This is a genomic window from Nocardia sp. XZ_19_369, assembly GCF_015355715.1.
Taxonomy (GTDB): Bacteria; Actinomycetota; Actinomycetes; order Mycobacteriales; family Mycobacteriaceae; genus Nocardia.
The window spans coordinates 1-57,671 of sequence record NZ_JACVED010000006.1; the positions used below are offsets into that span (position 1 = coordinate 1).

The following is a 57,671-nucleotide window of genomic DNA, read 5'->3' on the forward strand; positions in this document are numbered from 1 at the left end:
ACAACCTCGCGGCCCGGCGTCACTTCAGCTGGCATGACAGCAACTCTCGCACAGCGGAACGCACTGTAGCCGCGACTCCGCGTCTCGAACCGGCTGGCGCCGGAGCGTGGAAGATCAATGGGCCGTACGACTTCCAGCCTCTGGGTATGCGCGCTCATGCTGATTCCAGTGCCTATTAAGCCGACGACCAGCTCGCCAGCTTCAGCCACTCGTCCGATGTCGCGGCGGCCCGCACAGCTAATCGATCGCAACCTGCGCGCGTCCCAGCCCCGCAGGTCGAAAAGGCTTTGGTGAACAGCGACGCGGCCGACAATGCTGAGCACATGTACATCCCCGGACACTTCGCTGCCGACGACCAGGCCGTACACGACCTGCTCACCCAGCACGGCGCCGCCGATCTGATCACCGTGACACAGGACGGCATGGTCGCCACCATGCTGCCGTTCGTCTACGACCCCGGTACGAGGACGCTTCGTGGTCACCTCGCGCGCAACAATGATCAGTGGCGGCGGCCTGTGCTCGACGAGGCGCTGGTCATTGTGCGCGGTCCGGACGCGTACATCTCTCCGGCGTGGTATCCGAGCAAAGCCGAGCACGGGCGTGCGGTGCCCACCTGGAATTACATCACCGCGCACATCTACGGGCGGCTCACCGTGCACGACGATCCGGCCTGGGTCGAACGGCTTGTCCGTAAGCTGACCGAACGTCACGAGGCCGGGCGGCCACAGCCATGGTCCGTTGACGACGCGCCGCCACAGTTCATTGCGGGTCAGCTGCGCGCCATCGTCGGAATCGAACTGACGATCAGCCGCATCGAGGCCAAGTTCAAGCTCAGCCAGAATCGGCAAGCCACCGACATCGACGGCGTGATCTCGGGATTGACCGCCGACGGTCGTGAAGACGCCGCCGATGCCCTGCAGCGAGCGCGAACAATCTGAGTTCTCATCCTCGATGCCGCACATCCCGACACGCGGTGCGACTGCCCCAAGCCGAGTTACAGGTAGGGCCGATCTGCGATTGAGGTTGGCCGTCAACTAGATCGGTCGACCGTTCCGCCGATGCACGGTAACGCCGCTACGGGTCGAGCCGGACCAGCGCGGCGGCGCGGCCGACCGAACGCACGATATTGCCGATTCCGGTGCACACCTTTAGATGGCGGGGGCGACCAGCGCGCGCGATCCACGCCGAGAGATAATTCGTTTCGTGACGGAAATACCGCAGTTCCTCGATGGCGCACGAGTGCTGGCAACTGCGGATATCGGGGGTGCGATACGGTCCGGACAGACCCGGCACGTAGTGGATGGTCTCGTTGTCGATGACTTCGCAGGACTGGCGATCGCGCAGTATGACGCCAGTTCTGCTGTGTACTTGTTCTATTGCGACGTGGACTGGAACGTCATCACCGACACCTACCATGCCAGTGTTGCCGCAGCCCACGTGCAAGCCTCCGAGGAGTTCGGTCCGGTCGAGTTCATCGAATTCCATTCGTCGCCGACTGAAATCACCGGCCTGTCATGACCTTTTGTCCGAAGTGATTCGGCTTCCCGCCGGGTCCACTTGAGCAGGGCGACTGTTCTACCGGCTGCAGTAGATGATCGCGAGCGACATCCGCTCATGGCTCCCCTTTCGCCTCAAGGGGCAGTGTGTAATTCGCTAGGCTGGTAGGTGGCAGGTCCGGGCTGTGGCTTATCCGAAGAACCGGTGTTCGGGGTCGAGCCGGTCGCGCAGGAGTCAGCAGACGCCCCCGATTGCCCTCCCGGACTTGCCTTCTCCCGTCGCCGCTGGTCGGCGACCATCCGGGTGTAGACGGTATTGGACAGGCGCCGTTTCAGCGCGCGCAGCGCTCCCTTGTGCGTCTTGCCCTCGGCCTTACGCACCTTGACATAGGCGCGTCCATCACCGTAACCGCCCTGTTGGGCCACCGCCATGATGTGCAGCACCCGGTTGATTTTGCGGTTCCCGGCACGAGAGAGCCGATGCCGCTTCTGATCTCGCGAGGACGCATCCAAAGGTGCGGTGCCGTTCCAGGACGCGAACCGGTCCCGGGTGGCGAAACGGCGGATATCGCCGACGTCGGCGAGCAGCCTGGCCGCTCCGGCCGGGCCGATGCCGGGCAGCTCCATCAGCGTGGACCCGGTCGCGGCGACCAACTGCCGCAACTCCTTGTTCGCTGTCTTGATCCGGGCATCGACCACCTCGAGGTCGTCGATCAGTTCGGCCGACCACTCGCAGCCGCATCCGCACCGCGAGACCGGCGGGCACGACATCTGCGGCCATGGCCCGAGCCTGACGAGCCGACAGCCAGCGCTTCACGCCACCGGGCACCAGCTCGAGCAGCAACCGGTGGAGCCGGTTGATCAGTTCGGTGGGCGGGCACGGCCGAGTTCGTCGCGGCGATCGACCAGATCCCCAATGCTTCCAGCTGCGGATCGGCCTGCAGTCGACGCAGATTCGGTGCCCGCAACGCAGCGACCGAGTGTGCGACCGGGTGTGCGTCCACCGGATCGGCCTTTCGGCCGTTGCCGGTAGCGAACACCCGCACCCGCGCCGACAGCTTCGCCGGCACATCGATCACGGTTTCCCCGTCGTGCACAAGCGAGGTGCGAGATGCCGGCCGATGCCGTTACAGCCCTCGATCGCCCACACACGATCATCGAAACCCGCAACGGCGGCGAACATTTCGGCATGGCCGACGGCGTCGGTACCGTAGCGGCCGATCGCGAGGATTCTTTCGTGGCTGTCGATGACTTCGATGGTGGCCGAGCGTTCGTGCGGGTCCATGCCGATGATCACTCCCACAGATATCCTTCCGTCGAAACGAATAGGTGTTCGTGCGGGAAGGCACCGCTACTTCGAGCCAAGGCACGCCCCTTCCAGCCACACCCCGCACGGCACCCGCTGGGACGCAAGCCATCAGAGAGCCACACCAATGACGCAGGTGGGCAGCCGCTTAGAGAGCGTCCCACCGGGCACCTGGACCCGATCCTGGCCGGGAACGAGCCCTGACGCCAATGCTAAGTAGCCGCATACTGCGCGTTGGTCAATCGCCCAGAACTATTGGCGTACAAGGCTTGCCAGCGCACGCAAATGCCGAGATGCAGATGTCGGGTAGGCCGCCCGCGATCCTGGATCGTCGCGGTGTACTGTCAGGAAAGGCGCGCATACATGTACATGTCGCGGGGTTCGCCAGCGATCTTCTCCCATCTGCGAAGCAAACCCTCACGCTGGTATCCGGCCGACTGCGCGGCACGCCATGATCCCTCGTTCCACGGTTCGACATATAGCTCGAGCCGCGATACTTCCTCCAGAGTCACCGCCCACGAGCTGAGCAGGCGCAGAGCCCGCCCTGCATAACCACAGCGTCGATAGCCCGGTCCGATCCAGTAGCCGACCGATGCTCTGCCATGACGGATGTCTCGCCGCCAGAGCCCGATCTGCCCTACCGCCGAATCGGTGTCGAGATCCGCGACGGCGAAGGACCACCCTTCCCCAGTCGCTGCCCGTTGGTGCTGGCGCCGGATGAATGCCTGCCCGTCGGCCTCGTCTCCATGAGCAACCACCGTCGTAATCAACGGAATCAACGGATCCTGCCCTGCGTCGATGATGAAGCTCACGTCCGCTGTCACGAAGGGGCGCAGCCGAATCCCCTTGCCCTCCATCACCGGCACCACCAGCGCTGTCATGAGCCCCACCCCACACCTGAGAGCCGCAGTCACGCAACCCGATTGATTCCACGGCGACACAGCCACAACGAACCGTCACTAACCAGCCGACAGGTCCACGGTTCGCGTCTAGAGGCGAACGTCCGCAAGTGCCTGCGACCCCGCGTTCCAGCCGGGTACGTCGGCAGAACGCGCCAGGTGTCGAATCCGGCGTGCACTGCGGTCGATCGTCGATGATTGCTGCTCATGAGCGCGCCCAGCCCGCAGTGGATACCACCCGAAGTATGTGGTCTATGCCCGCACCCGATCTCCGAACACACGGTGTGGAACCCGGACGAGGAGTGCGGCGGCTGGATGCACTGCCGTGCGGTCGACTGCCAATGCTGGCACGATTGGCCGCGACTGACCCGTCTCCATCCACAGGGCTGACTACATACAACAGTAGTGAGCGCTCATTCCGCGACCCGCTCGACTCCAGAGCGCTTAGGCGCGCGTTCGTGCACGTCATGCAGGGTTGGCGCGCCTATCCCACGGGCAACGTTCCGGGTGCGCCCCGACTGCACGCCGGCCATTGCATCAAGTGCTGACTTCCAGCGAAGCCAGGACATAGTTCGAGCCCGGCTCGTTGCCTCGGGGCCGGGCTCGGACGCAGGGGTCCTACTTGCTCAACATGGATTCAATCTCGTTGACTCGGCGATCCAGACGAGCGGAGTGGACGGTGTCTGCTGCTCGCCGAGCGGCAGCGATGGTCGCTTCGGCCGCGTCGATGTCGCGGTTGCGGAGATACGACTCCGCTAACCAGGTTTGGTACAGCGCTACTTCCCGAGTGCGCTCCTTGGGGTAGCCCTCGATCGCCGACAAAAGTAGAGGACTCGCACGATCCGGTTCGCCTAACTCAACAAAGCAGCGGCCAGCCATCACATTGATCTCCGAGCGATCCAGCCAGTAGACCCATTCGGGTTCTTCGATGCTGGAGGACCGACGCTCGTACAGGTCATCGACCGCGTCCAAGGCGCGCATAGCTCCGTCCCGATCACGGGACCTAGCCAACGCCCACGCAACACGCTCTGTCAGAAGTGCCTGGACGACAGGCGTAGCACCTTTCGCACCCTCGACTGCGGTCTTTGCCAAAAGCGTTGCGTCTGAGGGGTTACCGATGTTCGAAAGCTGGTAGGCGAGGCTAGAGAACAGCTGGCCTACCAATACTTGATTGCCTGCCTCCGTCGCGACCTTCGCTCCGTCAAGGTAGGCGCATTGTGCCTGGAAGTACCGGCCAGCGTCGCTGGCGACCCACCCCACGAGTTGCGCCAATTCTCCGGCACTCGTCCGGAGTCGCCGACCGATCTCGCTGGTGTAGCTACACTCGCTGATGACGCGGCGTACGTCCTCGAACTCTCGAACGACCACAGGGAGCAGGTCCGTGCCGCTGACACTGTCGTCCAAGTGGCGTAACTCGATCACTCGCTCCTCTAGCTTGGTCGCAAGAGAATTCCCGATGCGCCGTCCATCAGCGCAATGAGTAGTCGCTACAGATTCGGTCACTAGCCACTCGTGCGCGATCCGGAGTGGGTCATCAAAAGGTGCCATCAATGCCGCCACAGGGACGTTCAGCGCTCGCGAGTACGCCATTATGTGTTCGGGGTGGATCTCGCGCTTCCCAGTCTCAATCTTTCCGAGCAGTGGCTTGCTGTAGTGCGTGCGAACTGAAAGCGCCGACAGGCTCAACCCGGCTGCCTCACGGGCAGCGCGGAGCTGGGCACCGTTGGGTATGGACTCCACAGTTCCAGCCTAACGACCGTTGGGGCTTGTAGACGCATGTAGACGCGAACTCGTACCCCGTCAGACGTACCAGGTGGTTGCCTGAACTTGTGCCCGGTAGGTGGCCCGAGTCGGACCGAGTCACCCTCACCCTTCCAAACCGCTAGGGGCCGGGCCACCTAATCCACTCCACGCGAGCAGGGGGCCTAGGCCGATGAAGAACATTTCGTTTGGGGATACACCAGTCTCTCGATGCGTCTACTACCGCCTGGTGTGTGGACTGGCCGCCAACATCGACCCGCCGGGCTCCGAGCGCATCACGTTCCTTGCCGGGAGTACCGGCGCGCTGACCATGCCCGGACCGTTGGGAAGTGTTCTACGGCACCACTTGCAGCGCCACGGTGTCGCGGTCGGGCCGATCGTGGCGCACGTCTGCTCGAACCGGTGGAGCTTCCTGGTTCGGCCTGACGTGCCCGATGACGACACACGGGTGTTCAACGACCTGTTCCGGCTGAACGTGATGATCGTTCGAGAGGGAGCAATCCCGCTGCCGTCAACGGAACCCGGAGGTGGTGGCAGATGGTGGATAGAACCACCCTGCAACACATTCCGTCCCTCGGGCAGGGTCGTAGTGGAGTCGATACTCGCGTGTACGGGTATCCATCGCGATTCGCGTTCGTTGGCGGTGCATCGTGGCTGATTGCGGATGTGGATGCGGGTGTGGCCCGTGGATCAAGGTGTCCCAGTGCAAACACGGCGGTGCGATGTTCGACAAGAACACCGGTGAAGTGCTCAAAATATATTGCCCTTCGATCTACTGTTCCGACCGCGTCCTCGTGCCGCTGGTCGACGGGAAGATCGGCCCGCACGACGGGGTGATACCGGGCCTGTGCCCGTGGATCGGTACGCGGGTCATAGATGACCGCGCCGACTTCACACCCCGAGACGTCACGACGGTCGAGGCACAGCCATGAACAAATTCGAGGCGAACAAGTTCGAGAGACAGCGTCAGCGGGTGCTTCTCCAGGCGGGCCGGTTCGGGTATGCGCTTGGGCGAGAGCACTATGAGCCCTACGGCTGGGAGTTGTTCACGCCTAGGCGTAAGCGTGTGCTGGCGTCGGGGTCGCTGGATGACCTGGAGAACTGGCTGGCTGAGCAGTGGGCGACAGAGTGCTCCGACAGCGGCAGCGATCGGCGGAACCGATGAACGCCGACACATCCCCGCATCCGGAGGAGCCCGACGTGCACCTAGTCGTGGTGCTGCACGGCCAATGGCTGGACTTCGCCGCGAGTCTGACCTCGGCGCTGTTCTTCGTCCAGGAGCAACAGCAGCGGCGCTACATCGACAGCGTGAGCGTGATCCCCGGTGCCACAACCGGATTGGATCGGCTCCCGAATGAACGACTCTACGAGGGGCCATGATGACGCTCAAACCTATAGCGGTCGGCTACCTCCGTCGGGACATCGCTGGAGTAGCGCAGGGCTGGAACGAAACCCAAATTCGTGGTGTGGCAAGGCGACTCGGCTACAACCTCGCCAAGACCGTAGTCTTCAGTGCGAAGACCGCCAACCCGATACCGGAACTGATAGCAACGGCTCGACGGGCGAAGTCCGACGCAGTAATCGTTCCCAGTGTTACCCACTTCGAGCGCAACGCCATCCCTGATGAACTCACACAGGTAGTCGACGTGATCACCGTGTCACCCGAGGAGACTTACGCGCGTTGGTCTCTGAACCCGACACGGTGGAGCGACCACACCCAAGGCCCCGCCGGATGATGCAACCTGCTTGTACCTTGACCCGTGGACGCGCGACACCGGCCCGTTCCGGCCATGACGAGAGGGGTAGACGTGAATGACAACGAACAGATGACGATGGACCTCGGTGTACCTGTCGAACGGACCGAGTGGAGTAAGTGGGCCAACCCTCACCGCCGTGCGGCGCAGGCTCAGAAATTCATGGAACGTACCGGAATCCAGAGCATCCCAGATGAATTCTCATGGTTCAGCGATGTCGAGGAATCGGCGAATAACGCATTGTCCGAGACCTTCCCTGAGATGGAGTTGCCGACTCCGGAACACTACTCCGAGCTGGTCGACGCCTTTATATGCTTTCTCGGGGAATACCTAACCAAGTTTGCCGACGCCGAGTGGTATGACTCGCCCGTGAAGCGAGAAGATTCGATATACGAGAACATCAACCCAGCACTTCGATACAGAGGCTCCAAAGACACTACAGCGACGGAGCTGCTTCAAGACATACTCGATCACGGACGCGAACTCGATGGCCGAATTTTCACGAGTGCGATGGTAATCAGTCACGAGCTACATCTCAATTCGCTGTAGGCGCAGCACTGGGGGGCAGCGTGTCCGCTGAGAGTAACCAACACGGGGAATATTTCCACCGTGGAATGGCGGAGATTCGTGGCGAGACTCGCGAGAACGGATGGACGCGGGAGCACCCAGAACCAGCCACCAACCAACGACTGGACCAGGCGCTCATCTACGTAAGCGTGACAGAGCGCCAATTTACGGAGTACAAGTCCGGCCGAATCGATGCACGATGCGTCGAACAGCTGGGCAAGCACTTAGAACTGTTGGACCGTGGCCTGTATCGTGCTGCCGAATGGGTCTCGGTAACGCCACTGGAGAGAACGCCAAGGGAATTCCAAATCCTAGTGCAAGCCGCACGAGACAAGGGTCTGAATTTTAAGTACGTCACCCCTGATCGTGAGGTAATCAAAGCTGCCATCGAAAAGGGAAAGCAACAAATCCCAGGACAGCAGCTCGAATTGCCAGGCGTCGCAGACAAGGCGCGAGAAGCGAAGACGCAAGAGCTACAAAAGAGTCGGGACAAGATTGCCGACATTGCCAAGGTGCGCGATCGTAAAGAACGCGCCCGCGAACGGCTCGCGAACATTCGTCAAATCGTTAGGACGCGGGAAGAAGCCGACCGCGCCAGAGCTGCTACCGAGGCAGCGGCCAGACGAGTAGCTCTGGAGTTCCCTACGCCTGATCAGCTCAAGCGAATCGAAGCACCTGCGGCTAACCGAGCCGAAGCACGCGGATCACCTGAAGCAGCGAAAGCGGCTCTAGTCGAAAAAGTGGAACGTGACGCCGCCCGTCTCGCGGCGCGGGAGTTCCCATTCCCAGTGCCCGATAAGCCCAGAGAGCAACAAGGCGCCGAGATTGGGGAGCGGACCACCCCAGAGCCGGCCGACGCTGCCAGGGGGGAACGTGCGACAGCCGAGCGTGAAGCCGCCGATAAGGCTCGCGAGACAGCTGCACAGCAGCGAGAAGCCGAAGCACGAGAGGCCGCGCGAACGAAGGCCGAGTTGGACCAGGCACGGGACGCGGCGTATCGCGAGATGCTGAATCAAGCTCAGGTGCCAGAGCATGTCCGACTAGGACTGTCGCACGCACAGGCACCGGAGGCGGCTGTACAGACTCCGCCCGGACAAGCACCCAGCGTCGAACGAGGCGGTACCGGACAAGGGCGAGACCCACGCGCACCCGAAATTGGGCCACGCACGCAATAATGCCGACCCGACGGTGAACCGATCGCTACGAGACCAGGGAAAGGCGGGGTGGGCATCGACGGCGAGCTGATCCGCGCGGCACGCAGCGCACGAGGCTGGTCACAGTCTCGGCTTCTCGCCGCTCTGCGCGAACGCGCCGAAATCGACAGCGTCTCCCTCATGAGCACTGCCAGCCTGCGAATCGCCTTATCTCGGTGGGAGAACAACCATCACCACCCGGACGCCGTACACACGGAACTACTGTGCCGGGTCTTGGAGTTGACGCCGTCGCCGGCACCAACCAACTCAGCGGTCCTGATATCGCCCGATCTTCCTGATGATTCCCTCTACTCCGTGCTGGCCCATCACACCAACAGCCTGCGGTTACTGGACCGGCGATTAGGTGCGCCAGTAGTGCGGATGCAGACAGCCAGTCATGTCGCGTCGTTAGAGCAGCTGTGGCATAGCCGAACTGGTGTCGATCAGCTCAGCGTGGCCCGCGCCCAAGCCGACGCCGCCTCGCTGGTTGCGTGGCAAGACTTGGATCTCGGCGACCACAAGCAATCGGCCGACCACTACCGCCTGGCTCGGATTGCCGCCTCCCGCGCCGGGAGCCCGACCCTGCTGGCGCACGCCGTTGGTGAGCACTCGGTCATGCTGGCTGAAACTGGCCATCCCGGCCTCGCCTACGTTCAAATCCGGAGGGCCGAAGGCTTTCCACGACTACCGCCGCTCCTGCGGTCGTGGCTGGCGGCAACACGGGCACAGGTTGCCGCAGCCCTGGTTGGTGAACAGGATGCGGTCAGATCTGGCCTGCGCTTAGCCGAAGACGCCCTTTCTCAGGTGCATTCCGGTGACGAGGTTGATCTTCCGTACGTTTTCCTCGACCCAGTTCATCTGGCGCGCTGGCAAGGCCACATCTTGATCAAAATCGGCGATCCGGCTGGTCGGCAGTTGGCGCTCGATGCTCTCGATCGGCTACCCGAAGATTTCGTGCGCGCACGATGCGCCCAGCATCTAGACCTCGTCGAGGATGCCCTGCATCGAAACGAGTACGAGCCCGCCGAAACCCTGCTCGCAACAGTCGCCGAGCAGATCCAAGCAGTGGGATCAGCGCGGCTGGGCACTCGCCACGCTCAACTACGGCGACTGCTGGATGGTGCGGAGCGCGAGAAGTAGGCCGAGACCGGTCCCGGCGCCAAGCAGCTGACCGCGGGCGAGAAGCCCTGGAGTATCAGTTACCGGCACCCACTCCAGAAGGCCCGCCTCTTCCAGATCGCTCGGTTCGGCGACTCGGCGCGGATTGTGCGTCAGGAAGACGTGATGCTTGGTCTGGATGAGGCCTGGCATCGGCTCCAACGTTGCGACAAGCTCGAGTGGCTCGGTTGGTTTAAAACCTGTCTCTTCGAGCAACTCTCGGCGACCGCATGCTTCCGGCGCCTCACCGGGTTCGATGATGCCTCCCGGCGTCTCCAACCCGACTTGTCCGACAATCCAGCGGTGGCGGCGGATCATCAGCACGCGGTTTTGGTCATCAAGAGCAGTCACCAGCGCTACCTCGCCGAGGTGAATGGAGTGATGCGATCGGCGGACGCCATCCGGGGTGGTGATGTCGTTCACCGTCACGGTCAGCCAGGGACGAGCTTCGTAGACCGTTTGCTGGTCATGAACGACGGTGGGCGCTGGATCAGCCATGCCGCTGACGCTACCAATCCACGCGAGGGATCCGCCCCGACCAAACTGCTGCTACGGGTTGCTACGTTCCCTGCTCCCAGTGCAGCCAACAACGCTGGTATCGGTACCCGGCACCGTTCCAACGCCGTCTTCCTTGCGCAACGCCCTCAGCGCCGGGCACCTCCGGTTTGAACCGTCTGACCAGGAGATGAATACCGATGGCCGCACAATCCCTCGCTGTGTACCAGTTCCTCGCCTTGTGCGATGAATCCACCCATCAGGTACCGCCGGTGCCGTTCACCGTTGATCAAGCCCACGCCGTGATGCGCAGCCACGTGGCCTGCCGGGCCAAGCGCTGCCCCCGGAAGCAAGCTGCTCTCAATACACTGGTCGCAGCCGGCCGCCTGGTGCTCTCCACGAGCAAGCCGCGGTGACCACGGATGACCCCAAGCCGAACCCCTGATCACGGCGCAGAACCCGACCAGCCGACCCCAGCACCAGACGATGCATCGGGCGTCGATTCGACCGACCTGATTCCCGAGTGGGCGCCGGGCGCGCCGCTGCCGTGCAGTGAGACATTGCTGGCGGCATTCGCGGGTGTGCGGTCAATCCTCAGCAGCATCGTCATCGACGCCGCCGTCGACCTGGTGACCTCTCAGCGCCAGTACCGGCGAGCCCTGCAACGACTCACCGACTGGCCGATCGAAGATCACCGCCTCAAAGCCATGGGCTCGCAACTTATCTCGGCGCGCGACGACCGAGCGGCTTTGACCGCAGCCATCGACGATGCGGTCGGTTACCGGCAACGTCAGCGAGCGGCGCAACCATCCTCGTCACAAACAGTTCGACTCAAAGGCGTGCCGGCGGGGACTCCGACCATGGTCGTGCAGACCGAAAGTATCGGCCGGATTGTCGCTCGGATGGCGGATCTGTGGGGACTGATAGTCAACGCTGCGGAAACCGATGAAGTTTTGCCCGAATGGTACACGGCGGCAGACTGCCGACGGCTTTAATCGTTAAAATGCACTCGAAACAACCAACACTGGGAGGAATGGGAGACCGTCATCTATCGCGCTTCGGTGGACGGTCTTGAGAGTCTAGAAACACCGCCCTGCGTGGGTCGCCGGATGCCGCCGACGCCGCTCCTTACAGTAGAAATGTCGGCACCGGGCCGGTTTTCAGAACGAAGGTGTCGATAGCGCACGCGACAACAGGTGACCTCATCAGAATAACCTCAATTGCCTTCCTGTGTGCCTACTTAGTTTGATTACCGGTGTTGGGCCAACTTCTCTGCAGAGCTTCGCCCATTCGTTAATCTTCTGTTTGAGTATTATGGAGTTTGTGTCAGCGATATTTCTTGGCAGCCCCTTGGTCATGTACCCCAACCACAGGCAATAGCGGTCAAACTGGGGGATCTCTTTGACCGTGGCGCGATTCTGAACTAGCTTCAGTAGGGCCCTTGCTTGATCGCATACGTATCCCAACTTCTGCGCCGTCCCGAATTTAACGGCGTATACGGTGCCGTCCTTTTTCAGATCCCACGCCTCTACCGGCGTCCCCGATTTGATCGCCGCGATACTAAAATCTTTGTCGGCCATCTCGTAACCGGCCTGCCTAACCCTTTCGGACGCATTGAATTTGGTCTCGGTTTCCGATATGATTTTGAAATTATCTTCGGTTTCCTCGACTTGGATACCTCTTACGTATTCATCCAGAAATGACAGATAGTCCTGGTTGAAGTACCTCCATTTCCCCTCGGTCAATACCACCCTATGAGAGTCGGCGATGTAGTCTAATGATTCCTTTAGGGTCAGATCCGGATCCCAGTCGGTATCGTTGTATCTGGTTACCTTGATCTTTAGGATGTCGCTGCCAGTCAATCCCTCCGTTTCGATATACAGCCGCAGGTCATCGATGGTAAGGTCATGACCTTGACGATCCAAGAAATCGGCAGAGGATCTACGACGCGGATGTTTGAGTGAAAATCTCCCAGGACTTCCGAACATGAAGTTGAAGTCGACTCCGCATAGATCCATGCTGTTGGCAGTGAAGTCCGTCAGGCCATCTTTCGCTGTTATCTCCTCGATGAGAAGGCGATCGAAAAGCTCAATATCCGCCTTATCCTTAACCTCCATGTCTCGTGGCAGCGTGAACAGCTCGGGATTGTCCAACTCGGCCTCGATCGCGGACAATAAGCCCGCGATCCCGCTGACGCCGACGGGCGGTGAGAGAATTGCCGAGGCGCCGAACCTTCCTGTCGGCCCGAATATGTCCCGTTTGGTGTCGATGATCGCTGATTGAATCATGTCTATCGATTCGCCGCTGTCGACGTCCAGGCGAGTATTTACTCTGTAGGTTCTGTTCTCCTTCTTTCGACTTCCTTGATACCGCTTTGCCGCAGTGTGTCGGACATCTTTCTCATTCGCAATCCGCTTGGCCAAATTAGTGCCGAAATCGTAGTCACAAAGCGAGCGAACATGGAAATGGCTCGCTCCATGCGTGATGGCATAGCAAGCATAATCCGTAAAGAATATATATACTGCGGAATGATTCTTTCGGGTGGGGAGTTGTCGACCCTCGAAGAACTCTTCATACATTCGTAGCCAAATCGCAACGTCCTCGTTGCCTTCAAGAAACAGGAATTCGGAACGCCATTCGCTCTCTGCGTGCGTGCGAATAGTTATGTATCCCTTGTCCTCCAGCGTTGCACGTAGCGTCGCCAACACATTTCGTGGAATCTTGAAAATGTTGAGATCCATCCGGCGCTCCAGAACTTATCGAGGTGCGACAGCTGTCGCTTCGAGATAACGTTATAGCTAATCCGGTTGCCGTACACTAGATTTGGCCGAAGATGGCAATGGCAAGGGTTGCACGCGCAATTTACAACTCGACCCGCGGAGACGATCGCTTTGCCGGGGGTTGCCCGCCCTGACGCCCGGTTCGCGTGGGCACGAGCGGCACGTTCACTTTCGCTCCGATTGGACAGATGCCCGAATCGGAGCGTCGACTTGCACATACATCTCTCGCGGAGGACTCGGATACGGGTAGCGCACCGATCTCGGCTGTGCATCAGGCCCTGAACACGGTGTCGCCGTTAGCTACTGACATCTGTCATGTCAGCAAATCCTACGTCGTCGCCGTGCTCTCCGACTAGGCGTTGCGTCAGAAGGTCGAAGACATGTACCCCGCTGGTTCGTCTACAGACTTTCCACAGCTAGGGCACGGCTTGCCACACGTTCCGGAACACCAGCATGTGTGCACGTCTCGCTGTGTGCCATGAACGCCACCTTCGTGGCCGTGGGATTTGCTCACGGCGTTCTGAGGTCACGTATCACACGTCGAGAGATTTTGGCGAAGAAGATAAGGAATGAAGCGAAGCGAGCGACGCCTTCCGACTGGCACACAACAAAGCTCCACGCAATTTGTTAACGAGGTTCCAATTGCGAGCACTTGTCCGGGCAGGCCCCAGACACTTTGCCCTAACGCGCCCTACGACAGGGCGACGGTCTCTAGGCTGCGAGTGTCATGACTGACTCCGAAGAGGCCGTGCCACTACATGACGAGGCGACCGACGGCCAGCCGCGTCAGAGCGCCCAGGTGTCCCGGTGGGTGGCGCGGGTGGATAGCGACATCCCGCGCACCGAGCATGGGCTCCTCGACTCCGCGACCTTAAGCCGCGACTGGTACGTGGGAGACCAGCCCCGGCGGGCCGAGGATCTGATCGGCATTCGCAGCTCCTATGCGCTGCTCGCGCCGGGTGGAGCCGGCAAGACCACGCTGGTCGAGGACCTCAAGCGACACGAACCTGGCAGTATCTCGATCGATCTACGGTCAGACGGCCAACGAGTCCTAACCGAACTGCTCGACCTTCGATCTTCGAGCGAGCGTTCGCCGTTCGACCGTCCCAACATCACGATCTTCATCGATGCTCTCGACGAGGCGCTCCAAGTCGATCCCAACATCGGATACGTGTTGGTCAAGCTTGCGGGCCGCACTGGATCTGATCGAATCGCGTGGCGGATCACTTGCAGGCCCGGCTCCTGGACAGTCGACTTGGTCGAAGGGTTGCATGCAGCCCTGCCTGGCTTCGAGGAGCTTGAGCTACTTCCTCTCACCGCGGCAGGGATCCGGGAAATGGCTGGCACGGACGCCGACGACTTCTTGGAGGCGGTCGAACACGCTCGTCTCACGCGTGTGCTCGCCAACCCATTGCATGCCCAAAACCTCCTGGATCACTGGCGTATGTCAGCCCGACTCCCCGCGACCCGATCAGACGCCATGCACCATGCCGTCGCCGGCATGCTGGCCGAGACCAGCCACACCCGTCTGCCGGAGAACCTCGATGACCACAGCCGACTTCTTATCGCCGAGCGACTGGCTGCGACGTCAATGTTCTGCGGAGTGGGCAACTTCGCACTACGCACAGTCACGCGGCGGCCCGCAACTGGGTCGACGCGGTCCACGGCCAGCGAGGGCGCCAACGTGTCCGTACTCGCAGTCAGCTCTGTGCCCACCCAGGCCGAGCCCGACCTATCTGGCTTGACAGTCAACGATTTTCGAGAGGTGCTTGGAACCGCGTTGTTCACAGCGGTCGGGCAGGGCAACGTGGCCTTCGTTCATCAGTCCTACGCGGAGTTCCTTTCGGCGGCGTACCTCGTGCGCCGCAGTGTCGCTGGGCGACGGCTCATGTCCATCCTCGGCGCCGACGTCAACGGTCTCGTTCCCGGACCGATGATTGAAGTGCTCGGTTGGCTTCTGGCCTCAGGTTCATCAGTTCCCGACACGTTGATCGCTGACAATGCGTCGCAATTGCTGACCACGGCCGGACTGGAATTGGTCGACGATGAGCTTCGGAAGCGCATCGTCAAGGCTCTGCTGGACGGAGCCGCATCCGACACGATCAACGAAGGGTGGCGCGCTGATACCTCCGTTCTGTCCCATCCTGGACTGGCCGCCCAGCTCCGCGACGCCGCAGCGAGCACACGTAACCACTGGGTCGCCTTTTGGATCTGCCGCATCGCGCGACAGTGTGCCGTGTCTGAGGCCGCCGACGAGCTGCTTGAGATTGCCCTCAATTCGGTGTGGCCCGACTTCGTACGGACTGAAGCAGTTAAAGCCTTTGTCGAAGTCTCAGCACGAGACCGAATGGCTGAGTTGGCGCCGCTACTTGACCTGAGCTCCGTGGAAGATCCTCACGATGAGATCCTCGCGGCGGCCCTACGAGCGGTCCTGCCTAATGCCGTGGACTTCGCGCGCATCCAAGTCGCCTTGAGGCCTAGACGCACATCGAACTACATTGGCGGCTACTACCGGCTGCTCGGTGAACTGCCCACGCTCATTTCTAGTAGTGACGTCCTCTCCGCGTTAACTAGTGCGCTATGCCATCGACCCGAGCACCGCGATGACGCGTTCGGCCGGTTGATCAGCGGCCTGCTGCAGCGCGCGTGGGAGACCAGGGATCTGGAGACCGCAGCAGTAATCGGTGCAGCGCTAGGCAGTGAACGGCTGGCGCTGCACCATACGTTGCGCGGCGAACACCTTCCTTGGCAGACAGACGACAACCCGGACATGCGCCGCTCCATGGCTTCCGCAGCATTGGCGGCCAACGAGCATGCCTTCGTCGAGGTCCTCAATCTGCGCATGCTGACAGCTGAAGACCTGGGATGGCTCATCGACTGGCTACCCACCGCCGCGACTGAGGCACTTGAGCCTGCCCGTGTCGTTCTGCGAAACCTGGCCTGGAACGTCGCCGACGCCGCGTCGGCCGACCGAATTCTCAGCATCAGCGACGACCACCCAGCTTATGAGGCACTCGCAGCCTTCCAAGGACATCAGGAGATCGGCTCGCGGCCCGACTGGGTCGCTCCCACCGAAACCGACGAGGGACCTTCCGCTACTGAACTCGAAGCACTACTTCGCGATGCCATCGCAGGCGCACGCCAAGACGTTCACGACTGGTGGAAGATCGCGATCGCGCTCGCCGGTGACTGGACCGTCGAACCCGAGGTTCTCATCCGCCGAGACCTGACGAGCAAGCCGATGTGGTCCACGATGACCGACGCGGAGCAGGAGGAATTCCTGCGGCTCGGGCTGGACTACCTCAACTCCAGACAACCTGACATCAGTCGATGGTTGGGCCGGGACCAATTGCCCCTCAGCGACGCGATGCCCGACTGGGCCGCCGTGTTTCTGTTCGCGACGCTCTTGGCGCACTTCCCAGTCTTGCTGGCCGACGTCGAACCGGCTACTTGGGCTTCGTGGGCTCCGGCGATCACCGGGATGCCGCCTCATGCGGGCCAGGAGAGCTGGCAGCGGCGGATCCGCGACGCAGCGCCTCCCGCCGGACGCGACGCGATTGACGAAGCGCTGCGTGAGCAGATCCAGCAGGCCACGCTCACCTTTTTCTCGAACCACCCACTTGTCGACTTCACCGACAGCCGCCTGATAGCAACGGTCGAGCAGGTGGCACGTAGTGCCGACCAGAGCGCGGCCAACCGCGCCGAGGCCATCAGCGCGCTCGTCGAGCACGCGCCCGATGTCGCGCTCGACGTCGCTCGCGGGGCAATGACCGAAGAAGTCGTTCCTTCCGCAGCCTTCGTCGCGCTTGCGACGTTGGCGCCCGACGAAGTGGTGGCAGAGTGGATCACGCAGGGGCAACTCGGCCCCTTGGAACACCTACGCGATCTCGATCCCACGCGTTTGTCCGACGCCTCACTCGCTGCGCTGACCGGCCTGCTGCTCGACAAGCTGCCTTTTGCTGAGGATCCTGCAGAGAGCGAAGGCTTCTCAGAGGTCACCCCGGAGTCAGCGGCTCGGAGGCTACGTACGCATCTCCTTCAGTCTATGGCTGGTCGCGGCATGGCCACTCGTCTTGCCGCTCTTGAGCATGGTCGCCCGGCACCAGACGTCGAGCAGATCCGGCACATGTTGCACGAGGCGCGCATTCGTGAGGCGCTCGCGAACTGGCAGTTGTTGCAACCAAGCACACTCATGGCCTTTCTGGCTACCGCGGACGCTCGGCTGGTGCGCGACAGCGCGGGGCTGCTCACAGTCCTGCTCGAACAGCTCGATCTGATCCAACACGACGTCTGCAAACGTGCTGCCTTTCGCCACCTGTGGGACGGCGAACCTGGCATCAAGGGTGCCAAACCTAAAGGCGAGGACACTATCTCCGATTGGTTGGCGCACGAGCTTGGCCTGCGGCTCCGACCTCACATCGTCGTAGATCGAGAGATTCAGGTCACTCGCCCCAACGCCGTGGGCATAGGAACTCGCGTGGACATCACAGCCACGTCCGGAGGCGTTTACCTTGGCCGGGTGGTCTTTGAAGCCAAGCTGGTAAACAACACAGGTTTGCTGACCGCGATCGACAACCAGCTCGTCGGACAGTACATGGAGCCAGCCGGGTTCAGCCACGGCATCTACATCGTCTACTGGACGGCACCCAGCCTGCGCCCTGCGTCGTGGCGAAGGAAGCATTCGGATGCGGATCTACTTGCCGAGGAACTACGAGAGAAGGCACGGGGCCATCTCCCGAACAAGCACATCGAGGTTGTCGTCTTCGACATCGGCCCAAAGGTCTGAACCCCAGCCTTCGACTGCGGCGGAGTTAGGTCCCGTTGTGAGGGCACTGTCGCACCAGCTCCGGACAATACGTAAGTCTCCCTACTTCCAACCCAACCCAACCACGCACGCCCACTGCACTTCACGCAAACCCACACGATCCCACTGTTCCTCGCCCACCCTTACTCTTCCACTCATATCCACAAGCAGACCTTTTGCACCAAGGATAACGATTCGATGACGACCAGGGAGTTTGGTGGATTTGCCACTAATGAGATGGGTCCGACGCCTGGACTAATCCGAGCCCGAGGCGCTTGCTAAAGGTATGACCGCGACGATCCATAAAGTCGTGGCAGGCAATGGGTATCAATATTATCTCCGCAATGTCGCCGCGAACGATGTCACTTCCCGGGGCCGCTCCAGCCTCGCCGACTACTACTCCGCACAAGGCGAGGCACCAGGGCGCTGGCACGGCTCCGGGTTGGCCGGCCTGGGCATCCCAGCTGGTGAGGAAGTCACCGAGGACCAGATGAAGTCTCTGTTCGGGTCGGGTCGACATCCGAACGCCGAGCCGATCGAAGACCGCGTCTACGACGAGCAGATGGAACTCGGAGCGAAGCACAAGGACGCCGCCCGAGCCGCCGACAAGGCGAGCCTTTTGGGTCATCCGTTCCGGCTTTATGCCGATGTTTCCGAGTTCCGGAAACGGTGCGCGAAGGCGTTCGAGCAACACAATATCGCGCACGATTCACCTCCCGGCGATGCTATTTCCGATGCGGATCGGGCGCAGATTCGCACCGATGTCGCGTTCGAAATGTTCACCGAAACCTACGACCGGCCACCGATTGATGCGCGGGAACTGTCGGGGTGGGTGGCCAAGAACTCGCGCCCGCACACCACCGCGGTCGCCGGTTTCGACATCACCTTCTCACCAGTCAAGTCGGTCTCGGTGCTGTGGGCGGTCGCGCCACGAGCGGTGTCCGAGCAGATCGAGGCAGCACACCATGCCGCCCTCACCGACGCACTGCGCTGGCTCGAGCAGCATGCGATCTACACCAGGTTGGGCCGCCACGGGGTCCGGCAAGTCGACGTCGAAGGGATCGTCGCGGCCGTATTTTCTCACCGCGACAGCCGCGCAGGTGACCCGGACCTGCACACCCACGTGCTGATCGCCAACCGCGTGCGCACCCTGGACGGCAAGTGGCGCACCCTCGACGGAACCCCGATCTACCGCGCGATGGTGACGGTCTCGGAGATCTACAACACCCGCCTCGAACATCACCTCGAACGATTGATCGGAGTCGAGTTCACCGAACGCCCCGGCCAAGACCCCGCCAAACGCCCGATTCGGGAAATCGTCGGCATCCCAACACCATTGATCACCGCCTGGTCGCGCCGCGACACCGCGATCACCACCCGCCTCGGCGATCTCACCGCGCAGTTCCAAACCCAGCACGGACGCGAACCAACACCAAGAGAAATGTTCGACCTGGCAGAGCGCGCCACCCTCGAAACCCGCCCCGCCAAACACCTCCCACACTCCCTTGCCGAGCAGCGCAGCACCTGGCGCGCTGAAGCCGAGCGACTACTCGGAGGTCGAGAATCGTTGTCACGCATGATCCATACGACGTTGAATCCGCGCCGTGCGCCCCGCCCGCAGATCACCGAGCACTGGATCACCCGCACCGCCGAACACGTCATCGACGTCGTATCCGAACACCGCGCCACCTGGACGACCACCAACCTGCGCGCCGAAATCGAACGCCAACTCCGCGGACAAGTGGCCGGCGCGGACTGGGAACACGTCGCCGAGGCCGTGCTCGCCGAGACCATCTCCCCCACCCACGCCGTCGCCCAACAGGACCCGGACCTGACCGATGAACCCCAACTCGCCATCGTTCCGATCGTGTTGCAGCGCCGCGACGGCACCAGCGTCTACACCTCAGCGGACCGCCAGCTCTACACCTCGGCGCGCATCCTGTCTGTCGAGCAGCAGCTGATCGATCTCTCGATCCAGCCCGGCGCCCGCCAACTCCCCACCGAATCCATCGCCGCCGCAGTCGCCGACTACAACGCCACGCACCCGGATCGGCCACTCAACGCCGGACAAGTCAGCGTGATCGAAGGCTTCGCCGCATCGAATCTGCGCGTCCGCACCACCAACGCACCCGCTGGTTCCGGCAAGACAACCGCGATGGCAGTGCTCGCAAACGCGTGGACGGCCAGCGGCGGCCACGTCCTCGGGCTCGCCCCGACCGCAGCCGCGTCGGCGGTACTCGGCGAGTCGATCAACCAACGAGTCGAGACCGTCGACAAAGTCCTCGACGTCCTCAACCGGCACACACCCGCACCGAACAACCCGTATCTCGACCGCGAGTATCCACCGTCGTTGCCGCAATGGGTCCTCGATATCAACCCAGATACATTGGTGATCGTCGACGAGCACGTCAAACTCGGGAACCGCAAACGCCTACGCCTGCTGCGATTTCTGGCCGATCGCGGCGCGGCGATCCGTTGTATCGGTGACCCGCACCAGCTCGCATCGATCGAAGCCGGCGGCGCCGACATCGACATGAACGCCGCGGCTCCCGATGCCACACTGACCCTGACCCACGTCGTCCGGTTCGACTCCAGCGCTGAAGCGACCGCGAGTCTGCAACTGCGCGAAGGAGATCCGACCGCACTGGGCTGGTATCTGGACAACGGCCGCATCCACGCCGGACACGAAGGTGCGGTTCACGATGACGCGTTCGTCGCGTGGACCGCGGATCATCTCGCGGGCCGCGACACCATCATGTTGGCCGCCACTCATGACGTGGTGACCGAACTCAACGCGCGCGCACGCGCCGAGCGCCTCGCTCGCACCGGGACGCCGGTGGGCGCGCAATCGGTGCTCTGCGACGGCCTGGCGGCGTCGGTCGGTGACACGATCCGGACCCGCCGCAACAATCCGAGACTGCGTTTAGGCGAACGCGACTGGGTCCGAAACGGCTACACCTGGACCGTCACCGCCGTCCACAACGACGGAAGTCTCACCGCCATCCACCACAAACCCGGACGAAAACCAGGCCACAGCGTGTGGCTGCCGGCCGACTACGTGAGCGAACACGTGCGCCTCGGGTACGCGACAACGATCGATTCCGCGCAAGGAATCACCGCCGAAACCTGCCACGTCGCACTCACCGGAAGTGAATCACTGCAACAGCTTTACGTCGCAATCACCCGCGGAATCTACGCCAACCACGTCTACGTCCCGACCGCCTTGGACGGTTCAGAAGGCTCGTTCTGGTCCGAACCCGCAGTCAACCCACGCACCGCCGTCGAGGTTCTGCTGCGCGTTTTCGGTCGCGATGGTGCGCAGAAGTCGGCGCACTCGATGCTGCGTGACGCGCTCGACCCACACCAGCGCATCGGCCGCGCGCTCGATATCTACCTCGACTCGATCGGCGTCGCCGCCGAAAACGCCCTCGGTCCCGAAGGACTGGAACGTCTCGACGCCGACGCCGAATCGCTGCTCGCGAACCTCACCGACTGCCCCGCCTACCCGGTTCTGCGCCAACACTTGGCGGTGATCGCGCTCTCAGGACGCGACCCGATCACCGAGTTGCGCGCCGCGATCAATGCACGCGAACTCGACACCGCCGACGATGTTGCCGCCGTCCTGGACTGGCGCCTGGATCCAACCGGCGCCCACTCCACCGGACACGGACCACTACCCTGGGCCACCGGAGTCCCTGACGGCCTGGACGCCGAACACGACACCACACAGCTCACCGCCCGCGCCCGCATCATCACAGACCTCGCCGACCAGATCCGCGCCGACGCCGCGACGTGGACACCAGCGACGGCTCCACCGTGGGCACGCCCACTCCCCGCCACGGATCGACAACTCGTCCAAGAACTCGCAGTGTGGCGAGCTTCGCTACATATCGACGACCGCGACCTGCGCCCCACCGGACCACCACGGCACACAGCGCTCGAACGAGAACACCAGCAACTGCTCGAAACACGCCTCACCGACATCCTCGGCGACTCACATCTCCCCGCCAACCGATGGGCACCAGTCGTGAAACGAATCGCACCACGAGTCGTCACCGACCCGTGGTGGCCGAGCATCGCCGCCAATATCGAGACGGCTCACCACGCCGGAATCGACATCGAATCCCGCCTCACCGACGCCGCCCGAACACGGCCGCTGCCCGATGAGATGCCGGCCGCCGCGCTCTGGTCCCGACTGGAACTCGACCACTCACCCGACGACGAGCACACCAACAACCCCTCCGCGGAGAACCCAACGGGCCTCGATACCACGCTATTTCCGCCAACAGAAGCGCGTCCCGACCTGGTCGACAACAAGGAAATCCCTTGCCGCCCGTCTGTCGAAATGCAGAGCACCGACACTGACCGCGACGACGCAGTCCACCACCAGGTAGCAGTGGAGGCAGCCGAGCTACAGCAACAATACGTTTGGAGCACCGAGGAAGACCTCGGATTCCATGACGACGATGACCGGACCGCATGGCACCCAGACATCGACTTGGGCCTGTGACGGTCGGCCACCGGGGGCTCCCCCTGCGACTCCAATCAGACAGTCCGATGCCTGTGCAGTACTTCCTTCACGGCGTCGCTGACTGGCGGCTCTTCGGCCAGACTGGTCCAGGTGTACGCATCGTGTTCGGTCAGCTCGACCGGTTCAGGATCAACCACATCAACGGTGAAGTTGAACTGCCGACTCGTCTTGCCACTGCCGGATCGGTAGTCGAACTCGCCCAAGTACTTTCGGATACTCGCGACGTCGAGTCCGGTCTCTTCCTTCACCTCACGGATCAGCGCCTCATCGAGGGTTTCGCCCGGATCGACCTTGCCGCTGGGCAGTTCCCAGATGCCGCCCATGAAATCGTCAGCCGGTCGTTGCAGCAGAAGCACTCGACCGTCGTGTACGACGACCGCGCCGACGACAAGTTGTTGCACCTGGTCACGTTCGGCTTCGCTGGTCAGCGTCTCCAACAGCGTGCTGTCGTACATCAATCTCTGTCCCTTCAACTCGAACCTGACTAGCGGACACGCAGGACTCCCCATGCCTAGATACAGCGGGGTTGGTGGCCCGATGCAGTCCCGGCGACGTTGCTGTGCCCCTGCATGCGCTCTCTGTACAGCCGTTCATAGATCGCGCATGCGCCCGAAAGTGCCTGACCTGCTACTGCTTGCCGGTCCTTTCGCCGACCTGGCATATCGTCGAGGCCGGTCCGCCACCACTCCCGCCTCGCGCGCGCTATGTCGTCGATTGTTATCGCGATACCGTGTCCAGCTGCATGATTGATACGGTCGGCGAGGTGCGAGCGCACCAGATCGCATATGTCGTAGATGCCGATTTCCTGCATGGTCTCAGAGCCCGCCTCACCTTCGCTGGTGACGACCGCATCGGGCGTGCACCAGTCCTCGACAGTGGCCAATAGCCACGCCGCTCGCAGGATCGTCGCAGCGGGATGAGACTCGGACACAACCCCTTTCATGGCGTCGAGCAACTCGTCACTGGACGGCCACGGAAACCGCTCGGTCAGCGGGAGGTCCGGCACTACGTCGGTCTGTTCTGTCATAGTCCTGCGATCTCCGCTCTCAGTCCTGGTCCGCGTTGGTCAGCCGCCCTTTGATGAATGCCACCGTTTCGACGAGGACGCGCTCGTGCCCATCCGCCGGGAGCGTGTCGTGCTCGATGTCCAACCGGTTGAGCACCTTCTCCACATGCCGGTCAGCAAGTGCACGGAACTCGATGTCGGTATCCCGCGGCTTGCAGATACCCAATGGAAGGCAAGGGTCGAGGACGGTTCGCAGGGTCAAGTCGTAGTTGAAACTGTGGCCAGTGACCAGATCTTCAAGCTGTTCGACGCGGTGCGGGTCGGCTGGCTGGCCGCGGTATTCCAGTGCGGCTTCGTAATAGGCGAGCGCATCGGGCACACTGCGGTCGATCAAGACGACGTCAGCTTTGGACCATGCTTCGATCTCATTGCTTATGCCACGGGTGATGATCCATAGCGTCGATGCCCAGGTGTGGTCAGACAGGATCGGCAGCCCATTCTGTTGCGCCTGCAGGCCGAGGTCGGCGACCTTGGCGACGTCGATCCTGTTGCGGCGCAGCTCGTTTGCCAGACGCTTGATCCACGTGGTCTTGCCAGTCGAATGCGTACCGGTCAGAGCGATCGTGACCGGACGTACGACCTCGGGGCGCGATTCGCTCACCACAGGCCGCCTTCCGGCTCGGCCTTCGGAACGAACTCCTTCGGCGCCGCTGCGCTCACAAGCCCCGTCCAATCCAACCCACTGTCCTCGACGAGCCTGCACAGCAGTCGCCACGCAGCCCACGCGTCATATCCCGCGCGGTGGTAGCCCTGCTCGGCAACCGCAGACATGTTCAGCCCCGCGTGTTCGACGAGTTTGTCCAAGCTGTAGCTGGGCAGATCACGCCACACAGCCTTCGCCAGGCGCAAGGTGTCCAAAACCATCGGCGGACTCCAGTCGGGCAAGTGCGAGGCGAGTACTCGTTGTTCGACTCCAGCGTTGTGCGCGACGAGGGTTCGCCCGGCCAACGCAGCATCGATGTCGGGCGCGATCTCGACCCATCCCGGACAAGACTCGACGTCGGAGTTCTTGATGCCGTGCACTTTTCGAGTGACGATCTGGGTGATCGGTTGCTGTGGCTTGATCAGCCACGCCCGCATATCGCCGATGTCGACCGTCTCGCCGGAGACGGCCAGGATGGCGATCTCGATGATCTCAGGTGGCGTCTGACCATTTCCTTCGACATCGACAACAGCGATTTTCTTGCCGCGCAGCGTGTTCGGGATCGCGTTCACAACGTCTCCTTTATCGTGGGCCAGCCCAGGTCTGCGCGGCCATGCCGGTTGCGGTGGTGCGGTTTGGTCACGTCGTGCACCTGGTATCCCAGGCTGTGTTGCATCAGGTAGCGCGGCTGCTCGGTCAGGCCGGCGACGACGACCGCCCGGTCGTTGATCTCGACCAAGTTGCCGCCGAGCGCTGCGGCGAGCTCGGCAACCCGCTCGGTTTCGGGGCGCTGCCAAGCGGTGGCGCAGCGGTTGATCTGTGCGGCCGGACAGATGTCGCACAGTTCGCGAATACCGTAATGGCCGTTGTAGTCGGCAACACCGTGGGCGTAGGTGACCGCGCAGCTGGTCTTGCGGAACAGCGGCGAGCCGGTCCCGTGTTCGGTTGCCGCCGTGAGGATTCGCTTTTCGAGATCTTCGGGGAAGACCTTCCGCCGTGCATCCTCCAGGTATGGCTCGGGGAGCCCTTGCGCCTGGTAGTAGTCGCGGATCTGGTTCTTGTAGAACAGGCCGGTGAAGACCGTTGCGTGCGCGTGGTAGGTCAGTTCGAACGCTCGCCGGAGGTGTTCGTCGGAGTCGTTGAGCACTGGCACGATCGGCCGCCAGTACAAGATGACGCGGTAGCGCTTGGCGTGCTCGAAGGCCGTGCGTAACGAGGCGGCAGCTATGTTCGAGTTCACCGGCTCGATCCGATCGTCATCGATACCGGAGTGTGTGACAAGCATGGTGAGCCGAATATTGTTGAAGCTGTTGAGGACTGCGCAATCCTTTGGGTCGATGCGCCACCGGATGATCACGAGGACATGGTTGGTCAGACCTCGCTCATCGAGCAGCCGCAGCATCTCGAACGTGTGCGGCTTGACCGTGTGCAGCATCGGATCTGTCGCCCGGTTGAACAGCTGGATCGGCGTGACGTGCGGCTGGAAGTAGGGGTGCTCGAACAGCATCGTGGCCGCCTCCGCGTCCGTTATCAACGCACGGGCCACCTTCATCTCGAAATTGTCGAACACGTGCCGGATGCAGTAGCCACAGTCGAGCGGACAACCGACGATGTGGTTCACGCTCAGACCGGATTTGCGGTACTCGATCACATCCCGGAGCTCGGGCCGAAGGAGTTCTTGCTGTGCCGCTGTGAGGATCGGCAGCCTTCGACCGCCACGCGGTGGCGTCACTATCCGCTTCTGATCGGCCATCCTGGGTACCTTTCAATCAGTGATACATCGGTATGCGGTTCGCGGGCAGCGGAATCCGCCCGCCCAGTGACTTCCAGCCGTCGCTGTGCGGCAAGAGATCGGTTCATCACGCTTTGTGGCAGCGCGACGCCGCGGCGCGGCGTGCTGGCACCTCGGCCAACGCGCCTCGACAGTCAGGAGATGGATCGCACCTCGTTGGTTTGGTCGCCGATTGGCTACCTTGCGCTCATCGACGCCCCTGCGCGGAAGGCCCTGCGTAAGAAGATGATCCGCGTAACTCCGAGGCACTCCATTCACCGGTGGAGTAGTCGAGGGCCGGTCGGCCGAGGCGGTCCAGGCGCGAATAGGCAAGCGGAGCAACAACATCCCAGTACGCAGCCTCTACTGCGGCCCAAAGATCGTGATGTCCGGGAAAGCGCTCCTCAACGAACGGCAAGTCAGGGCGCTCGTCGGCTTCGCCGAAGTAGACGACTCCCTGCCCACCGTTAGGGATGTCGACTATTGAGCCGTCCAACCGCAGCCGGTAAGCCACGGCCGAGCTGCGGAAATCGGTGAACGATTCCATCGAGATTCGCTGGCCGACGACCTGCCAGCTAGCCTCACCATCCTCAGTTGACGTGATGTGCAACATTTTTCGCCGCCTCGTTAGGAGTTCCGGCCGTGGATCGAGAGCATGTTCCGCCCTCTGTTGGTGATTTGGTATCCGCCGCATCCGGGTACGCCGCCGTGAAATATCAGCCCAACCGACTGGAGACGTAGCACCGCGGCTCGGGCATGCAACGCAGAGATCCCGGTCGAGCGCACCATTGAATCGATGGACAAGATTCCGCCGGGCTCGAGCACTGATAGCACTGCGGCCTGTGTTCTGCTGATCATCGAGACCCCCTAGTCACGGCGGTGGATGGGTGCGCCCTGGCCCCTGAAACAACTCCTACTGTCGAAGAAGAGTTGGTTCTCTGGGCGCCTATTCAGACAACCACTGGGCAGCCGAGAGATATATACATTCCTGTCCACAACGCGTCCACAAAGCGGTTAGATTCGACGTTATGGACAGTCGCGACGCGATCGTCGGTGCGCAGCTTCGAGCAGCCCGCGAAGCTGCTGGACTGTCGCTAGCCGCAGTCGCACGCCAGATCCACTACAGCAAGTCCGTCCTCGCCTACTACGAGACCGGAGAACGCACAGCGACGTCCGATGTCATAGCGTGGTACGAAAGGTGCTTCGGTAGCATCCGAAACCCTCTCGCTACTTTGCTCAATCTCGGAAGGGCTGATGTGGAACGGCGCTCATTTCTACGAGTCGGCTACTCCACAGCACTGAGCGCATCCGTGTTGCTGCCCGACTGGCTCGCCCCGACGGCATCCTCGCTGCCATCCACCGGGACCGGCATCCGCTACGTCGGAGAAGCGGACGTGGCGGCCGTACGCGACGTAATGGTCTTGTTCTCCCAGATCGACCAACGACTCGGCGGCGGCCATGGACGGACCGCAGTCGTGCAGTATCTGACGACCGAGGTGACCGACTACCTCAACGGATCCTATGTCAGCGAGGCAGTACGGCGTGACATGTTCTCAGCGGCAAGCGAATTGGCTTACCTTGCCGGATGGATGGCGTTCGACAATGGCGAGCATTCTGTAGCCCAGCGCTACTTCACGACATCCACCAAGCTCGCAGCCGAAGCAAACGACGCACCCCTGACTGGACATGTCCTTCGAGCAATGGCGCATCAGGCCATCGACCTCGGACACTACGACCAAGGGCTTCGGCTGGCAGAAGCCTCCGTGGCCGGCGATCGGTATATCGCTGCCTGTCCACGCGAACGGGCGCTACTGAAAGTTGTTCACGCGAAGGCATTAAGCGCGGCCGGTCGGGTCTCAGATTCAGCGAGGGCCCTTCTGAAAGCTGAGCAGGATCTTGGGGCTGCGTCCGCATCCGACTGCGAGCCTGCCCGTGTGTTCTTCTTCTCCGAAGCGAGCCTTGCGCATGAGACCGCATGTGCGCTGCGCGATGCGGGCAACCTGGCTGGAGCAGCCGACCAGTTCCAACTCAGCGTCCGCAAGCGCAAGGCAACGACATTCACCCGGACCCACGCAGTGACACTCGGCTATCTCGGAACCGTGCAGGCCCGAAGCGGGGAACTCGAACAGGCTTGTGCCACATGGACATCCGCACTGACGGCGATGGATGGCGTGCAGTCAGCGCGGACAAGGAATGTTGCCCGCGATATCCGAGCTACCGTGGCACCATATCGCGGTAAGCAGATCGCGGGTGTGGATGATATTCACGTGCGGGCGGAGAGCTATCTCGTCGCAAGTGAGAACTAGGACAGGGGGTCGTATGACTGACGAGGTGTTCGAAGTTGTTCCGATCGCACACGTGGTAGGTGGTCGCCGCGAGCCCACAGACGACCATTGGGGCGGTACCGAGACGATCATCCGCATCGATGACAGTCGGTTCACCGAGGAGTCTGTGCAGGGCTTAGACGCATTCAGCCACCTCGAGATCGTGTTCCGGTTCCATCTGACCGATCCAACAGACTTGCACTTCGGTGCCCGCAGCGCACGTGACAACCCTGACTGGCCGAAGGTCGGCATCTTTGGGCATCGGAACATGCGGCGCGTCAACTGGATTGGGGTATCCCGTACGCGATTGATAAAGGTTGACGGTCTGGATCTGCACGTAGCTGAGCTCGACGCCGTGGACGGCACACCCGTGCTGGACATCAAACCGTGGTTCGCGGAGTTCGGCCCGCGCGGCGACATCCGACAAGCGCCGTGGTCCGTGGAGATGCTGAGGGACTATTTCTAGAACATCCGCAATCCAGGAAGCGGTGCGGGCTCAGTGTCCGGCCGGGCGTGACGAGCTCGGTGAGGTCCCCGTGGCAGTCGCGTCAATGCCCGCCGCCCGACTAGCGACCGCGCGCCAGTGCAGTCCGCAGCACCGACAGCGCGCCACGCAGAACCAGTCCGGCCGCCACCAACGGAGCGAGCACGATCCACGGCGTCCCGCGGTTGTAGTCGACATAGAACCGCAGGGCGCTGCGGTGGTGGTTGCGGACCTTCCGGAACGGCGCGTGCCGCGTGCTCCCGCCCTCGCGATGCCGAATCTCGACCGCAGGGTCGAGCACGACGCGGTACCCGGCGCGGTGCATGTCCAGCGCGATCTTGGTTTCCTCGAAGTACATGAAGTACCGCTCGTCGTATCCGCCGACGGCGTCAAAAGCGGTGCGGCGGAACAGCATGCAGCACCCGGAGATCCAGTCCACATCGCTCACCGACGTCACGGCATTGCCGAAGTAGGCACGCGTGGCCGGGTTTTCAGGCCACACCGACCCGAGGACCGCGTGGGCGATGCCGATGCCTATCGACGGGAACCGACGACCGGTCGGATAGGGCGAGCCATCGAGCCGAGACACCCTGGGACCGATCAATCCGATCTTGTCGTCCGCGCGCGCCGTCTCCACCAACGCAGCAATCGCCCCAGGATCCAGCCGCGTGTCCGGATTTGCGATCAACAGCCACTCGGTATCCAACTCAGCGGCACCCTGGTTGATCGCGCGGGTCAGGCCAACGTTCTCCCGGTTGCGGACCACTCGTGCCCCGAACTTCTCAAGTATCTCGACACTGTCGTCGGTCGACGCATTATCCACGCCGACGACCTCGAGCACCAGCGGCTCGACCGCAGCAGGCAGCGACTCCAGAAACGGCGGCAGGTCCTCTGCGCTTGCGTAGGTGACCAGGACAAGGCCGACCGACTTCTCATCGCGGCGAGACATGCCGGGCAACTTATCACCCCAAGCCCATCGACACGTCAGAGATGTCGGCGGCAAGTCGAGCGGTCGGAAGGTTTCTACGACCGAACACCGGTTGCTCGTGTGCGCGTGGCGGATTCGATGACTTTCGAGCGGAAGCGAGCGTCCGAATCTGCCCGCGAGGCAAGGTCGTGGATTCTACTAATGCCCGGCATAGTTTTCAAGACCTCGGGTTCACACAATTTGTGTGAACTGGTCGCCTTCGGGATCGGTTAGCCTTGGGGCGCTTCCTTGTTCAGGGATGCGGTGGTCCAGTCCATCATCAGGATGGCCTGACGCCGCATCCTGAATAGGGAGGTATTCGGTGCCGAAAATGCATCGGAAGAAGACGAAGACCCCAACCGTTGAAGTTGGGGCCTTCATCTCTTGTCCTGGTCAGCTGTTGACGGTTCTGATCGTCTGGCTATTGATGCACTGACCTGGGGGGGCTAGCGTTCGCGCCAACGTTCGCTGGCCCCATCTTCCGAGGTCAGCATTGCACCGCCACGGAATTAACACTTAGTCCTAACTCAGTCATCCTATCGACAGGTGTCGACAGGTGTCGACAGGTGTCAGCTCACCGTTCGGCTGTGGCGCGAATGCTGAAGATCAGGTTTCATGGTGAGGGGAGAATCAGGCGGACGGTGAGGAGCTGTCCTTCATGCCCCTGCACGAAAACCGCCTCCCCCAGTCATCGAACGCTCAGGCGAATCGCAATGTCCCCGACAGCCGATGCGGAGCACACCAGCCCGTTCTCGGCCGGGACTCGGTATGACGCGTCGCGATCGCTCCAGCCGTGACAGTTCCGACCAAGACAGGCGTCGAAAGGTCGACGTGGTCTGTCCAGAGGACCCGCCTGCCCTGAATCCGGCGGCGGCTAGGGCACTCCTACGACTCATCCTGCGCTCTGCGGACGAACGTCACGACGCCGCAGGAGATGTCCAACCGGGGGCGTCGCCCGCATCGTCTGAGACTGATAGAGCGAGCCATCCACCTCCCACTGACGCTCCCAACCCCGCTGGTCGCCAGCGATCGGCGGATTCCCGGCGGTCTTCTCGTCCACCAAATCGTGCGATCGAGAACGTTGAGAAGCCACCGCAGTCAGGTGGTCGACGATCCCGTCGACGACGGACTACACCGGCCGACCGTGCGGACTCCTAGCGTCCGTACCTTGCATCCCGTCGCGATGCCACACCTTTGCGTCGCGGCCGCCAGCTGTGATCGCGAATGATGTCCGGGGGCATCATGGAGTACGCGCGCCAACAGACTGCCAAGGAGGAAGCGATGCCGAGCGAGACCAACGAATGGGCAGTGCTCGACGGGCTCCTCGGCATCGAAGTCACCGACCCGGAATCCGACGGGAGTCAGCGGCTCGCGTTCTACGGTCGTTGCTCGACCGAGGACAACCAGGACCCCGAGACCTCGTACGGCTGGCAGTCCGGCAATGCACAGAAGTTCGCCCCAGGCTCAATCGTCGCCTCGTACTTCGACGTTGGGCAGTCGCGATCGGTGCCGTGGCATCGCCGGACGCAGGCAGCGAAGCTGCTCGCCGATCTCAAGAATCCCAATCGAGGCTGGACTGCGATCGTCGTCGGCGAGGGCACACGCTGCTGGTTCGGCAACCAGTTCAGTCTCGTTGCCCCGCGAATTCAGGCTCACGGCGTCGACATCTGGGTGCCGGAGCTGGGCGGCAAGTACAACGCGAAGAACGCCACGCACAACATGATGATGAGCATGCTGGGCGGGCTCAGTGAGTCTGAGCGCCAGCATGTTCAGCAGCGCACTCGCGCCAGCATGGACGCGCAGGTGCTCAATGAAGGGCGTCACCAGGGTGGGCGCGCGCCCTACGGATACGTCGTGGTCGACGGACCGCCGCACCCCAATCCGCACCGCGCAGCGGACGGCCTGAAGCTCCGCATCCTCTCGATCGATGCGGCTGCGGCGCCGGTTGTTCAGCGCATCTTCCGCGAATACATCGGCGGCCGTGGCGATAAGGCGATCGCGGAAGGACTCAACCGCGACCAGATACCGTGCCCGTCAGCCCATCGCCCGGAACAGAACCGCCACCGCTCCGGAGATGGCTGGCAAGCACCCACAGTCGCCGCGATCCTGCAGAACCCGCGCTACACCGGCTACGCGGTGTTCGGTCGATGGACCAAGCGAGAAGAATTGATCGACCCCGATGACGTCGCCGCCGGGTACGCGATCCGGTTCGTACGAGCAACCGCAGATCGCATCATCCGCTCCCGCCGCCCTGCCCACCCTCAAATCGTCTCCGTCGAAGGATTCACCGAGGCACATCTAATCCGCCGAGGCCGGGCCGGCATCACCAACCGAGACCGCGCCAAACTCGAGCGCACCAGAACGCTGATCCCACGCCCGTACCTGCTGCGCGGCCACATCCGCTGCGACGCCTGCAACCGCAAGATGCAAGCCGAGCTGGTCGGCCAGAACGTCTATTACCGTTGCCGCGCAAGAACTCTCGCACCCGGCAGCGATGCGCTGACCGAGCACCCGAAGACGGTCAACCTGCGAGAATCAGTACTCGTCGACCCACTGAATGGTTGGCTCGCAACCCTTTTCGACCGCGAGCATCGAAACCAGACCATCGCGACCCTCCTGGAGGCCCAGGAAACCGACGACACAGATGCCGTTCGAACGCTCCTACGTCGCCGAATTACCGACGCGGACACAAAGTTACAACGCCACCTCGGAGCCATCGAAGCAGGCGTAGACCCGGCCGCTTTCGTGACTTCGATGAACGCAGCACAGGCAGAGAAGGCCGCAGCGCGGGCCGAACTCGACGCAATACCGAAGCCGATTCGACTGACCGAAACCGAGATGCACAAGCTGATCGAATCAGCAGGAGACATCCGCGCCGTACTGACAGCTGGAGCCCCGGAAGATAAGCAACTTCTCTACGAAGCCCTGAACATCCAGGTCCGATACCAGCACCGACAACAGCTCGCTGTTGTCAGTGCCAGCCTCCCTGGGTTTAGCACTGGTGTCCGGAGGGGGACTTGAACCCCCACGCCCGTTAAAGGGCACTAGCACCTCAAGCTAGCGCGTCTGCCATTCCGCCACCCGGACCGGTGGTGCTCAGCAAGATTATAGGATGTGGCGGCGTGGACCAAATCGCGGGCTGACCATGCGTTTTATCGAGGGGTTGGTGGGCTCCCGGGGTGTGAGTCGGGAGCCCGGTCCCGTCAGAGCAGTTCTTCGATGGTCCTGGCGAACTCCATAGCTCCGTGGCCGTCGGCGACTTGGCGGTCGATGAGGTTTTTGATGGGGGCGACGAAGTCGACGGTGACTCCTGCGTCTCGGGTGGCGCGGTTGATGGCGTCGAGGGCGGCTTTGTGGAAGGCGAGGGATTGGGTGGGGGTGGTGTAGTCGCCGCTGTCGATGATTTCGCCGTAGGCGGGGAGCATCTGGGCCATGGCGGTCACCCAGGGCATGGCTCGTTCGGCGAAGGCACTGGCGGAGACGCCTACGGAGCGCATCATCGCGGCGCCGTGCATGAAGCCGCCGAACATGGCGTACATGTTGGCGAGCAGGGCGAAGTCGTAGGTGGAGGCCAGTCCGGCGTCGTCGCCGAAATATTCTGCGGCGGCGAGCAATTCGAGGATTGCGCGGTGCTGGTCGAAGAGGGTCCGGGAACCGCTGTAGAGGATGGACGCGCCGGGCTGGCCGATCATGGGCGGGATTGCCATGATGCCGCCGTCGAGGTAGTCGATGCCGTGTGCGGCTGCCCAGGCGGCGAGTTCGCGGGCTTCCTCGGGGGCGGTGCTGGTGAGGTTGATGACCTGTTTGCCGGACAGCTGGTCGGCGACGGGGTCGAGGGTGGCGTGCACGGAGGCATGGTCGAAGAGGACGGCGATGATCGGGCCGCCGGCCTGGACGGCTTCGGCGACCGAGGCGGTGCCGTTGGCGCCGGCGGCGATGAGGTCGGCGTCCTTGCCGGGGGTGCGGTTCCACACGGTGGTCGGGTGGCCGGCCTTCAGCAGGGTTGCGGCCAGCGCCTGGCCCATGGCGCCGAGTCCGAGGACGGTCGCGGGGGTGTTCGTGGTTTCCGCCATTGCGGGGTCAACTCCTTGGAAAGTTTGCGAACAGGGGGTCAGCGCGCTGGAACCAAGGCTGCTCTTTGCCCGCTGCGGCGACAAGTACCTACTATTTAGTCCGGTACTTACCCATGGGTGTGTGAACAGGTAGCGAGGTCGGACGATGGGCGAAAAGAGATCCGGACCATACTTCTGCGGCATCGACGCGGCGATGGATGTGATCGGTGGCAAGTGGAAGGCGCTGATCCTGTGGGAGCTGGAGGCGCATGGGATCCGCCGCTTCGGCGAGCTGCGCCGGGGCCTGCCGGGCGTCTCGGAGAAGATGCTGATCCAGCAGCTGCGCGAGCTGGAGGAGGACGGGATCGTGTCGCGGGAGGTTTATCGCGAGGTGCCGCCGCGGGTGGAATACCAGCTCACCGAACTGGGTACCGCACTCAACCGCGCGCTCGAACCGCTCGGCTCCTGGGGTCGGGACCGCATAGACCGGATCGGTGCGGATCGGGTCCATCCGGTGAACGCGTGACGCCTATTGACGCTGGGAATCGGGCTGAACTGTTGCGGTAGACGGGTTTTCACCGGCGGGCGTCGGGATGTAGGGCAATGTCCGCACATGCTGATCGGTCGCGGGTAGCGGGTGCTCGGCCTTGGGCATCAGCCATAGCGCGAGGATTACGAGCAGCAGGGCCGCCGACCCACCGAGGATCGGTCGCCAGTAAACGAGCACATGCGGATGATCGGCAGCGGAGCTCAATTCGTTACCCGGAAGCGCGAATGTGCTTGCGTCAGGCCATTTCCGGGGTTTCGGTCAGTGCATCTGCGAGGTAGCTGACAATGCGTTGGGCCTGCAGGCCGTCCGAGTCGAGGTCGGGGTTGTAGATCGTCAATGTCATTCCGACACAACCGGGTTGGATGGCGGCGCCGGTGATGGCGGTGAGGTCCGACCAGTCCAGGCCGCCGGGTTGCGGGTAGTCCACGGCCGGCATCGCCGCGGTGGACAGCACGTCCAAATCCACGTGCAACCACCACGGGAAGCCGCGGCGACGGAAACGACCGACGGCGATTTCCGTGGGAACGGCGGCTTTTCCATGCAACTCGCGGTCGGTGAGCAGTGCGATGGTGGAGACCAACGACGGCACGCCAGCGTCATACAATTCTGCTGCGTCGCGGGGGCCGAGGGCCACGACCCGGGTGGGGTCGAGGGTGGGCAGCTGGGTTGCCAGCTCGGCCGGTAAGCCGGCGGGCGCCAGCATCAGTCCGAGTTCGCAGTCGGCCGCTTCGCCGGTAGTGCTTCGGTGCGGCGGCCACGCGTCTTCGTGTCCGTCGACGAAGACCAGTGCGACGTCGCCGAGTGCGTCTTGGGCACCACGCAGAGCGCCGAGCAGAACGGGACAGTCACCGCCGAGCACCACCGGGAACTCCCCCAGCACAACGCTTTCGACTACCGCAGTGCGGATGGAATTGGTTGTGGCAGTGAGCGATTCTTGGGACAGCAGGGCGCTCGCCGGGTCGCGTGCCGGCCGGGGCACACCGACATCGACGTCGCCGCGATCGCGTACATCGGGGCGACGAGTTCGTAATGCGCTGAGGAGTCCGGCTTCTCGCAATTCGGCAGGCGCGTTCGCCACTCCACCGGTGGTGCCGGCGGAGTTGAACGGTGCCCCGATCACGGTCAGCAGTGTCGGCTCTCCTCCCGCGCGGCAACTCGGCCACTACCGACGATAGACCTCAGCCGGCTTACCCGAGGCAAACTTCCACCGACGGTCACCACTGCGATGCGCGTCACATTCGCCTATTGAATGTGACCCAGCTTGGTGCTAAACATTGTGGCACGCAACGCAATACACGTTGCACTATATGCAACGAATGAATGGACCGAAGATTGATGCTGCACCGTGAATTCCGGTCAGGCGGGGCCGTGCGACGCGCACTGACGCTCGGAGCCGCACTGTTCCTGCTCGCCGGGTGCGCGCCGGTGCAGTCCGGCCCGGCGGGCTCGGGCGGTGACGAGAAGACCGGCACCGTCCGGGTCTGGCTATTCGACGAGGCGAACCGCGCGCCGAAGGAAGCGGTGGTCAACGAGGCGATCGCGGAGTTCAAGGCGACGCGGCCTGAGGTCGAGGTCGACGTGCAGTGGGTGCCGGTGGCCGCGCGCGCCGAGAAGTTCGCGGGCGCGTTCAACGACCCGGCCAGCGCGCCCGATCTCGCCGAGTTCGGCAATACCGACCTCGCCGGGTACGCCGTCACCGGCGCTTTCGCCGATCTCGGCGCCGATCTCGCGGCGTGGCCGGAGGGCAAGGACATCGACCCGTCCGTCCTGGAAACCGCGAAGTCCGGCGGAAAGGTCTACGGGCTGCCGTGGTACACCGGCATTCGCGCGCTGTACTACCGCACCGACATCTTCACCGAACTCGGCCTGCGACCGCCGACGACGCTGGCCGAACTCACCGACACGGCACGCCGTGTCCGCGCGAAACGTCCTGACCTCTACGGCATTTCGGTCGGCGGCAAGTACACCTACGCCATGCTGCCGTTCCTCTGGGCGCACGGCGGCGAGATCGCCGAGAACGACGGCACGATGTGGAACGCCACCCTCAACGCCGACCGGGCGAAGGACGGGATCACCCGCTACGCGGACCTGATCAAGGATGACATCTGCCCGCCGGCGCAGTGCGCGGACTTCACCGGTACCCAGAGCGTGCAGGCCTTCGCGGGCGGCAAGGCCGCGATGACGATCGGCGGCGACTTCAGTCGCAAGGCCATGGATCAGGGCGCGTCCAAGGACAAATACGCGGTGATCCCGCTGCCCGGCACCGAAACAGGTTCGGTCGCACCGGCCTTCGCGGGTGGGAACCTGCTCGGCGTCTTCCGCGCGAGCATGCGACGCGGTCTGGCCGTCGACTTCGTCCAATTGCTCGGTAGCGCAAAGTATCAGGAAAAGATGTACCGGGCGATGGGGAACCTGCCGACGCTGACCAGCGTGCAGCGGCAACTGGCGGCGAACGATCCCTTCCTCGCACCGTTCGTCGAAACGCTGCGTGCCGGAACGAAGTTCGTGCCGAGCACACCGGCGTGGTCGACGATCGACAGCCAGAACCTGCTGCCGACCGCGGTGCAGCAGATCGCCACCGGGGCCAAGGAACCCTCGGCGGCGTTGAACGCGGCGGCCGCCGCGATGAACAAGGCATTCAGGTAGGCGCACATGGCAATCCAGGAAATACCGATCATCACTCCCGCGCCGCGGCCTCCGGCGAAACCGCGTCGCATCAGCCGGGACACGCTCACCGCGTGGCTCTACCTTGCGCCCGCGGGGCTACTGCTCGCCGCCGTGCTGATCTATCCGATCTATCAGATCATCCTGATCTCGTTCTACGACTATGGGCAGGCGCAGGCCACCGGTGCCGCACCGCTGGAGTTCATCGGGCTGGGCAACTACCGAGAACTGCTCTCGGACAGCCAGTTCTGGCTCGTGCTCGCCAACACCTTCGTGTTCGGTGGGGTGTGCGTGGTCGGCGGACTAGTGGTCGGCACGGCCTTGGCGGTCCTCGCGACGCGCATCCGGGCGGTACCGCGGATGATCCTGTTCCTCGCGGCGCTCGGCGCGTGGGCGACGCCGGCCATGGCCGGCTCCTACGTCTGGCTCTTCCTGTTCGACGCCGACTTCGGCATCGTCAACGAAGCGCTGTCCGGTCTCGGGTTCCGTTCGATGGACGGGCACTCGTGGACCTTCGGCACGCTCAGCGCGTTCGCACTGGTTGCCGCCGAGGTGATCTGGTGTTCGTTCCCGTTCGTCATGGTGACCATGTACGCGGGCATCAAGGCGATCCCGGAGGAGGTACTGGAGGCCGCGGCGCTGGACGGCGCGTCGACGTGGCGGGCGGCTCGCTCGGTGATCCTGCCGATACTGAAGCCACTGCTGCTGATCGCGACGATCCAGTCGATCATCTGGGACTTCAAGGTGTTCACCCAGATCTATGTCATGACCAATGGCGGCGGTGTCGCCGGGCGCAACCTGGTGCTCAATGTCTACGCCTACCAAAAGGCCTTCGCCGGGCAGGAATACGGGCTCGGCTCAGCGATCGGAGTCCTGATGACGCTGTTGCTGTTGTCGATCACCGGGTTGTACGTCCGGTCCCAGCGCAGGAGCACCCCATGGCAGTGAAAATGATGCCGCGCGCCCCGCGCAAGCCGGCCCGTCTCGTCGCCGAGGTAGTCGCGGTGGTGATCGCCGGGTTCGTCGCCTTCCCGCTGTACTGGATGGCGCTGTCGGCGCTCAAGCCACCGGGCGAGATTCAGTCGGCCGACCCGAGGCCGTGGACCTTGGCGCCCAGCCTGGACAGTTTCACCCGGGTGCTCTCGATGAACGGTTTCGGGCGGTTCTTCCTCAACAGCTTGCTGATCGCCGTTGTCGTGGTGTTTCTTTCGCTGCTGTTGTCGTTCCTGTCCGCAGTGGCGTTGACCCGCTTCCGGTTTCGCGGGCGGACGGTGCTGCTGGTGATGATCCTGGTGGCGCAGATGGTTCCCGTGGAAGCGCTGACGATTCCGCTGTTCTTCCTGATGCGCTCGGTCGGCGGTACGGTTCCGGCGTTGGGGCTCAACGAACTCGGCTCGATCATGCTGGTGGACTTGGTGTTCAGTCTGCCGCTGGCCATCTGGCTGCTGCGCGGGTTCGTCGCGGCGGTGCCGGTCGAGTTGGAGGAGGCGGCGAAACTCGATGGGGCGAGCCGGCTTCGGTTCGCCTGGCAGATCCTGCTGCCGCTGGTGGCGCCCGGGCTGGTGTCGGTCAGTGTGCTGTCGTTCATCCACGCGTGGAACGACTTCCTGTTCGCCAAGACGTTCATCATCTCCAAAACCGAGAATCAGACGCTGCCGCAGGCGATCCTGGTGTTCTTCAAACCGGAGGACACCGATTGGGGCGCGGTGATGGCGGCCTCGACGCTGATGACGATTCCGGCGCTCGTGCTGTTCGTGCTCGTGCAGCGCAAGCTGGTCTCCGGGCTCGGCGGGGCGGTGAAGGGCTGACATGCCAGGATTCGACACGCTGCTCCCCCGGCCGGTTTCGGCGATCCCGCAAGCCGGCGTCTGCGCATGGCCTTCGGAGCTCGACGTGCGCATCGACAACGGCCTGCCGGCGGAGGGGTACCGGCTGGAGATCGCGACCAGCGGTATCACGCTCACCGTCGCGGATGATGCAGGCCGGAACCACGCGCAGCAGACCCTTCGTCAACTCGCCGGGCCGGATGCGTTCCGGGCCGCGATGATCAGGGCCGAGGGTCACCCCGTGCAATGCGGTGTGATCGAGGACTATCCGCGGTTCCGTTGGCGCGGTTGCTTGCTCGACGTCGCCCGCAATTTCCGCACCAAAGCTGAAGTCCTGCGATTCATCGACCTGCTCGCCGTGCACAAACTCAATGTGCTGCACCTGCACCTGACCGACGATCAAGGCTGGCGCATCGAGGTTCCCGAGTTCCCGAAGCTGACCGAAATCGGCTCGTGGCGAACGGGATCGATGGTCGGACGGCATGACGGGCCCGAGCGTGACGGGCGGCCGCACGGTGGCTTCTACACAACCGACGACCTTCGGGAGATCGTCGCGTACGCGGCCGAGCGGTCGATCACCGTGGTGCCGGAGATCGATGTGCCGGGTCATGCCCGTGCCGCGATCGCCGCCTATCCCGAACTCGGACCGAAACCCGAAAATGCCTGGGAGGTATGGACTTCCTGGGGTATCAGCACCTCGCTGCTCGATCCCACCGCGCATACGCTCGAGTTCTTCCGCCGGGTCTTCGATCATGTGCTGTCCGTGTTCCCGGCGCCCGTCATCGGAATCGGGGGCGACGAGGTTCCCGGCGCGACACCGGCGCACGCTCGCCTCGTCGCCGAGCTCGCCACGTATCTGGCCGCCCGTGGTCGACGGGCGCTGGGCTGGGATGAGGTGCTCGACGCAGGTACGTTGCCGCCCATGGTGATCGGTGCGTGGCGTGATGATGCCGCGGCCACTCGCGCGGTAGCGGCAGGCCACGAGGTGGTGCTGTGCCCGGAGGACCACCTCTACCTCGACCACCGTCAGTCGGATCACCCCGATGAACCGATCCCCGTGGGCTACCTGCGCACCCTGGAAGACGTGTACGGCTACGAGCCGCCGCTCGACGGACCGCAAATCATCGGCATGCAAGCTCAGCTGTGGAGCGAGCACCTGGACACGGTGCGGCGAGTCGACTACGCCGCCTTCCCCCGCCTCTGCGCGGTCGCCGAAGTCGCTTGGAGCCCCCCGGGCCGCAGTTACACCGAATTCCTCCCTCGGCTACGCGACCATCACCTCCCCCGCCTTGCGGCGCTCGGCGTCGAATACCGGCCGCTCAACGGCCCCCATCCGTGGCAAACCCGCCCGGATGTTCCCCCGACCGCCCACCGCCCCAACCACCTACCCATCCCCAGCCGGGCGTCCAGCTAGCGACGCTCGCCCGTGCCTGTTCACCTTCGAAAGGACCGCTCAGCCGCACCAGAGTTGGCAACGGCCACTTGCTGAGGCGCTGGCCTGATGGCGTCGGCGCAGTCGAATAGCGCTCTCGCGCGGTCACGTCATCGATGCCAGCTCACTCAGGAGTCCAGTCGATCGACTCTGCCCACGCTTCCGCCCGCTGAGTGATTTCGGCGATCAATGCCCCCTTGGCGGCGGCACGGGCGTTTTCTTCGCGCGTTCGCCGCTACAGGAAAAGGTGGGACGTATTTCGGACATGGACCAGACCTCTACCCGTGAATGAGGCACGGACAGAGGTCTGGTCCATTTCGAAGAGGTGTTGCGCGACTGAATGGATACTAAGCGGGCATCGCTATTGTCGAGGTATCAGCATTTCTTCCACGAGAAGTGATACGTGGTGTTGATTGCTCCGTCGACAGAATCCATGGTGATGAAACTGGTGGTCTTCTTCGGGTCCGACGTGCCGGCGTCCACCCGCAATTGGGTGTTGATATTGAAATTGCGGTATTCGCCACACGGCTTGTAGACGATCGCGCCGACCTCGGTCTTGTCGGTCACCTGCCAGTCGTCGTTCATGCCACCCTTGAACGTGTGGTCGATGAATGAGGTCGGCGAGTTGCCCTGGAAGTAGTATCTTGCCCTTTCCAGCGCCGTCGCCCCCTTCTCCAAGTGCGCGAAGCCGCGGTAGTCCGCCTGCGCGATCCCGTAGGTGAAGCCTTGTGGGACATGGACATCCAGGTTGATCTGGCAGTTCTTACGGAAGTCGGTCGGGTTCGACCCCACACCCACCTGCGCGGTGTACGCACTGTAGGTGACAGTGAAGGCGGTGTTGTCCGGCGATACCGCGACGGCCGCGGTTCCTTGTGGGCAGCCGGTGCCATTGACGGTCACCACGTCGATGACAATCTTGTCGGGGGGCGTCGGCATGTCCCGATCGTGCGTCGGCGCTCCAGAAGCCGGCGAGCCAGCCAGCGGAATAGCAAGCGCGAATATTGCTGCGCCGAGGATTGTTGCTTTTTTGTACATTTGGTGCCTCACAGTGCTCCGGGATCGGATGGAACTCACTGTAAGTCGTTTAAACCCGCCCGCAGCTCCCCAGCCGAACTGGGGAAAATATGTAAATTGCCCCGCCGCTACATAATTGGCGGCCGGTCCTCCGGATACGGCAATAGCCGTTGAATGTTGGAGTTTTCGGTGATCCCTTATCGCGGCCCGTTCGATTCACGGACGAAGCAGATGAAACGTATCCATACGCTTTCGATGGTACTCGAGATCGTCCTCGTCGTGCTCGACGCCGCGCGCGACCGCGAGGCCGAAATAGACTGCCTCCCTGCGCAATCGGTGCCGCATCAGTTGCGCGAGCGCCAAATCGTCCAGCTGCCCGACTGTCCCGCCTTCGGCGTGGTAATGGTCGACGAACTCGCGCGCGTCGGCGAGATCGCGACCCAGAACGTCGGCGAACTCCAATGCGGCGGACGCCAGTTCGACCTCCGGGGCGGCGACCAGTGCCTCATCCCAGTCGAGCACAGCGGTGACATGACCGTCCCGAGCCAGCAGATTGCCCTCGTAGTAGTCGCCGTGCAGGGGGTGCGGGCGGGCGGTTCGACTGAACTCGGCGAGCCACCGGTCCAGGTCGGGATCCGGCAGTTCCGGGGACGGCGCGCCGTCGAGCCCGATCTCGAGAAACGACTGCTTGGGCCGCGGCGGCGGTCGATGGTCCGCCAGCGCACGGTGCACGCGGGCCAAGAGCCGGGCCGCCTCGGCGAACTGCACCGGATCCTCGCTGCTGGCCCACTGCCCCTCGATCAGTGGCCACACGGTGATCGGGCGGCCCGCCACCAGCTGCACCGTCGACCCGTCCGCGCGCGGCAACGGCGCCACCGCCTCGGGCACCGTACGGGCAGTGGCGACCGCAATGCTGTTGCACCATTCGACCTCGGCCGGGTCGCGATCCAGCGCGCCGATCCGCACCACCACGTCGCCGACGCGGTAGGCCGCGGACTCCTCACCGCCGTGCAATCGCTCGCCGTCACCCTTGTACCCCCATTCGGCGGCAACGGCGGATCGGATGTCCTCGGTCAGCGGCAGGTCGACGTAGATCACGCATTACTTCTACCAGCGCGGCGGATCGGGACGCAGCTGGATTTCGTGGCAGGACGCGCCAGGTCCGCACCTCTAGCCACCAGGCGTAATACGCGGGTATTATGCGGAGTGTGGGTTTCGAGTGGCCTGATTGGGCGTTGGACATGCTCATCGGGATCTCTCCGAACGAGGTGATGCAGGTGCTGACCAAGCAGCGACGATGGCCACGCCGCGGTCGCGGCAGTACGGGCATCGAGATGCTCACGATCTGGGGTCGCACGGCCGCGGGCCGACCGCTGATCGTGGGCCTGCGCCAAGCCGAGCCTTGGCAATGGCAGATCGTCGCCGCCCGACCGATGAGCCCGGAGCAGGTGGCCGAGTTCGAAAAGTGGGAACAGGAGAACCAGTGATGGGCGACAACGACTTTCCGGCCACCCCGCAGGGCGTGGACGAGTTGATGGACAGCCTCGTCTTCGATGACGCACCGGTACGCGATGCCGACGTGCCGCCGCCGATGACGCCCGGCGAGGACATCATGGTGGTGCGCTCCCTGCGCCTCCCCCTCGACATGGACCAATCCATCAAGGCCGAAGCGCAGGCCCGCGGCATCTCCATGAGCGAACTCATCCGCGACTGGCTCGCCGTCGAACTCGCCGCCCTCGCCGACGACCAACCCATCTCCCGCGCCGACGCCTTGCGCGCACTCGCCGGTGTCCGGCCGATCCACCCCCGCGCCAGTTGACACGTCGACTCGAGAACCGCACACCCTTTCTGTGAGCTGCACACCCGCTATACCGGATGTGCGGTTCACACGAAGGGTGTGCGGCTCGCATAGGTGGGCGCAAGATTCACTACAGTGGCATTGCGCGCCTGGTCCACGACCTCACGGTGCAACGACTTCCGGAGGTCTTTCGATGAACGTGCTGGTACTGGGTGGCTACGGAGCGGTCGGCGCACACGTCGTCCGCCTACTGCGAGCGGACGGTCTGACCGCGCTGGCCGCCGGCCGAGACCCGGCCCGAGCGGACGTCGTACTCGACCTGTCCACTCCGGACAGTTTCACTGCTGCACTGAACGACGTTGCCGCAGTAGTCAATTGCGCAGGCTCCGAGGACATCCGACTGGCCGAGATATGCGCCGAACGCGGCATCCCGTTCCTGGATATCTCGGCCACAAGCGAATACGTGCAGAGCCTGGAGAAGATCGCGGGCCCGGTCGTCCTCGGCGTCGGTTTGGCCCCCGGCCTGACCACCCTGCTCGCGGTGGAAACCCTGGCCAACCACCGCGGCCCGGTCGACATCATGATCGGCCTCGGATCCGGCGAAAAGCACGGCCCCGCCGCAACGGCCTGGACCTACGGCTTACTCGGCAAGCACTTCCCCGACCCCGACGGCACCAGCATCCGAAACTTCACCAAGCCAACACGTTTCGAGACACCGAAAGAGTCCGGTTACAAGCCCGCCGCAGCCCTGCGCGCCGACTTCGCCGACCAGCACCGCCTCACCGAAGAATTCGGAGTGCCGGTGCGCACCTACCTCCGTCTCGATTCCCGCTCGGCCACTGCGGGTCTCGGCCTGCTCACCCGGGCACCTGCACTGAGTTCGCTTGCGCCGAAACGCATGCCGGGCAGCGACCGCTGGGTGGTACTCGCCCGCGCGGCGGACGGCTCGGCCCGCTGGGCGGCAGGCCGTGGCCAATCCCTGGCCACCGCCGTGGTCACCGCCGCCGTCGTGCGGGCGGTCCTCAACAGAACCCTCACCGCACCCACCTGGATCCACGAAATCCTCACTCTCGCCGACCTGCGGGATGCTCTGCACGACAGCGCAATCCAGCTCGAGAGCTGACTCAAGCGAGCGCAATGCCCGCGATGGAAGCTGCCGCCAGAACCAGCCCGACCACTTGTGTCCGAGTCACGCGCTCCCGTAACACAGTGAGCCCGAGCACAACTGGAATGACGGGATACAGCGCCGCCAGCACCACGGCGATCGCAAGCAACTGCTGCCAAGTGGCCCAGGTATAGAGCACCACCCCCGCCGTACCGAGCGCCCCGGTCCCGACCGCCCCGAGCAGCAGCCGAGGACGCATCCGCAGCGACGCGTGCACGCCCACCGCGAGCGGCACGATCGCAACCACCGAGGCGAACCGGCTGACCACCAGCGGCCACAACCCGGCCGCCGAGTCGATCCGGGCCAACGCGATGAATTGCAAAGCAAACCCGGCGCCCGCGATCAGCCCATCGACGCTGCCACCACTGAGGCGTTCATCGTCGTCGCAAGACCGGGAAACCAACCACATCGCCGGCCCGGCGGCAGCAATCCCAACCCAGCTCAGCAACGACGGCCGCTCTCCCAACAGCAACACACCCACCATCACCGGCAGCATCAACGCACCGACGTCGCTCAACGGCACCACCACACTCAACCGACCCCCGCTGACCCCGCGATAAAGGAACGTGACCCCGAGCCCGGTCCCGATCCCGGACAACGCCCCCCACGCCAGCGCCGACGCCGTAACGTGCGGCGCCGCGACCAACGGAACCGCAGCCAGAATCAACACACTCCCGCCGATCTGCGCATACAACGCCACCGCCGTGGCATCGGCGCGACGCGAAAGCAACGCGCTCAGAAAGTGCGTAGTGCCGAAGCACACCGCCGATGCCAACGCCAGTAGTTCCCCCACACCCATGATCGATACCTCCCGCCGTCGCGATCCAGCCCGCGCCCCGGCCTGATCTTGTACTGCTGCTGCGTAACCGGCTGCGCGGTCTCGAAAACCCCGACACACCGCCCACCACCACCGGCAAACAACGAATGCGCAGATCAGCGGCGTGTCGGTCGTTCCGGCGAACATCCCGATGCCAGGATGGACGGGCACAGAGGCAACGTTGTCGCCAGCTCGCCGAGGAGAGGTATGTCGCGTCGCCGTCTTGCCGGCATCGTTGTTCCCTTGCTGCTCCCCTTCATTCCCGTTGCCGCACACGCCGAGACGGCGGTCGATTCCAGCAGGTACGTGAACCCGTTCGTCGGGACCCAGGACGGCGGCCCCGATTTCGGCCACGGCGGCGGCGCGGGCATGACCTTTCCCGGCGCGGTCGCACCGTTCGGGATGATGCAGTGGAGTCCGGACACGGTGCGCACCGCGGGCGGCGGCTACAAGTACGAGGATAACCGCCTCTACGGCTTCTCGATGACGCACATTTCCGGCCCGGGTTGCACGGGCGCGCAGGACTTTCCGGTCCTGCCGATCTCCGGCATCATCGGCCGGTCACCGGCCGTCGACGGCGCGGGTTACCTGCAAACCTTCGATCACGCCGACGAGCAGGCGAGCCCGGGCTACTACCGGGTCACCACCGACAGCGGCGTGCAAACCGAACTGACCGCGTCGACCAGGGCCGGTGTCGCCCGCTTCAGCTTCCCCAAGGACAAGCCGGGCACGCTGCTGCTCGACGTCACCGGCTCGGTGAACGGAGTCGACGACGCCGAGATCGCCATCGACGGAAACACAGTCTCCGGCTGGGCACTCACGGGCGGTTTCTGCGGCTCGCGCGGCCGCTACCGGGTCTACTTCCACGCCACCTTCGACCGCCCGTTCACCGCGTCGGGCAGCTGGCAGGACAACGTGATCAAGCCGGGCACGACCAGCACCCGTGGTGCGGCACCGACCCGGCGCACGAAATCCGGTGAGATCGCCAGCAACGGCCTCGGCACCGGCCTCTTCCTGCAATTCGATTCCGCTCAGCCGGTCCAGATGCGCACCGGCCTGTCCTACGTCAGCCTCGACGGCGCCCGCGCCAATCTCGCCGCCGAGATCGGCCCGAAGGATTTCGACACCGTCCGGGTGGACGCGCGCGAAGCGTGGCGGCGCAGGCTCGATCAGATCCAGGTGACCGGCGGCGACCAGGATCGATTGCGCACCTTCTACTCCGCGCTCTACCACGTGTTCCTGCAGCCGTACATCTTCGACGACGTCGACGGCAGCTACACCGGTTTCGACGGCGAGACACACCGGGTGCGCCCGGGACACCACTACTACGCCACGTTCTCCGGTTGGGACATCTACCGCAGCGAGACCCAGCTGCTCGCCTGGTTGGCACCCGATGTCGCTTCCGACATTGCCCAGTCGATGTACGACAACGCGCGCGTCCTCGGCAACGTCTGGGACCGGTGGTCGCATCAGAACACCGTCACCGGCGTGATGAACGGCGACCCGTACCACTCGATCATCGCCAGCACGTACGCCTTCGGAGCGCGTGACTTCGACGCTCGGGAAGCACTCGATTCGATGGTCGAGGGTGCGCAGCGCATCGGCGAGAAGTCCGGCTACACCGAACGACCGGCCAACGAGCATTACCAGCGGCTCGGCTGGGTGCCCGGTCAGGTCTCCGACACCCTCGAATACAACATCGCCGACTTCGGCATCGCCCAGCTGGCGCACCGCCTCGGCGAACGCAGCATCCACGACAGGTTCCTGCGCAGCTCTCATGGCTGGCAGCACCTGTACAACCCCATGACGAAATGGCTGCAACCCCGGTCCGCCGAAGGTATCTTCAATCCCTTCTTCGACCCGGCGGGCACCGACGGATACGTGGAAGGCAACGGCGCGCAATACCATTGGATGACCTTTCACGATGTCCGCGCCCTCTTCGACATGATGGGCGGCAACGCCGAGGCGGCAGGCCGGCTGGACACTTTCTTCAGTCAGCTGAACGCGGGCCCGCACGCCCCCTTCGCGTACCTCGGCAACGAGCCGACGCTGCAAACGCCGTGGCTGTACGCCTGGGCCGGCCTGCCCTACCGGACTCAGGAGGTCGTCCGGCGCGCCCGCACCGAACTCTTCAGCCCGACGCCGAACGGCCTGGCAGGCAACGACGATCTCGGCACCATGTCGGCCTGGTACGTCTGGGCCGCACTCGGCCTCTACCCCGTAATCCCTGGCCGCGCTGAGCTTTTCGTGCACGGACCGGCCTTCACGAACGCCGAGATCCGCCGCTCGTCCGGCGAGCGCATCACCATCAGCGCGCCCGAAGCCACCGATGCCGCACCGTACGTCCGGGCATTGCGGGTCAACGGCGCGGACACCACGAAGGCCTGGCTACCCGAATCCTTCGCACTGTCCGGCGGCCGCCTCGACTTCACCATGGGCGCCGAACCGGACGCACGGTTCGGAACCGCCGCAGCCGACGCGCCGCCCTCATTCGGTGTGCCCCGCTAGGCGCCCATTCATACGGTCATCGGATGTTGAAAAGCAATTCCGCGGAAGCCGTTTCGCTGACGGCAAACCGACCCATTCGACGCCGACCGCGGCCACTATTGATGAGGGCGGAGGATGAGGTTATTCGGCGGTGGATGAGGTCAGCGAAATCGTCGGCGTGGTCGAGCGGATCGACACGTTTCCGACAGTGGACGAATTGAACGAGTACGTCGACAAACTCGCCGGCGCGCTGCCGGATCGGGTGGTGGTCGCCGAGATCGGCAGATCGCGTGGGGGCGATCCGATTCGGGCGGTGCGGGTCGGCGCGGGTGCCCCGCAGGTGGTGATCATCGGCAATCCACATCCGAACGAGCCGATCGGCATGGCGACGATCCGCCACCTGCTCGGCAGGCTGACCAGGGATGACGCGCGAACCCTCGGCGCTACCTGGCATTTCCTGCTGTGTCTGGATCCCGACGGCACCCGGTTGAACGAAGGGTGGTTCGCCGGTGCGCGCAGCAGATCCGGCGTCGCGCGCGGTTTCTACCGTCCGCCCGCGGCCGAGCAACCGGAGTGGTGCTTTCCGACCAACTGGCTCGGCACCGCGGTCGGTGCGCCACTCCCGGAGACGCTCGCGCTGATGGGCTTGATCGATCAGACCCGTCCCGCGCTGATCGTTTCGCTGCACAACGCCGATTTCGGCGGCGGATTCTTCTACGCCACCGGCGGCGATCGCGACTACTGGACCGCGCTCACCGACCAGCTGACCGCGGCGGGCGTGCCCATTTACCAGGGGCCACCCGACGTGCCCGGCGCACGCACCTGGGCGCCGGGCGTGTTCGAGCTGCCGTCGTTCCAGCGGATCGCCGAGACCTTGACCGCCGAGGGCGTCGAGCCGCTGGCGATGATGTACGGCGGTGGCATTCGTGATTATGCGGCGGCCCACGGGACCGCGCTGCTGGTGTGCGAGTTGCCGATGTGGGTCGACGCGCGAGTCACCGACGGCACTCCGAGCGGCCACACGCTGGCGAGCGTGTTGCATTCCACCGCAACGGCTTACGAGGAGATCGCCGAGATCGTGAGCGGCGTGCTCGAGCGAATCTCCGGGCAGTTGGCCGGACGGTCGCCGTTCGAGCGGGCACTGACCGATACCGTGCGCGCCCTGCGCGGCAACGCCATCGCCAAACGCTCCGCCACCGAGTCGCGCGTCGCCACCCGCGGCGAGGTTTTCATCGAGGAGTACGTCTGGGTCGGCGTCGCCCGCCTGCGCGCGGGCGGCATGCTGCTGCGCCTGCTCGACAGCGCACCGCACCGCGAGCGTTGCGCCGCGGAACGCGCCCGGTTCACCGCGATCTTCGAAAAGTGGTGCGGCGACATCGAAACCAACGCCCCCGGGCACTCGATCCCGGTGCACCGCCTGGTCACGATGCAATCGATGGCGATCGTCACCGCCGTCACGCGACTACGCGGCGGCCTCCCTGTTTGACGCAGGTGCGACGAGGCGCGGAGTCCGGCGACGAGCAAGACCAGCGTGCACCCGGCCCAGCGACACGACGCGGACCCCCGAACGCGGCCAGACGAGTATGCGCCTCGCCTACCGCGCGGCCAAGACGTTCCGTGCCAGCCGGAGGATCGAGGACTAAACCGCCGAGCTGCAGGTGTGCCGTACTGGGACTGGCAGGCGTACCCGAACAGGCAGACGAGGCGCACCCCAGCCGAGCAACACAATGCGCACCGCAGTTACCCGGCCAGACGGCACCACGCAGATCCCAACGCGGACAGGCGAATACGCGCCCCGATCGGTAACCGGGGCGCGTATTCGGTCGATCAGTAACCGAACTGCCGCAAAATCGGCCCGCACACGTGCCATTCATCGCCACCGTCGTGCGCCTCATGATAGAGGTGCGCGACGTACCACATCACGATGTCCTGACCATCGGTGTTCTCACCGTTGACGTGCCGCCAGAGCTCGTCGTCGTTCGCGTTGCCCAGCGCACCACCGAGATCCTCGGGCCCGTGATAGGCGGTGATCGCGACGTCGAGCCGGGAGAACCAGTCGCTGGCACCGTCGAACGGCCCCTTGTCGATGAGGAACCCGCGGCCGGTGCCCTTGTTGATGACCGCCCAGCGATTGTCGCCGATGTGAATCGAGGACAGCTCGTTCTTCCGTGGGATCCAGCCGGGACCGTAGCCCCAATCCTGGCTCGTCAGTGCGTGTTGCAGCGCAAGGTTGTTCGCGGCACCGTCGATGTCCCAGTCGAATCGCCAGTAGGTGTGGTGGCGATGATTGGCCGGATGTTGCAGGCCGGCGCTGTAGAGCTGCGGCAGGATGATGCCGTCGCTGCGGAAGATCCACCGGTTCAGCAGGCGGTAGCGCCCGATGACGTGGTAGCTCTCCACCACCAGGAACCGGTGGTCCGGAGCGCTGCCCTCGTAGATCGCCACGGGCCGTTGCATATTGCCGCTGCTGAGCGGGTCCTTGTACGGTCCGCCCGCGCCGCCGTCGTATTGCACGCGGATCATCGGCAGGCTGGCCCGGTGCAGCACCTTGATGCCCTTGTAGAAGACGTCACGGAAAGCGATGGCTTCGCTCTTCCCGTCGACCACCTCCCAGTAGAACCGCCAGACCGGAGCCTCGGGCGGCCAACTGACTGTCCCTGAGCTACTCATGACCGGCCTCCGGAAATCAGGCCGACCTCGGCCACGTCTTCCGCACTCAGATCCACGATCGCGAAGGCGGTGGGCACCCGCCGATCCGCGGGCCCGAACCGCAGGTCCACGAGTCGATGCCGATAGCGCGAACTGTGAAAATTCACGTCCTCGACGATCAGCCCGGCGCCAGTGTCGACGTCGATGCCGTGCTCGGCGAGCCGGCCGTCCCGGCGCACCAATTCGATGGCGCGAGCTTCCTCGACCTCGGACATGGCGGGCTGGTTCAGCGTCTCGTGCAGCTCGACGAGCGACCGCGTGGTCACGTCGACGATCGCCTCGACGACGACATCGTCGGAATAGTTGTAGATGACGACCACCGGATATTCGGTGTCCCGGTCCAGGAATCGGGTTCCGACGCTGATGATCTCGTACCGCTTGCCGTCGAGCAGGTCGTTGACGCCCGCCTGGCTCAGCGCTACCTCGGGTGCGACGGCCGCCGCTTCGTCGGTCGCTCGAAGGTCCCGCGCCTCGGAATACACCGGGGTGGTCTGCACCGGCGGGAGCAGTTCGCTCCAGTCGCGCGCGTCGGAAAACTTCGGATCGATGACGGGCCCGAGATCGATGATCTCGGTGCGCAGAAATCCCGGAGGCGGAAGGGTGAATCTTTCGGCCATGAGCGAACTCCATGCTCTTGGTAACTACCGCGCGGTTTTCCGCGCCCTCTCATCCTTCGACGCCGCGCTGAACGGGTCGCGAGTACTTCTGTACTCCACTTACACCAGCCCGAATCTGCGCCCCGCCCAGGTAGCTGACCGGTACCTGGATACGCCGAACGGGACATGACCGAGCGTGTCATGTCCCGTTCGGGCGGGTGCGGCTACTGGACGCCGGTGGCCTTGGCGACGTCGGTGAGCATCTGGTCGGCGGCCTGCACGCCGATGCCCGACATCCAGGTCTCGTCCAGCACGTCGATGGCCTTGCCGTTCTTGACGGCGCGCAGGTCACGCCAGACGGGGCTGGTGGTGACGGCGCCCTTCTCGGTCTTGCCCGGATCGTCGATGGTGGCGACGAAGATCAGGTCGGCGTCGGCCTGATCGATCTGCTCGGGGCTGACGTCCTTCATGATCTTCTTCGGGTCGGTGGAGATCTGCGACTCCGGTCGCGGCAGGCCGATGTCGGCCAGCACCACGCCGCTGAAGGAGTTGCTCTGGTACAGCCGGGTCGGGCCGGCCAGGAATCGGACGACCGAGACGGTGGGCAGCACGCCGTTGTTCTTGGCCTTGATGGCGTCGCCGAGCGCGCGGGCCCGGTCCTCGTAACCCTTCAACGCGTCGGCGGCCTGCTGCTCGAGGCCGAGCGCCTTGCCGTGCACCGCGAGGTTGGCTTTCCAAGGGCCACCGGTGGTTTCGGTGAACACGGTCGGCGCGATGCCGCTGAGCTTGTCGTAGATCTTGTCGTGGCGGACCTTCGAGGACAGGATCAGGTCGGGCTTCAGCGAGGCGATCCGCTCGAGGTTCGGCTCGAGCAGCGGGCCGACGTCGGTCACCCCATCGACCTTGCCCGCCAGGTATTCCGGGAACCCGCCCCTGGTCTTGGTATGCGGGACAACGGCACCCACCGGCTTGATGCCGAGCAGGGTGACCGAGTCCAGCTCGGCGGTGTCGAGCACCACCACGCGCTTGGGCACCTTCGGAATGGTCACCTGACCCATCAGGGTGTCCAGGGTGCGCGGGAAGCTGGCCGAATCGGCCGGGGAGGCAGCGGAATCCGTATCGGCGGAGTTGTTGCCACAGGCCGCGAGGCAGGACAGGCCTACCGCCGCAACAAGTGTCGCGATGCCGATGCGGCCGCGGAGTCGGGTAAACATGAGCAGTCCCTCATCTCTTGGGAGTGGGTGGTGCATCAGCTCGAGCGAGGCGACGCTGGGGGGGTAGTCCGCTCAGACGGGAGCGGCGGCGGACAGTCGGGCGGCCCGGCTGCGCGGAACCACCAGCGGGGTCCCGGTTTCCGGGTCGGGTATCACCAGGGCATCGACCCCGAAGACGGTGCGGACGAGTTCGGCGTCCAGCACCTCGGCGGGTGGCCCGGCCGCGGCGAGGCGGCCCTCGTGCAGCACCACGAGGTGGTCGGCGTAGCGGGCGGCCTGGCCGAGATCGTGCAGCACCATGACGACGGTGCGCCCGGCCTCGGCGTGCAGGTCGGCAACCAGGTCGAGCACGTCGAGCTGGTGGCGCAGGTCGAGGAAGGTGGTCGGCTCGTCGAGCAGCAGCAGGTCGGTGTCCTGGGCCAGGGCCAGCGCGATCCAGGCCCGCTGGCGTTGGCCGCCGGAGAGCTGGTCGACCGGCTGTTCACGCAGATCGACGGTGCCGGTGCGCCGCAACGCGTCCTCGACGGCCGTCTGGTCGGTAGCCGACCATGGCCGCAACAACTTCTGATGCGGATAGCGACCGAGCCGCACCAGCGCCTCGACCGTGATGGACTCCGGTGTGATCGGCTGCTGCGGCAGCAGGCCCATCCGTAAGGCCAACGCGCGGGCGGACATTCGATGGATGTCGGCGCCGTCGAGGGTGACCGTGCCGCCGGACGGGCGCAGCAGCCGGGTGAGTCCGCGCAGCAGCGTGGACTTGCCGCAGGCGTTCGGGCCGACGATGGCGGTGACCGAGTCGCCCGGCAGCACCAGGTCGAGGCCGTCGATCACGACGCGGTCGCCGTACCGCAGATCGACTGCCTGCGCGGCCAATTCGTTGCGCCCGACCACGTCGTCCGGTGTGTCACTCATGCGGTCCTCCTGGAGACGGGCGCGCTCTCACGGAGCATCAGGATGAGCAACCACGGAGCACCGACGGTCGCGGTGACCACGCCGACGGGCAACCCCTCGATCGGCAGCGCGTGCTGCACGATCAAGTCGCAGACGAGCAGCAACGTCGCCCCGGCCAGACCGGTGACGGCGAGCGTGACGGCGGTGGGCGGACCGGCGAGTCGCCGCACTAGGTGCGGAACCGCCAGCGCCACAAAGGAAATCGGGCCGGTGAGGGCGGCGGCCAGCGCGGCGAGCGCGATGGTGGTGCCCAGCAAGGCCAAACGGGAGTGAGACACCCGGACGCCGAGCGTGCCTGCCGACTCGTCGCCGAGATCGAGCACCGACAGCGTGCGGTATTGCAGATACAGCAAGGCCAGCACCAGCACACAGGCGACCGCGGCAGCCTGGATCTCGGGCCAGGTGCGCCCGTAGAGCGAACCGGTGGTCCACTGCACCGCCGACCCGGCGAGTTCCAGCGGGAAACGCACCACCATCAGATTCACCGCCGCGGCCAACCCTGCCTGCACTGCCAATCCGACCAGCACCAGCCGCGTGACCGGGAGCCCGGACCGCCAGCCCAGGATGCCGAGCAGCAGCGCGGCGAGCATCCCGCCACCGAGCGCGCCCAGTGGGATGAACGACTGGCTCGCGCCGAGGGCGAGCACGAGCACCGACCCGAAGGACGCGCCCCCGGTCACACCCATGACGTCGGGCGAGGCGAGCGGGTTACGGAACAGCCGCTGGAGCACGGCACCCGCGGTGGCCAGGCCCGCGCCCGCGAGCAGCGCGGCGGCCAGCCGGGGCGCACGGAACTCCTGGACGACGTAGACCTCGCCCTGGTCGCCGAAGCCGAACAAGGCGCGCAACGCAGTAGTCGCCGACATCTCGACCTCGCCGACGCTGAGCGCCACGGTCGACAGCACGGCGATCGCCACCGCGCACACCGCGCCGATCAGGATCGCGCGCCTGCGCTGCCGGACCAGGACATTCGCGCCGGAACGCAATGGTTTTAGACCATGCCGTAGCGACGCCGCACCGACCTGATCAGCGGAACGCTTGGCACGCAATAGTGTTCGGCCATTGCGCGGCGGCGGAGCATCGATCATCAGCCCACCCGTCGAGCGAGCACGGCGAGCAGCGGCGCACCGAGGAACGCGGTGACGATGCCGACCTCCAGTTCCGAAGGCCTGGCGACGAGCCTGCCGAGGATGTCGGCGGCCAGGAGCAGCAGCGGGCCCGCGATCAGGCAGCCGGGCACCAGCACCCGATGGTCGCCGCCGAGCACCAGGCGAACCAGGTGCGGCGCGGCCAGTCCGATGAACGCGATCGGCCCGGCCACGGCCACCGCGGAGCCGGCGAGCAACACCACCGCGATCATCCCGGCCAGCCGGATGCGGCCCACCGGCATGCCCAGCGCCTCCGCGGCTTCGTCACCGAGGGCGAGGGTATTGAGCGCGGGCGCGATCACCAGGCCGATCACCGCTCCGATGATCAGCGTCGGCAGCATCGGCACCAGCACGTCGAGGTCGCGTTCGGCGATTGATCCGGCCAGCCAGAAGCGCGCCTCGTCCAGAGTGCGTTCGCTGAACAGCAGCACAGCCGAGGTCCAGGAGACCAGCACCAGTTGCAGGACGGTGCCGCCGAGGACCAGCCGAACGGGATCGAGGTCACCGGCCCGGCGCCCGAGCGTCAGCGTGAACAGCGCGGCGGCGGCAGCGCCCGCGAAGGCGAAGCCCAGGTATTCGATCGGGCGGGTCAACCGCAGCGCGTAGATGGCGATCACCACGGCGAGCCCGGCACCGGCGTTGATGCCGAGGGTGGTCGGCGCGGCGAGCGGGTTGCGGGTGATGCCTTGCACGAGCGCGCCCGCGAGGCCGAGCGCGGCGCCCACCGCCAGCCCCACCAGGGTGCGCGGCAATCGCATGCCGGTGACCACCATGGCGTCGCGGCCGTCCGCATCGCCGAGCAAGGCCTGCACGACGGTGCCGATCGGCACCGAGCGGGCGCCGAGCGCCAGGCTCAACACGACGCACAGCAGCAACGCGGCAAACCCGAGCATCAGCATCGGGATGCGGCGCGATAACGCGGCCGTGCGGGTGGTGTCGACGGAGGTCACGGGGACGTGAGCTTAAGTTAGCGATACCTAAGTTTGTCAACGCGCGTCGGCGCGTGTGATGTCCGTCTCGTCCGTTTTTCGCGCCGGGCCGCTGCGCCGGCAACACCGCCTGAGCAGCGATCGAGGCACAGAATCAACAGTCACGGTTTCGTAACGGGCCCCGCTGGGTACTAAAAGAACTATGACATCGACGGATCACCGACCAGCCCGCATCGCTGGCGTGGAGCCGGGGACCGCGGTACTGGCATTCGCTCTGTGCCTTGCCTTTTCGATCGGCATCGCCACTCTCACGCAGTCTGCCGTGACCACGGTCCTCGCATGCGCCAGCATCGCGGCCGGACTCGTACTCGTACTGAACATCTTGCCGCACAAGGCTTGACCCTTCTCGCCTCCGCCACCGCTGCGACTTCTAAGGTCCGGCTCTTGATTCCCGGACTCGCGCCTGGTGGCATAGCGCCAACAGAGTCGGCGCAATTCGGAGGCATCATGCTGTCCCTTCCAGAGATTTCGGACCGCCTGGAGATCCAGGACCTGATGGTCCGGTATTCCCACGCGGTCGACACCGGACAGTGGGACCTGCTCGACGACATCTTCACCGAGGACGCCCATATCGATTACACCGCGATGGGCGGACCGGCCGGCGACGTGGCGGCGAAGTTCCTCGCCACCATGTTGCCGAATTTTCCCGCCTTTCAGCACCTGATCAGCAACTCCTCGATCACCCTCGACGGCGACACCGCCACCGGGCGGACCATGTGTCATAACCCGATGATGCTGTCGGGTGGGGACGGTCCGCCCAGCCTCATGCTGTGCGGGCTGTGGTACCTCGACACGTTCGCACGGGTCGACGGGCAGTGGCGCATCGCGCGCCGGGTCGAGGAGAAGAGCTACATGTTTCTCGCCCAGCCGGTGCCGGGCGCGAGCTGAATGCGCTGCGGCCCAGCCGATATCAGCCGACAATCGGTAGCCCACGTTCTGCGGAGAGCTCGCACAGTGCGTCCTGCATGACGCCGGTGACGAGCTCGTAGGCCGCGTCGACATCCAGTTCCGGGCCCAGTTCGGCATGCAGATCGATCGGCTCGAGGAACTCGACGGTGACCTTGCTGGGCAACGGGATGTGCCCGGCGAGATCGCCGATATTGAGTCCCCACGGGAGGGCGATCGAGATGGGAAATACCTTCAGCCGCAACATCCGATCCAGCCGCAGCAGCTTGGCCAGCCGATCCCCGCGCGAGAGCATCAGCGCGGTCTGCTGCGCACCGATATTGACCATCGGCACGATGGGAACCTTCTCGTCCCAGGCCAATCGGAGAAAGCCGGTCCGGCCGGCGAAGTCGATCTCGTCTTCTTTCCAGGTCGGCCGGTGCACCTCCCAGTCACCGCCGGGATAGACGAGCACCGCCGCGCCGTCGCGCAATACCTGCCGTGCACTGTTCGGGTCCGCACCTACCGTGCCGAAGCGGCGCAGCAACGTACCGATGACCGGATAGGCCATCACCATGTCGTGCGCCAACTGGAAGAACGGGCGATGCGGACCGAACCGCCGCACGAACGCCAAAGTGGCGACCAATACCTCGGGTGACACGTTGCCCCCGGAATGATTGCCGACCAACAGGACCGGGCCGTCCTCCGGAATCCGGTTCAGGCCCCGGACCTCCGCGCGGAAGTACAGCCGCGCGAACCACCAGCCCGGACCGACCGTGTCGATGATGAACTCGGGGTCCCGGTCGGCCGGGTCGGGCGCGGGCACGCGCGCGTTCACCTGCTGGGCGACCCAGTCGGTCACCTGGTCGATCCGGTCGGTCGGCAATCGAAACCAATTCATGGGCAACGCTTTCCGTTAGATCACGACTCGATCACCAAGAGCCTGCGGAAGAAACCGCGGTAGCCACGCAGGGCCTGCCGCAGTTCCTCGGTGTCGCCGTCTTGCAGGCCGGCGCAGTGCTCCTCGAGGACGCGCTTGCGTTCGGCGTAGGCGGTGGTCAGCTGGTAGATGATGTCCGCGACGATCTTGTCGGCCTGGGTGACGGCGTCGCGCGGACTGTCGACGAAAGCGCCCTGTACCTCACGCCATTGGGTGCGGAGGCGGTCGAGGTCGATGTCGGCGAAGAGCGGGGTACCTACGTCGTCGAGTGAAATCCGTTGCTGCTCAGTGCCGTTTCCTGCGGTGGTTGTCTCGTCCGCAGCGGTCGCCTGGTCGGTCTCGGCGGTGCTTGTCGCGGGGACCTGATCGGCGTCGGTTGCCGCAGAGGCACTTTGGGTGTCGTGATCCCTGATGCTCTGGTGCGCGGTTTCGTAA

The 57,671-nt window shown here is 64.1% G+C and carries 54 protein-coding genes and 1 tRNA gene (1 of these 55 running past the window's edge); 27 read left to right on the forward strand and 28 right to left on the reverse strand.

From position 1 onward, the window contains the following. Positions 1-290 precede the first annotated feature (290 nt). Together IBX18_RS22145 and IBX18_RS22150 are read left to right on the forward strand one after the other, a co-directional pair. On the forward strand, positions 291-938 hold the full coding sequence (locus IBX18_RS22145) for an FMN-binding negative transcriptional regulator (RefSeq protein WP_306796357.1): 648 nt from the start codon (positions 291-293) through the stop codon (positions 936-938). 265 nt (positions 939-1,203) lie between these two features. Then, positions 1,204-1,518, forward strand: a complete 315-nt coding sequence (locus tag IBX18_RS22150; RefSeq protein WP_194835510.1) for a hypothetical protein — start codon at positions 1,204-1,206, stop codon at positions 1,516-1,518. Positions 1,519-1,631: 113 nt separating this feature from the next. Here IBX18_RS22150 and IBX18_RS42200 read toward each other — a convergent pair whose 3' ends face one another. The 4 genes from IBX18_RS42200 to IBX18_RS22165 all read right to left on the reverse strand — a co-directional run bounded on the left by IBX18_RS42200 (position 1,632) and on the right by IBX18_RS22165 (position 5,441). After that, a complete protein-coding gene (locus IBX18_RS42200; protein ID WP_228541592.1) occupies positions 1,632-2,267 on the reverse strand; it encodes a transposase in 636 nt (211 codons plus the stop codon). 304 nt (positions 2,268-2,571) lie between these two features. Further along, positions 2,572-2,799, reverse strand: coding sequence for an IS110 family transposase (locus IBX18_RS42205; protein ID WP_228541593.1), 228 nt, complete (start codon positions 2,797-2,799; stop codon positions 2,572-2,574). Between the two features lie 347 nt (positions 2,800-3,146). Then, positions 3,147-3,683 (reverse strand): GNAT family N-acetyltransferase, encoded by a 537-nt coding sequence (locus IBX18_RS22160; protein WP_194835511.1) that lies wholly within the window; start codon positions 3,681-3,683, stop codon positions 3,147-3,149. 636 nt (positions 3,684-4,319) lie between these two features. After that, a complete protein-coding gene (locus IBX18_RS22165; RefSeq protein WP_194835512.1) occupies positions 4,320-5,441 on the reverse strand; it encodes a helix-turn-helix transcriptional regulator in 1,122 nt (373 codons plus the stop codon). A gap of 743 nt (positions 5,442-6,184) precedes the next feature. Between IBX18_RS22165 and IBX18_RS22170 the strand changes: the two genes are divergently transcribed. The 6 genes from IBX18_RS22170 (at position 6,185) to IBX18_RS22195 (ending at position 10,116) form a co-directional block, all read left to right on the forward strand. Beyond that, positions 6,185-6,394, forward strand: coding sequence for a hypothetical protein (locus IBX18_RS22170; RefSeq protein ID WP_194835513.1), 210 nt, complete (start codon positions 6,185-6,187; stop codon positions 6,392-6,394). A gap of 229 nt (positions 6,395-6,623) precedes the next feature. Continuing rightward, a complete protein-coding gene (locus IBX18_RS22175) occupies positions 6,624-6,842 on the forward strand; it encodes a hypothetical protein (protein ID WP_194835514.1) in 219 nt (72 codons plus the stop codon). Then, positions 6,839-7,198 carry a hypothetical protein gene (locus IBX18_RS22180; RefSeq protein ID WP_228541594.1) on the forward strand — a complete coding sequence of 120 codons (360 nt, stop codon included), beginning with the start codon at positions 6,839-6,841 and terminating at the stop codon, positions 7,196-7,198. The genes IBX18_RS22175 and IBX18_RS22180 overlap by 4 nt, the downstream gene beginning before the upstream one ends. 72 nt (positions 7,199-7,270) lie before the next feature. Beyond that, entirely contained in the window at positions 7,271-7,765 is a 495-nt protein-coding gene (locus tag IBX18_RS22185) for a hypothetical protein (protein WP_194835515.1), read from the forward strand. A gap of 65 nt (positions 7,766-7,830) precedes the next feature. Next, entirely contained in the window at positions 7,831-8,958 is a 1,128-nt protein-coding gene (locus IBX18_RS22190) for a hypothetical protein (protein ID WP_194835516.1), read from the forward strand. A 48-nt stretch (positions 8,959-9,006) separates the two neighbouring features. After that, entirely contained in the window at positions 9,007-10,116 is a 1,110-nt protein-coding gene (locus IBX18_RS22195) for a helix-turn-helix transcriptional regulator (protein ID WP_194835517.1), read from the forward strand. On the opposite strand, the gene IBX18_RS22200 is transcribed toward IBX18_RS22195, so the two are convergent. Next, positions 10,078-10,632 (reverse strand): NUDIX hydrolase, encoded by a 555-nt coding sequence (locus IBX18_RS22200; protein ID WP_194835518.1) that lies wholly within the window; start codon positions 10,630-10,632, stop codon positions 10,078-10,080. The genes IBX18_RS22195 and IBX18_RS22200 overlap by 39 nt on opposite strands. A 197-nt stretch (positions 10,633-10,829) precedes the next feature. On the opposite strand from IBX18_RS22200, the gene IBX18_RS22205 reads away from it, so the two are divergent. Both IBX18_RS22205 and IBX18_RS22210 read left to right on the forward strand, forming a co-directional pair. Further along, complete coding sequence (locus tag IBX18_RS22205; RefSeq protein WP_194835519.1) at positions 10,830-11,045, forward strand: hypothetical protein; 216 nt, start codon at positions 10,830-10,832, stop codon at positions 11,043-11,045. Positions 11,046-11,051: 6 nt separating this feature from the next. Further along, entirely contained in the window at positions 11,052-11,624 is a 573-nt protein-coding gene (locus IBX18_RS22210) for a hypothetical protein (RefSeq protein WP_194835520.1), read from the forward strand. A 210-nt stretch (positions 11,625-11,834) separates the two neighbouring features. On the opposite strand, the gene IBX18_RS22215 is transcribed toward IBX18_RS22210, so the two are convergent. Next, entirely contained in the window at positions 11,835-13,370 is a 1,536-nt protein-coding gene (locus IBX18_RS22215) for a DUF6119 family protein (RefSeq protein WP_194835521.1), read from the reverse strand. A 766-nt stretch (positions 13,371-14,136) separates the two neighbouring features. Between IBX18_RS22215 and IBX18_RS22220 the strand changes: the two genes are divergently transcribed. Beyond that, positions 14,137-18,195 carry an NACHT domain-containing NTPase gene (locus IBX18_RS22220; RefSeq protein ID WP_194835522.1) on the forward strand — a complete coding sequence of 1,353 codons (4,059 nt, stop codon included), beginning with the start codon at positions 14,137-14,139 and terminating at the stop codon, positions 18,193-18,195. Positions 18,196-18,499: 304 nt separating this feature from the next. Further along, complete coding sequence (mobF, locus tag IBX18_RS22225; protein ID WP_228541595.1) at positions 18,500-22,723, forward strand: MobF family relaxase; 4,224 nt, start codon at positions 18,500-18,502, stop codon at positions 22,721-22,723. 35 nt (positions 22,724-22,758) lie between these two features. Here mobF and IBX18_RS22230 read toward each other — a convergent pair whose 3' ends face one another. From IBX18_RS22230 to IBX18_RS22255, 6 genes are all read right to left on the reverse strand, one after another. Next, complete coding sequence (locus IBX18_RS22230; RefSeq protein WP_194835523.1) at positions 22,759-23,199, reverse strand: NUDIX hydrolase; 441 nt, start codon at positions 23,197-23,199, stop codon at positions 22,759-22,761. Between the two features lie 56 nt (positions 23,200-23,255). Beyond that, positions 23,256-23,771, reverse strand: coding sequence for a hypothetical protein (locus IBX18_RS22235; protein WP_194835524.1), 516 nt, complete (start codon positions 23,769-23,771; stop codon positions 23,256-23,258). Positions 23,772-23,790: 19 nt separating this feature from the next. Beyond that, positions 23,791-24,411, reverse strand: a complete 621-nt coding sequence (locus IBX18_RS22240) for an AAA family ATPase (RefSeq protein ID WP_194835525.1) — start codon at positions 24,409-24,411, stop codon at positions 23,791-23,793. Next, a complete protein-coding gene (locus IBX18_RS22245; protein ID WP_194835526.1) occupies positions 24,408-25,025 on the reverse strand; it encodes a 3'-5' exonuclease in 618 nt (205 codons plus the stop codon). Before IBX18_RS22245 ends, IBX18_RS22240 begins: the two co-directional genes overlap by 4 nt. Further along, complete coding sequence (locus tag IBX18_RS22250) at positions 25,022-26,206, reverse strand: radical SAM protein (protein WP_228541597.1); 1,185 nt, start codon at positions 26,204-26,206, stop codon at positions 25,022-25,024. The genes IBX18_RS22245 and IBX18_RS22250 overlap by 4 nt, the downstream gene beginning before the upstream one ends. A gap of 226 nt (positions 26,207-26,432) precedes the next feature. Next, positions 26,433-26,837 (reverse strand): hypothetical protein, encoded by a 405-nt coding sequence (locus IBX18_RS22255; RefSeq protein WP_194835527.1) that lies wholly within the window; start codon positions 26,835-26,837, stop codon positions 26,433-26,435. 415 nt (positions 26,838-27,252) lie between these two features. On the opposite strand from IBX18_RS22255, the gene IBX18_RS22260 reads away from it, so the two are divergent. Together IBX18_RS22260 and IBX18_RS22265 are read left to right on the forward strand one after the other, a co-directional pair. After that, complete coding sequence (locus IBX18_RS22260) at positions 27,253-28,530, forward strand: helix-turn-helix domain-containing protein (protein ID WP_194835528.1); 1,278 nt, start codon at positions 27,253-27,255, stop codon at positions 28,528-28,530. A 13-nt stretch (positions 28,531-28,543) separates the two neighbouring features. After that, positions 28,544-29,014 (forward strand): SAM-dependent methyltransferase, encoded by a 471-nt coding sequence (locus tag IBX18_RS22265; protein WP_194835529.1) that lies wholly within the window; start codon positions 28,544-28,546, stop codon positions 29,012-29,014. 100 nt (positions 29,015-29,114) lie between these two features. Here the strand turns inward: IBX18_RS22265 and IBX18_RS22270 are convergent, their stop codons facing one another. Beyond that, a complete protein-coding gene (locus IBX18_RS22270; RefSeq protein WP_194835530.1) occupies positions 29,115-29,981 on the reverse strand; it encodes a glycosyltransferase family 2 protein in 867 nt (288 codons plus the stop codon). A 1,299-nt stretch (positions 29,982-31,280) separates the two neighbouring features. Between IBX18_RS22270 and IBX18_RS22275 the strand changes: the two genes are divergently transcribed. Then, positions 31,281-33,020, forward strand: coding sequence for a recombinase family protein (locus tag IBX18_RS22275; RefSeq protein WP_194835531.1), 1,740 nt, complete (start codon positions 31,281-31,283; stop codon positions 33,018-33,020). Here the strand turns inward: IBX18_RS22275 and IBX18_RS22280 are convergent. Beyond that, positions 32,999-33,086, reverse strand: a tRNA-Leu gene (locus IBX18_RS22280). The genes IBX18_RS22275 and IBX18_RS22280 overlap by 22 nt on opposite strands. Positions 33,087-33,202: 116 nt before the next feature. Next, entirely contained in the window at positions 33,203-34,072 is an 870-nt protein-coding gene (locus tag IBX18_RS22285) for an NAD(P)-binding domain-containing protein (protein WP_194835532.1), read from the reverse strand. 145 nt (positions 34,073-34,217) lie between these two features. Between IBX18_RS22285 and IBX18_RS22290 the strand changes: the two genes are divergently transcribed. Then, complete coding sequence (locus IBX18_RS22290; protein WP_194835533.1) at positions 34,218-34,577, forward strand: helix-turn-helix domain-containing protein; 360 nt, start codon at positions 34,218-34,220, stop codon at positions 34,575-34,577. Between the two features lie 3 nt (positions 34,578-34,580). On the opposite strand, the gene IBX18_RS22295 is transcribed toward IBX18_RS22290, so the two are convergent. Both IBX18_RS22295 and IBX18_RS22300 read right to left on the reverse strand, forming a co-directional pair. Continuing rightward, entirely contained in the window at positions 34,581-34,778 is a 198-nt protein-coding gene (locus IBX18_RS22295) for a hypothetical protein (protein WP_194835534.1), read from the reverse strand. Positions 34,779-34,836: 58 nt separating this feature from the next. Next, a complete protein-coding gene (locus tag IBX18_RS22300) occupies positions 34,837-35,721 on the reverse strand; it encodes an arginase family protein (RefSeq protein WP_194835535.1) in 885 nt (294 codons plus the stop codon). A gap of 248 nt (positions 35,722-35,969) precedes the next feature. Between IBX18_RS22300 and IBX18_RS22305 the strand changes: the two genes are divergently transcribed. The 4 genes from IBX18_RS22305 to IBX18_RS22320 are packed head-to-tail and all read left to right on the forward strand — an operon-like array spanning position 35,970 to position 40,505. Further along, positions 35,970-37,247 carry an extracellular solute-binding protein gene (locus tag IBX18_RS22305; RefSeq protein WP_306796358.1) on the forward strand — a complete coding sequence of 426 codons (1,278 nt, stop codon included), beginning with the start codon at positions 35,970-35,972 and terminating at the stop codon, positions 37,245-37,247. Between the two features lie 6 nt (positions 37,248-37,253). Continuing rightward, a complete protein-coding gene (locus IBX18_RS22310) occupies positions 37,254-38,213 on the forward strand; it encodes a carbohydrate ABC transporter permease (RefSeq protein ID WP_194835536.1) in 960 nt (319 codons plus the stop codon). Continuing rightward, the gene (locus tag IBX18_RS22315) at positions 38,204-39,073 is read left to right on the forward strand and encodes a carbohydrate ABC transporter permease (protein WP_228541598.1); all 870 of its coding nucleotides are present in this window, start codon (positions 38,204-38,206) and stop codon (positions 39,071-39,073) included. Before IBX18_RS22310 ends, IBX18_RS22315 begins: the two co-directional genes overlap by 10 nt. A 1-nt stretch (position 39,074) precedes the next feature. Continuing rightward, positions 39,075-40,505: a beta-N-acetylhexosaminidase gene (locus IBX18_RS22320; RefSeq protein ID WP_194835537.1), complete on the forward strand. Its 1,431-nt coding sequence runs from the start codon at positions 39,075-39,077 to the stop codon at positions 40,503-40,505. Between the two features lie 393 nt (positions 40,506-40,898). On the opposite strand, the gene IBX18_RS22325 is transcribed toward IBX18_RS22320, so the two are convergent. Together IBX18_RS22325 and IBX18_RS22330 are read right to left on the reverse strand one after the other, a co-directional pair. Further along, entirely contained in the window at positions 40,899-41,558 is a 660-nt protein-coding gene (locus tag IBX18_RS22325) for a DUF4360 domain-containing protein (protein ID WP_194835538.1), read from the reverse strand. Between the two features lie 195 nt (positions 41,559-41,753). Beyond that, positions 41,754-42,635: a phosphotransferase enzyme family protein gene (locus IBX18_RS22330; protein ID WP_194835539.1), complete on the reverse strand. Its 882-nt coding sequence runs from the start codon at positions 42,633-42,635 to the stop codon at positions 41,754-41,756. 101 nt (positions 42,636-42,736) lie between these two features. On the opposite strand from IBX18_RS22330, the gene IBX18_RS22335 reads away from it, so the two are divergent. From IBX18_RS22335 to IBX18_RS22345, 3 genes are all read left to right on the forward strand, one after another. After that, a complete protein-coding gene (locus tag IBX18_RS22335; RefSeq protein WP_228541599.1) occupies positions 42,737-43,024 on the forward strand; it encodes a hypothetical protein in 288 nt (95 codons plus the stop codon). Then, positions 43,024-43,356 carry a ribbon-helix-helix protein, CopG family gene (locus IBX18_RS22340; RefSeq protein ID WP_167768747.1) on the forward strand — a complete coding sequence of 111 codons (333 nt, stop codon included), beginning with the start codon at positions 43,024-43,026 and terminating at the stop codon, positions 43,354-43,356. Before IBX18_RS22335 ends, IBX18_RS22340 begins: the two co-directional genes overlap by 1 nt. Positions 43,357-43,528: 172 nt before the next feature. Then, positions 43,529-44,458, forward strand: a complete 930-nt coding sequence (locus tag IBX18_RS22345) for an NAD-dependent epimerase/dehydratase family protein (RefSeq protein ID WP_194835540.1) — start codon at positions 43,529-43,531, stop codon at positions 44,456-44,458. Position 44,459: 1 nt separating this feature from the next. Here the strand turns inward: IBX18_RS22345 and IBX18_RS22350 are convergent, their stop codons facing one another. Beyond that, a complete protein-coding gene (locus tag IBX18_RS22350; RefSeq protein ID WP_228541600.1) occupies positions 44,460-45,464 on the reverse strand; it encodes an EamA family transporter in 1,005 nt (334 codons plus the stop codon). 60 nt (positions 45,465-45,524) lie between these two features. Between IBX18_RS22350 and IBX18_RS22355 the strand changes: the two genes are divergently transcribed. Beyond that, a complete protein-coding gene (locus IBX18_RS22355; RefSeq protein ID WP_194835541.1) occupies positions 45,525-47,825 on the forward strand; it encodes a GH92 family glycosyl hydrolase in 2,301 nt (766 codons plus the stop codon). Between the two features lie 130 nt (positions 47,826-47,955). Beyond that, positions 47,956-49,290, forward strand: a complete 1,335-nt coding sequence (locus tag IBX18_RS22360; RefSeq protein WP_194835542.1) for a M14 family zinc carboxypeptidase — start codon at positions 47,956-47,958, stop codon at positions 49,288-49,290. 341 nt (positions 49,291-49,631) lie between these two features. Here IBX18_RS22360 and IBX18_RS22365 read toward each other — a convergent pair whose 3' ends face one another. Together IBX18_RS22365 and IBX18_RS22370 are read right to left on the reverse strand one after the other, a co-directional pair. Continuing rightward, on the reverse strand, positions 49,632-50,474 hold the full coding sequence (locus IBX18_RS22365; RefSeq protein WP_194835543.1) for a hypothetical protein: 843 nt from the start codon (positions 50,472-50,474) through the stop codon (positions 49,632-49,634). After that, positions 50,471-51,130, reverse strand: coding sequence for a hypothetical protein (locus tag IBX18_RS22370; RefSeq protein WP_194835544.1), 660 nt, complete (start codon positions 51,128-51,130; stop codon positions 50,471-50,473). Before IBX18_RS22370 ends, IBX18_RS22365 begins: the two co-directional genes overlap by 4 nt. Here IBX18_RS22370 and IBX18_RS22375 point away from each other — a divergent pair. Continuing rightward, complete coding sequence (locus IBX18_RS22375; protein WP_194835545.1) at positions 51,129-51,299, forward strand: hypothetical protein; 171 nt, start codon at positions 51,129-51,131, stop codon at positions 51,297-51,299. The two genes, IBX18_RS22370 and IBX18_RS22375, sit on opposite strands and share 2 nt — an antisense overlap. A 34-nt stretch (positions 51,300-51,333) precedes the next feature. Here the strand turns inward: IBX18_RS22375 and IBX18_RS22380 are convergent, their stop codons facing one another. The 4 genes from IBX18_RS22380 to IBX18_RS22395 form a co-directional block, all read right to left on the reverse strand. Further along, positions 51,334-52,323 (reverse strand): ABC transporter substrate-binding protein, encoded by a 990-nt coding sequence (locus tag IBX18_RS22380; protein WP_194835546.1) that lies wholly within the window; start codon positions 52,321-52,323, stop codon positions 51,334-51,336. A gap of 72 nt (positions 52,324-52,395) precedes the next feature. After that, positions 52,396-53,235: an ABC transporter ATP-binding protein gene (locus IBX18_RS22385; RefSeq protein WP_194835547.1), complete on the reverse strand. Its 840-nt coding sequence runs from the start codon at positions 53,233-53,235 to the stop codon at positions 52,396-52,398. Further along, on the reverse strand, positions 53,232-54,362 hold the full coding sequence (locus tag IBX18_RS22390) for an iron chelate uptake ABC transporter family permease subunit (protein WP_194835548.1): 1,131 nt from the start codon (positions 54,360-54,362) through the stop codon (positions 53,232-53,234). Before IBX18_RS22390 ends, IBX18_RS22385 begins: the two co-directional genes overlap by 4 nt. Next, positions 54,362-55,372 (reverse strand): iron ABC transporter permease, encoded by a 1,011-nt coding sequence (locus IBX18_RS22395; protein ID WP_306796359.1) that lies wholly within the window; start codon positions 55,370-55,372, stop codon positions 54,362-54,364. The genes IBX18_RS22390 and IBX18_RS22395 overlap by 1 nt, the downstream gene beginning before the upstream one ends. A gap of 486 nt (positions 55,373-55,858) precedes the next feature. Here IBX18_RS22395 and IBX18_RS22400 point away from each other — a divergent pair, with 486 nt between their 5' ends. Beyond that, complete coding sequence (locus IBX18_RS22400; protein WP_194835549.1) at positions 55,859-56,299, forward strand: nuclear transport factor 2 family protein; 441 nt, start codon at positions 55,859-55,861, stop codon at positions 56,297-56,299. 22 nt (positions 56,300-56,321) lie between these two features. Here the strand turns inward: IBX18_RS22400 and IBX18_RS22405 are convergent, their stop codons facing one another. Both IBX18_RS22405 and IBX18_RS22410 read right to left on the reverse strand, forming a co-directional pair. Continuing rightward, complete coding sequence (locus IBX18_RS22405; RefSeq protein WP_194835550.1) at positions 56,322-57,197, reverse strand: lysophospholipid acyltransferase family protein; 876 nt, start codon at positions 57,195-57,197, stop codon at positions 56,322-56,324. A gap of 20 nt (positions 57,198-57,217) precedes the next feature. Then, positions 57,218-57,671 carry the 3' portion of a hypothetical protein gene (locus IBX18_RS22410; RefSeq protein WP_194835551.1) on the reverse strand. Its footprint extends 404 nt past the window's final position, so 454 of the gene's 858 nt are visible here — the last part of the coding sequence; the start codon falls outside the window, past its right edge; it ends in the stop codon at positions 57,218-57,220.

Coding starts and splice junctions, on each gene's coding strand:
- IBX18_RS22325 (WP_194835538.1), bottom strand. CDS start 41,558: ATGTACAAAAAAGCAACAATCCTCGGCGCAGCAATATTCGCGCTTGCT.
- IBX18_RS22160 (WP_194835511.1), bottom strand. CDS start 3,683: ATGACAGCGCTGGTGGTGCCGGTGATGGAGGGCAAGGGGATTCGGCTG.
- IBX18_RS22335 (WP_228541599.1), top strand. CDS start 42,737: ATGCGGAGTGTGGGTTTCGAGTGGCCTGATTGGGCGTTGGACATGCTC.
- IBX18_RS22315 (WP_228541598.1), top strand. CDS start 38,204: ATGGCAGTGAAAATGATGCCGCGCGCCCCGCGCAAGCCGGCCCGTCTC.
- IBX18_RS22200 (WP_194835518.1), bottom strand. CDS start 10,632: ATGGCTGATCCAGCGCCCACCGTCGTTCATGACCAGCAAACGGTCTAC.
- IBX18_RS22290 (WP_194835533.1), top strand. CDS start 34,218: ATGGGCGAAAAGAGATCCGGACCATACTTCTGCGGCATCGACGCGGCG.
- IBX18_RS22180 (WP_228541594.1), top strand. CDS start 6,839: ATGATGACGCTCAAACCTATAGCGGTCGGCTACCTCCGTCGGGACATC.
- IBX18_RS22405 (WP_194835550.1), bottom strand. CDS start 57,197: ATGAATTGGTTTCGATTGCCGACCGACCGGATCGACCAGGTGACCGAC.
- mobF (WP_228541595.1), top strand. CDS start 18,500: ATGACCGCGACGATCCATAAAGTCGTGGCAGGCAATGGGTATCAATAT.
- IBX18_RS22230 (WP_194835523.1), bottom strand. CDS start 23,199: ATGTACGACAGCACGCTGTTGGAGACGCTGACCAGCGAAGCCGAACGT.
- IBX18_RS22170 (WP_194835513.1), top strand. CDS start 6,185: ATGTTCGACAAGAACACCGGTGAAGTGCTCAAAATATATTGCCCTTCG.
- IBX18_RS22220 (WP_194835522.1), top strand. CDS start 14,137: ATGACTGACTCCGAAGAGGCCGTGCCACTACATGACGAGGCGACCGAC.
- IBX18_RS22210 (WP_194835520.1), top strand. CDS start 11,052: ATGACCCCAAGCCGAACCCCTGATCACGGCGCAGAACCCGACCAGCCG.
- IBX18_RS22370 (WP_194835544.1), bottom strand. CDS start 51,130: ATGGCCGAAAGATTCACCCTTCCGCCTCCGGGATTTCTGCGCACCGAG.
- IBX18_RS22310 (WP_194835536.1), top strand. CDS start 37,254: ATGGCAATCCAGGAAATACCGATCATCACTCCCGCGCCGCGGCCTCCG.
- IBX18_RS22380 (WP_194835546.1), bottom strand. CDS start 52,323: ATGTTTACCCGACTCCGCGGCCGCATCGGCATCGCGACACTTGTTGCG.
- IBX18_RS22390 (WP_194835548.1), bottom strand. CDS start 54,362: ATGATCGATGCTCCGCCGCCGCGCAATGGCCGAACACTATTGCGTGCC.
- IBX18_RS22255 (WP_194835527.1), bottom strand. CDS start 26,837: ATGTTGCACATCACGTCAACTGAGGATGGTGAGGCTAGCTGGCAGGTC.
- IBX18_RS22260 (WP_194835528.1), top strand. CDS start 27,253: ATGGACAGTCGCGACGCGATCGTCGGTGCGCAGCTTCGAGCAGCCCGC.
- IBX18_RS22265 (WP_194835529.1), top strand. CDS start 28,544: ATGACTGACGAGGTGTTCGAAGTTGTTCCGATCGCACACGTGGTAGGT.
- IBX18_RS22365 (WP_194835543.1), bottom strand. CDS start 50,474: ATGAGTAGCTCAGGGACAGTCAGTTGGCCGCCCGAGGCTCCGGTCTGG.
- IBX18_RS22235 (WP_194835524.1), bottom strand. CDS start 23,771: ATGACAGAACAGACCGACGTAGTGCCGGACCTCCCGCTGACCGAGCGG.
- IBX18_RS22270 (WP_194835530.1), bottom strand. CDS start 29,981: ATGTCTCGCCGCGATGAGAAGTCGGTCGGCCTTGTCCTGGTCACCTAC.
- IBX18_RS22215 (WP_194835521.1), bottom strand. CDS start 13,370: ATGGATCTCAACATTTTCAAGATTCCACGAAATGTGTTGGCGACGCTA.
- IBX18_RS22340 (WP_167768747.1), top strand. CDS start 43,024: ATGGGCGACAACGACTTTCCGGCCACCCCGCAGGGCGTGGACGAGTTG.
- IBX18_RS22250 (WP_228541597.1), bottom strand. CDS start 26,206: ATGGCCGATCAGAAGCGGATAGTGACGCCACCGCGTGGCGGTCGAAGG.
- IBX18_RS22375 (WP_194835545.1), top strand. CDS start 51,129: ATGAGCGAACTCCATGCTCTTGGTAACTACCGCGCGGTTTTCCGCGCC.
- IBX18_RS22355 (WP_194835541.1), top strand. CDS start 45,525: ATGTCGCGTCGCCGTCTTGCCGGCATCGTTGTTCCCTTGCTGCTCCCC.
- IBX18_RS42200 (WP_228541592.1), bottom strand. CDS start 2,267: ATGTCGTGCCCGCCGGTCTCGCGGTGCGGATGCGGCTGCGAGTGGTCG.
- IBX18_RS22385 (WP_194835547.1), bottom strand. CDS start 53,235: ATGAGTGACACACCGGACGACGTGGTCGGGCGCAACGAATTGGCCGCG.
- IBX18_RS22285 (WP_194835532.1), bottom strand. CDS start 34,072: ATGGCGGAAACCACGAACACCCCCGCGACCGTCCTCGGACTCGGCGCC.
- IBX18_RS22205 (WP_194835519.1), top strand. CDS start 10,830: ATGGCCGCACAATCCCTCGCTGTGTACCAGTTCCTCGCCTTGTGCGAT.
- IBX18_RS22320 (WP_194835537.1), top strand. CDS start 39,075: ATGCCAGGATTCGACACGCTGCTCCCCCGGCCGGTTTCGGCGATCCCG.
- IBX18_RS22190 (WP_194835516.1), top strand. CDS start 7,831: ATGGCGGAGATTCGTGGCGAGACTCGCGAGAACGGATGGACGCGGGAG.
- IBX18_RS22350 (WP_228541600.1), bottom strand. CDS start 45,464: ATGTTCGCCGGAACGACCGACACGCCGCTGATCTGCGCATTCGTTGTT.
- IBX18_RS22400 (WP_194835549.1), top strand. CDS start 55,859: ATGCTGTCCCTTCCAGAGATTTCGGACCGCCTGGAGATCCAGGACCTG.
- IBX18_RS22275 (WP_194835531.1), top strand. CDS start 31,281: ATGCCGAGCGAGACCAACGAATGGGCAGTGCTCGACGGGCTCCTCGGC.
- IBX18_RS22345 (WP_194835540.1), top strand. CDS start 43,529: ATGAACGTGCTGGTACTGGGTGGCTACGGAGCGGTCGGCGCACACGTC.
- IBX18_RS22175 (WP_194835514.1), top strand. CDS start 6,624: ATGAACGCCGACACATCCCCGCATCCGGAGGAGCCCGACGTGCACCTA.